A 47,513-nucleotide genomic window follows, 5' to 3' on the forward strand; every position below is an offset into this window, starting at 1 on the left:
CAAATTCTATTAATTTCGATGACCGCGCCTTTAAATACTGATAAGAATCTCGGGTTACCGCAACAATATCATGTTGGTCTAAATTAGGAATTGAGCCAATTTTACTAAATCGTTCGGTGATCGTTTGAAGTCTGTTGATGTCCTTTTCAATTTCTAACAGATATTCTTCGTTAACATTTTCGGATTTTAAAATTTCGTTCCATCCAACCAAGGAAGATAAAGGTGTACCAATTTGATGTGCTGTTTCCTTGGCCATGCCCGTCCAAAGTTTGTTTTGGTCGGCAATTTTGGTGCTTCGATAGAAAAAATAAGCAACTGCCGCAAACAGTACAATAATTAAAACTAAAGCCATTGGGTAGTACTTCAATTTATTCAGCAATGGCGAATTGCCGTAATATAAAGTAGACAAAACTTCATTGTCGTACTTAATTTCTATGGGTGTGTTTTCCTTTTTAAATTGTTGAATTAGATTAGAAATATAAATACTGTCTTGAGCTTTTTCTTCGTCTATATTGTTGAAATTAATCTCGCCTTTTTTACTCACGGTAATCATGGGCGTGGTTTTATTACTGGATAAAATTTTTATAGGAAGTTCACCAATATCGGTATCGGCATCTAAGTTTTTAGTGATGTCAATCTGCGCAAAAGACCAGTTTTCCATTTTAACGCGTTCTTCTGCCTTAAATTTTTGAAAAAACGAGTAGGTATTCCAAGAAATTAACGAAACTATTATTAGTGAAATTAAAACAAACGCGCTCCGGATAAAATTGCGGTTAATGCCTACAGCCATTATTGATGATTGGTTTTTGGTTTAAATATAACAGAATTATGTTAATATTATTATTTGTTTCTGTTGCTAAATTATTTTTAAGGCTATACTATATTAATTACATTTGTTGAAAATCGAAAATCTAATGATTTCTTTAGAACCTAAAGACCTTTCTACCGGAAGACTTCACGGCTATTTGCTGAGCGCTGTAGGACCAAGACCCATTGCTTTTGCAAGTACTGTCGATGCTAACGGCGTGCCTAATTTGTCACCCTTTAGTTACTTTAATGTATTTAGTTCCAATCCACCTATTTTAGTCTTTTCACCGGCACGTCGGGTTCGTGATAATACTACCAAACATACACTTGAAAATATTTTACAGCATAAAGAAGTGGTAATTAATAGTGTTAATTTCGATTTGGTGCAACAAATGTCATTAAGTAGCACCGAATACGATAAAGGCGTCAATGAGTTTGAAAAAGCTGGTTTAACCATGCTAAAATCGGATATGGTAAAACCATTTCGGGTGGCTGAAGCTCCAGTGCAATTTGAATGTAAGGTAAACGATGTAATTTCGCTGGGAACTGAAGGTGGCGCAGGGAATTTGATTATTTGCGAAGTGGTGAAATTTCACATTTCAGATGAAGTGCTTAACGAAGATCTAACCATTAATCAAGAGGCTTTAGATTTAGTTGCTCGCGCCGGTGGCAGTTATTACAGTAGAGCCAAAGCAGGTTTTTTTGAAATTCCTAAGCCTATAAAAAACATAGGAATTGGTGTAGATAGTATGCCTGAGCATATTAAAAACAGCATGATTTTAACAGGAAACGATTTAGGAATGCTTGGCAATGTAAGTGCGCTGCCAACCTTAGAAGAGATAAGCGCATTTGTTAAAGATGTGAGTACGCGCTATCCAAATATTTCAACCATGTCTCATAGAGAACGTCAAACCATTGCGCGCAACCACTTGAGTTTTGGTGATGTAGAAAGCGCATGGAAATTATTGTTGTCCGATAATGTAAAAGAATAAATAATAAATTTAAGTAAAGTAAACTAGTATGGAAGTTCAAGGAAAAGTAAAAATGATAGGAGAGACCCAAACTTTTGGAAGCAATGGGTTCAGAAAAAGAGAAATTGTAGTCACTACCGAGGAGCAATATCCACAAGATATCATGGTAGAATTTGTACAAGATAAAACCGACTTGCTCAATAATTATCAAGTTGGTCAAAGTGTAAAGGTTAGCATTAATTTACGTGGAAGAGAATGGACCAATCCGCAAGGCGAAGTCAAGTATTTCAACTCAATTCAAGGTTGGAGAATTGAAGCGCTGCAATCAGAAGGCTCAAGTCCTGAGATGCCACCAATGCCACCGGCCGATGCTTTTGAACCAGTGAGTAATATCAACGAGGACGAGCACGACGACCTGCCGTTTTAGTTAAAATAGAAAAGTCCCGTTTTTTAAACGGGACTTAATCTTGTGGTTTTAGGTTTGACCTTCATAAACAAACTCAAAAAGCAATGATGAACAAATTTTATCAACAAAGGTCATATCAAATATCTTTAAAAACTTTGTATTATCAAAGTAATGTTTAAACTTTAACGTCATAGAACCCACTATACCCCTATAGTCAGTTTAAATTATGAAGTTTTTAAGTGATGTCATACAATTTCCAAATCATAATGAGGCATCCGAGGATGGACTTTTAGCTGTTGGTGCTGATTTGTCACTAAAGCGACTGATATATGCCTATAGTATCGGTGTGTTTCCGTGGTTTGAAAATGAAGAACCCATTCTGTGGTGGTCTCCAGATCCGAGATTTGTACTGTTCCCAAATGAACTTAAGGTTAGTAAAAGTATGAAACAGTTTATGCGCATTTCTACATTTCAAATCACACAAAATAAAGCTTTTAGTGAGGTTGTTGATAACTGTTCGAAAGTTATGCGACCTGGACAAAGAGGTACGTGGATTACCCAAAACATGAAGTTAGCTTATAATGAACTTTATGAAGCAGGATTTGCAAAATCTGTCGAGGTTTGGGATCAAGAGCAATTAGTAGGCGGTATCTATGGGGTAGATTTAAATAATGGCGTTTTCTGCGGTGAAAGCATGTTTAGTTTAAAAAGCAATGCTAGTAAATTTGCTTTTACATCGCTGATCGAAAACGGTAGTTATAACTTAATCGATTGTCAAGTACACACCAATCATTTGGAGAGCTTGGGCGCAAGATTTATTTCCAGGCGTGATTATTTAAGGTATTTATTGCCTTAAACTTCGTGGTATCTAAAACAGTCTATTTCATGATCGTTAACCATGCCAGTGGCTTGCATGTGCGCATATACAATGGTTGAACCCACAAATTTAAATCCACGTTTTTTAAGATCTTTACTAAGAGCATCACTTATCTCCGTGGTAGGTGGTGCCGTTTTGTAATTGATAACTTTATTTTGAATAGGTTTACCATCAACGAATGCCCAAATGTACTTGCTAAAACTTCCAAACTCTTTTTGAATTTTTATAAAAGCTTGCGCGTTGGTTACTGCCGACTGTATTTTAAGCTTGTTCCTAATAATACCTGCATCTAACATTAGGCTATCCAATTTATGTTGATTATAATTCGCAATTTTTTGATGGTCAAAATCATCAAAAGCCAATCGAAAATTCTCTCGTTTTCTTAAAATGGTAATCCAACTCAATCCCGCTTGAAAGGTTTCGAGTAATAGAAACTCAAACAAAGTAGCATCGTCATAAACAGGCACACCCCATTCGTTGTCATGATAGGTTTCATATAGTTGGTCTCCTTCGCACCAGCCGCAGCGTTTTTTGGTCATGTTGCTTAAAGCGTTTTTTAATTTTATTGAGTTCCTATATTACCTAGTTTAATTCGGCTAAATAAATTATAAAAAATAAAATTCAGACGAGATTTTTTTATTATACAAGTAATTTATAGTTTTTTATATTCAGATGGTAGGTCAATTCCATATACCTTTTCCATGTACCAAAGTGGTGCTAATCCTTTTTCAGTACGTCTTTTATCAACATTTTCAATGTCCTTTATAGGAAATTGGTCAAATTGGCCCCAATAAAGACCATAGATCTGCTCTTTAGTATTAATTATTGATTTCTCTTCTTCAAACATGGTCCAAAAACTTTTTTTCATAGTGCCCTCGGCTATTTGTTCATCGATTTATGGTTTAAAAAAATTCCAAACATAATTACTTTTACCATAAGTTCCGCGTTGATGCCATAATATAATCCAGCCTTTGTTTTGCCAGCCGTAATCTTTAGTAATTTCAATTAACCTTTTTATGTTTAACGAATCAATTCTCGCAATTTCCACGCATTCACTGCCATTGGTGCGATATTCTTGATTTACTGCATATAAACTATCTATTTCTTTATAAATTTCGGGATGTTTCAAATTATTAAAAAACTCTGATATATGGTCTTCGTACTCACTTTCAATGTCGGCAAACATTTTCTCATGTCTAAAATTGTCAAACTCTTTAAAATTAAAAAATTAATCTTTTAACGCATTTCTGTGTTGTATCGATGCAATGAACAATTGTTTTGCTTTATCTAATTTGCCCAAGTTTAAGGCAGCCGCAGTTGGATAAAAATAAATTGAAACATCTTCCTTAGGTCTTAAATTTATTGCTTTTTCAAAATTCATGAGCGCTTTTTCAAATTCCTTATCTTTAAATTGGAGCATCGCTGTTCTATCTAATTCATCGTATTTTTCAAAACTATTTTGGCTACTGGAACAGGCTAGAGTTTAGAACAGAAATAATGTTAATATTATTTTCATAGTTTATAATCAAATTGAATGAAACAAGTATTGAAATACAGAGTATTTAGTTTTGGATTTCGAACAAATATAAATATATTTAAATCTGAACTATTCAATAACTTATGATAAAATTAAATTTAAAAATTGTATATTTACAATATAGATAGCGTAATTATACAATTATGAGTGTTGAAAAAAAATCCAAAGATTCCAACAGAGAAAAAATAGGTATTAAATCTAGAGTTGCCAGAAAATCTAGAAATCTAAGTATTCCTGCAAAATTTACTCCATATTGGGTGGTTTTGAATGCGAAAGACGCACAGGGAAACAAGATAGAATTAATAAGTCGCATTCGTGCAGGTGTTAAAAAGGCAGACTGGAAGCAATTTATCACTTACATTGGTTCTACGGAGAAGGAGTTTGAAAATATTCTGCCATCGTCCATAAGTAGTATGCAAAAAAAGACCGTTTACGGAAAAGAAACCTCAGAGCGAATCTACGAATTGGCGAGGTTATTTGGATTAGGTTACGAGGTTTTTGATACGAAAGAAGATTTTAAGAATTGGTTAATGACACCATTAAAAACCTTAGGAAACAGAATTCCTTTCGAATTGCTTGACAATAGTTTTGGATTTGAAATGGTAGAAAATGAAATTGTTAGAATACAATATAATGTTTACAGCTGATGATTGTTTACAGAGTTGCCAATGTTAAATATAAAGAAGCAACACTTTCAGGAATAGGAGCTGAAAAAGTTGGAGGAAGATGGAACAAAGTTGGAACGCGTGCAGTGTATTGTTCAGAAAATATATCGTTGGCTTTACTAAAATACTATATTCATTCTGAAAACATAGCATATTTACCTAAACATATACTGATTGCTGAAATTCAATTTCCGGACACCTTTATTATATCAGAATTGAACGAGCTTCCCGAAAAATGGTATCAATATCCATATCTTACAGAAACAACAAAAGTTTTTACGGAACTGTCAAAAGACCGCAATTTTTTTGCGCTTCGGGTGCCTTCAAGTATTGTTGGTCTGGAATCTAATATCATTTTAAATCCGCTTTATAAGGAGTTCGGAAAAGTTGAAGTAACTAGACTTATTGAATTACCAATTGATGATAGACTTAAGATAGGAATTCGTAAATAAGTTGTTTTCGAATAAAACTTTTTTCTATCATCTGAGATTTTTAACCATCGTTTTGTAAGAATTCAAAAAAAATCATACTAATGTGACTAAAGTCACTAATTGTTTAAAAAGAAGCAAATAACTTTGTATTCAAAATTTTATACTATGGAATTGGTAAAAACGTATAGTTCAAAAAACATCATATCAGAAAGCTTAAAAACAGCCTTAACTTATAAAGAATACACCCAACTCATCAACGATTTAGTAGCCATCGAAGCTAGCAGTGGCATAAATGCTACACCCGATTTGGTAGCATATACCAAACTCAACCAAAAACGTATGGCGCGTTGGGATAAAACAGTGAAAATTTCCGAGGATATACAGCAAAGAATAAACGCCTTTAATGGTAAAGTAACATGGTTGGTGCTTACCGAGTCTTGGTGTGGCGACGCCGCGCATGTACTGCCATTTATGAATAAAATTGCGGAATTAAACCCAAATATAAACTTGCAACTCGTTTTTAGAGATGAGCATCCAGAATTAATGGATCAATTTCTAACCAATGGTGCTAAATCAATTCCAAAACTTATTATGATAGATAATCTAAAGAATGAAGTTGTAAATACCTTCGGTCCAAGGCCAACAATAGCTACTGAAATGGTTGAAAATTTTAAAGCCACCCATGGTAAACTAACCGACGAATTTAAAGCAGAACTTCAAGCTTGGTATAATAGAGACAAGGGAGAAAACACAATTGCGGATTTGATAGACTTATTGGGAGTTTAATTTTTCCCTTTAAAATAAAAGGTAATAGTTCCTAATTGAGAACCTAAGTTCGCCTTATTAAATAATACGGCATTTGCATACTCTAATGCATGATCGGTTAAACATTGATTTTTTGTGGATGAGCTTTTGTTAATATAAGTATCAGTTACTTTGCCTTGGGAGTTTACGGTTATATTTACAACAATTTTTCCGCTTTCTTCGCATAAATAGCGCGGCGTATTATAGCTTAAAATGTTTCGGTCTTTTAATGAGAAGGTTAAGGTGCTATTTGCATTAACGTTTTTGGTAGATTTCGCGTTGCTTTTTAAATTTTTCAATAGGTCACTTACCGCATTAAAATCGCCTTGTTCCTCACTGGTAATGGCGTCTACACTTTTACTTCCGCCAGTTTCTGAATCGGTGAAATCGTTCGTTTCTAAATCGGTTTCTTCTGAATCGGTTTCGGCGTCAGTTTCTGTTTCAAAATCGCTGCGGTTGACGGTTTTGAAATTACGCATCATTTCTTTAAACGCGTCGTCTTCATCAAATGCCGAATTTGTTGTGGGTAGGGTTTGGTCTAGCTTTGGAAGATTTTTTTCATCTTCAATGGGTTGTGGCGTTATGTCGAAATAACTTTCTGCTATTTGCTCGTCTTTCAGCTTAATTTCAACTAAATACATAGACATCACTACCATTGCAGAAAGCAACAATGTAATAAGCATTGCTATGTGTTTATTGGAAAGGGTCACAATACTATATACGTGTATTTTTGAAATTTAGACTAAAATAGCATAAATTCTAAAAATAGCGACACGCTACTGAGTTTTTCGGTTTGCCTAAATCCAAATCTTTTCCTGGTGAAATCTAAACCTAAATGCCATGAATTCTTGTAGTTGGCATCAAAAAGTTGTACGCCAGTGCCAACGCGGTAAAAAGTGCCTTCCTCAAAATGACGATTTACTGGAAGGAATCTTCCGTAACTTCCTCTCAAAAACACATTGTCGTCGTTGGCAATAATATTGTATTGAAAGCTAAGGTGAAGAGGTAAAAATTGTAGATTATTGGATGCGTGCCAATTGTATTCAACGTTAAAACCTAAAAGCGATCGTCTATCAAATTGATAGCCTAAAGTATTATTGACAAAAACCGAATTGGGAACAAATAATGTACCTGTACTTTCGTCAAAAACTTCGTAATCTTCGTTCACACCAATGGTGGTTGCTAATGATGGCTTGTAGAAAAATCCGCTGGTTTTTTCAATTTCTTGACTATTTAAAACATTGAAAAACATAAAACAAACTAAAGGGAATGGAATGTATTTCATGTATAACTCTTAGAGAAAATACAATATCAAAAACTATTCCAAGCTATCGATAAACCCATCAATGGTTTGTGCATTTTCAACCTTAAAATTGCCAATGCGGGTGCGTCTCAGTGAGGTTAAATGCGCGCCGGAATTTAGTGCAATACCAAAATCGTTCGCCAACGACCGGATATAGGTTCCTTTGCTGCAGGCAACTTTAAAATGAATGGTTGTAGCTTCAATTTTGCTGATTTCAAAAGATGAAATTGAAACGGTTCTTGATGCTATTTCAACTGCCTCACCCGCGCGGGCAAATTCATACAGTCGTTTGCCTTCTTTTTTAATTGCTGAAAAAACAGGTGGAAATTGCGCAATTTCACCAGTAAATTGCGCGGTGGTTTTATAAATTAATTCTTCAGTAATATGTTGGGTAGGATAAGTATTGTCAATCGCTGATTCTAAATCGTAGGATGGCGTTGTGCTTCCTAATTCAAAAGTGCCGGTATATTCTTTTTCCTGACCTTGATAGGTATCGATGTCCTTGGTTTTTTTCCCAGTACAAATCACCAATAAACCTGTTGCCAATGGATCCAAAGTACCAGCATGACCTACTTTTATTTTTTTAAGTTTGAAGGCACGTCTAATTTCCCATCTCATTTTATTTACTACTTGAAAGGAAGTCCAGTTTAAAGGTTTGTCAATAAGTAAAACTTGACCATTCTGATAGTCTTCAGCGTTTAACATAATCAGTTGAATAATGCATAAATAACGGCAATAATACCAACAATGGTGCAATAAAGGGCAAAATAACTCAATTTACTCTGTTTAACTAATCTGATCATCCAAGTACAGGCGAATAGTCCTGAAACAAAGGCGGCCGCAAATCCGAGGCATAACGGTATAAAGGTGGTGCTGTTGTAGCTTAAATCACCACTAAATATATCTTTTACAATTTTCCCGAAAATAAGTGGTACTACCATTAAAAATGAAAATCGCGCGGCTTTGGTTTTATCATTTCCTAATAATACTGATGTAGAGATGGTAGCGCCAGATCGAGAGATTCCCGGCAACATCGCGATGGCCTGAGAAATTCCAATGATAAAAGCATTCGAAAAACTCACCTCTTTACTAGTGTTTTTTGCTTTGTCTGCCAGTAATAACAATATAGCTGTTACAATGAGCATATAGCCAACTAGTAAAATATTATTTCCAAAAAGTTGTTCTAACTGTTTTTCAAATAACAAGCCAATAATAACAGCAGGCGTCATTGAGAGTGCAATTTTTGACAAAAATTTTAGGTCATCGTTCCATTCAAATTTCAAAATACCTTTTAAAATTTCAAAAATATCCTTTCTGAAAACTACAATGGTGCTAAGTGCGGTTGCAAAATGCAAAACGACTGTAAAAAGTAAGCTTTCCTCTGGCACAGCCTGATTGCCTAAAATAGCCTTGCCCAGTTCTAAATGTCCGCTAGAAGATACTGGTAAAAATTCGGTCAAACCTTGAACAACACCTAAAATTACGGCATCTATTATTTCCATAAATTATTCAGGATTGAAGCCAAAAACTTAGAGTTTGATTTAATTGTTGGCATTGTCTTCTTTGTTCGGATTTAGCAGAATAGCATATACCTGAATACCCAAGCCAATTAATACTAAAGTTGGTGCCAATCGAATACGTCTCCAGCTAAAAATAGCATCGTTAAAAACGTTAGGGTCATTACTGCCGCCGCCAGTCATTAAAATGAAGCCTAGTGCTATAAAACCTATCCCTATGAACATCCATTTATAATTTTTTTTACCGAAAACTACATTGGTTTTTGAAACTTCTTTTCGTTTTTTTTCTCCCATAACAAGTTGAAATATAAAAGAATTATAATATTATAAATTGCTTACCTTAATGCTTGCAAAGTAATGGTTTTATTTAAAACAGACGATATTAGTCCTTATAATTAATAATATAATTGATCGGTTTTTAAGTTTAAAAATCGTTGTGTTGCAATAAATGTACTCATCCATGTAATGATGATTCCTAACAAAAATATCCCAACAAACAATGCTACTAATAATAAAGGTTCGTTGAGTAATTGTAATTCCGGAAAACTTTGATTCAAATAATATAGTACAACTGCCATTGCTGCCAAGGCTAATAAGGCGCCAATTATTCCAAGCTGTACACTTTTATAAACAAAAGGTCTTCTAATAAAAGTTTTTGTGGCGCCTACCATTTGCATGGTTTTGATTATAAACCGCTTGGAGTACACCGCGAGTCTTATAGAGCTATTGATAAGTAACACCGCTATCAAAGTAAATAAAGCGCTGATAATGAGTACCCAAAAAGTGATTTTTTTAACGTTGTTATTCATGATGAATACCAAATCGTTATCGTATCGAATGTCCTCTACAAAGCTTTTAGTGGAAAGTTCTTCGGTTATTTCGTTTATAACATCATTGGTGACGAAATCGGCTTTTAAATAAACATCGATAGAATTTTGTAAGGGATTAAAACCTAAGTAATCCATAAAATCTTCCCCGTTTTCAGCCTTCATGATTTCGGCAGCTTCTTCTTTAGAAACATAGGTGGTTGATTTGGTGTAATCGGCCATGGCCAATCGCTTTTTAAGTTGGTCAACTTCTACCTCTTTTGCTGATTCATTCAAGTATATGGTCATTACCACCTGTTCCTTAAAATGGTCAGCAACTTTTTTCGCATTAAAAATAAACAAGCCTAGGCAACCTAATAAAAATAGCACTAAGGCAATGCTTACTACTACAGAAATATACGAGGAAACTAATTTTCGCTTTTGGTATTTGTCAAAAGAAGATGCCATAGAAATTGATTAACGGTGTAAAAATATAAAACAAATTGATTAAGCTATCTATAACGAGGTTTAAACTTTTAATAGTGTTATATTAAACTTAAATTTGCGCATTAAATTGTAAGTAGTGATGAAATACGATTTCAATAGAATTGAAAGAGACTGGCAGAAATACTGGGCAGATAACCAAACTTTTAAAGCCGAAAACAATTCGGATAAGCCCAAATATTATGTACTCGATATGTTTCCGTATCCCTCAGGTGCTGGTTTGCACGTCGGGCATCCGCTTGGCTATATAGCATCGGATATTTATGCGCGGTACAAACGCCACAAAGGCTTTAATGTGTTGCATCCGCAAGGTTATGATAGCTTTGGTTTACCTGCGGAGCAATATGCCATTCAAACCGGTCAGCACCCTGCTTTAACCACTGAAGAGAATATTCAAACCTATCGCCGTCAACTAGATCAAATTGGTTTTTCGTTTGATTGGAGTAGAGAGGTGCGCACCAGCGACCCAAATTATTACAAATGGACGCAGTGGATATTTATTCAATTGTTTGAATCGTGGTATAACAATAACAGCAATAAAGCCGAATCTATCGATACGCTCATTATAAAATTTGCTTCTGAAGGTAACGTCAATGTAAATGCTGTTTGCGACGATGATGTAGAATTATTTTCTGCAGAAGCATGGAACAGTTTTTCATCAGTTCAACAACAAGAAATTCTTTTAAAATATAGGTTGACATATTTAGCCGAAACTGAAGTGAACTGGTGCCCAGCATTAGGAACCGTTTTAGCCAACGATGAAATCATAAACGGCGTTTCTGAACGCGGTGGCCATCCAGTGATTCGAAAAAAAATGACCCAATGGAGTATGCGAATTTCCGCTTACGCCGAACGATTACTGCAAGGTTTAAATGACATCGACTGGACGGATGCTTTAAAAGAAAGCCAACGCTATTGGATTGGGAAATCGGTAGGAGCTTCCGTTTCATTCAACGTCATTGCGAGCAACGCGAAGCAATCTCCTATTTCAGAAAGACATGTTATCGATGTTTTCACCACCAGACCCGACACCATTTTCGGCGTGTCCTTTATGACCCTCGCTCCAGAACACGAGCTAGTTGCACAAATCACAACCGATGCCCAAAAAGCAGAAGTTGAAGCCTACATCGAAAAAACAGCAATGCGCAGTGAACGTGACCGTATGGCCGATGTGAAAACAATTTCTGGAGTCTTTACAGGAGCGTTTGCGGAGCACCCATTTACCAAAGAACCAATCCCCATTTGGATTGGCGATTATGTTTTGGCAGGTTATGGCACTGGCGCGGTAATGTCCGTGCCCTGCGGCGATGAACGTGATTATGCCTTTGCTAAGCATTTTAATATCCCGATTCCTAATATATTTGAAGGTGTTGATATTAGCGAAGCAGCCTTTTCGGATAAAGAAAAAACGGTGATAACCAACAGCGATTTTCTAAATGGTCTGGGTTATAAGGAAGCCACTAAAAAAGCCATTGAAGCTTTGGAATCTTTAGGACAAGGTAAAGGAAAAACCAATTACCGTTTGCGCGATGCTGTATTTTCACGTCAGCGATATTGGGGCGAACCATTCCCTGTGTATTATGTGAATGGGATGCCGCAAATGATTGAGGCGAAGCACTTACCCATAAAATTACCAGAAGTTGAAAAATACCTACCCACCGAAACCGGCGAACCACCATTTGGAAACGCAACCATTTGGGCTTGGGATACGGAACGCAATGAGGTTGTAGCAAATACAAACATTAATCACACAACAGTGTTTCCATTGGAATTGAACACCATGCCAGGTTGGGCAGGATCTTCTTGGTATTGGATGCGTTATATGGATGCGGACAACACCGATGAGTTTGCAGGAAAAGAGGCCTTAAATTATTGGGAGAACGTCGATTTATATATTGGCGGTAGCGAACATGCCACTGGACATTTACTGTATTCACGCTTTTGGAACAAGTTTTTAAAAGACCGCGGCTATGCACCTACGGAGGAACCCTTTAAAAAATTGATTAACCAAGGGATGATTTTGGGGACGAGTGCGTTTGTACTTGTTTTACTCTTGCAGGCAAAAACTGCTGTAAGCTTTGATAATAAGGAAGAAGACAAAGAAAGATTAAGGAAAGTAAGTAGTGCACCGAAAGTTCTAATAATAAAGAAGGAAGTATTCGACGAAATTAATTCATTTGGACATTCAAACACAGTTGATAATTGGATAAAAATAAATAATATAAGCCGAGATATTGTTGAGCTTTACTATTCCAAAGAAAATCTAATAAAATCTCACATCGATATTTCCTTGCTTGAGGGTACATCCGATGAAGTTAACAAGGAAAAATTAAGACTTTGGCAACCTCAGTTTTTAGGTGCACAATATTTGTCTCAAGAACCATATTTTGCGATTAGAGAAGCGGAAAAAATGTCCAAATCCAAATACAACGTTGTCAATCCCGACCAAATCTGTATCGATTACGGCGCGGATAGTTTGCGTCTCTACGAAATGTTTCTTGGACCTTTAGAGCAATACAAACCATGGAATACTGCTGGTATTACAGGTGTGCACGGCTTCCTAAAAAAATTATGGAAGTTGTATGTAGGTGAACACGGTGTTAATGTGAAGGAGGCAGCACCTTCAAAAGAGAGTTTGAAAACATTGCACAAAACCATTAAAAAAGTCACAGAGGATATTGAGAATTTTTCATTTAATACCACCGTGTCCACTTTTATGATTGCCGTAAACGAACTCACTGCTCAAAAATGCACCAGTAAAGAAATTTTAGAACCTTTGCTAATCCTCATTTCGCCTTATGCGCCGCATATTGCCGAGGAATTGTGGGCGCAGTTGGGCAATAGCACATCTATTTCAACAGCGCCTTTTCCCGAGTTTGATGCCCAGTTTTTGGTGGAAAGTACTAAAGAATATCCCATTTCCTTTAACGGAAAAATGCGATTTACGATGGAGTTACCCTTAGATTTAAGCAAAGAAGCCATTGAAGCAACCGTATTGGCGCACGAAAAAACACAAGAACAACTCCAAGGTCGCACGCCTAAAAAGGTAATTGTGGTACCAGGAAAAATAGTAAATATCGTTGGATAAGAATATTTTAGGAGCCAAGAATTGATAAAAAAATTAAACGCAAAATTTCATCATCTGACAAAATTTCTGAATGTAAATTTGGCTCATTTTTTGATAAGTTAGTATAATTTTAAACTGAATTAAATTTTAGATAAACATGTTTGGATATTATATTTTAATTGGAGCTATTGCTCTTGTTAGTTGGTTAGTAAGTAGTCAGTTAAAACGCAAATTTGCGCATTACTCAAAGGTGCAACTGCGCAACGGGATGAGCGGTCGTGAAATCGCTGAAAAAATGTTGTCTGATAACGGTATTTATGATGTTGAGGTAATTTCGACACCAGGTAAACTTACCGATCATTACAACCCAAAAAACAAAACCGTTAATTTAAGCGAGTCTGTGTATCACGAACGCAATGCGGCTGCGGCTGCTGTGGCGGCACACGAATGTGGTCATGCCGTGCAGCATGCACAAGCGTACAGTTGGTTACAGATGCGTTCTACCTTGGTGCCAATGGTTAGCGTGACTTCTGGTATGTCGCAGTGGTTGGTATTTGGTGGTTTAATTCTTGGTGCTGCTGCTGGTTTAGGTTTTGGATTTTGGATTGCAGTAGTTGGTTTGGTCTTTATGGCTTTTGCAACGATTTTCAGTTTGGTGACCTTACCAGTAGAATACGATGCCAGTAACCGTGCTCTGGCTTGGTTAAAAGCAAAAAATGTGGTGACGCCAGAAGAATATAAAGGATCGGCAGATGCTTTAAAATGGGCAGCCAGAACCTATTTAGTGGCTGCTATCGGCGCCTTAGCATCCTTGTTATACTGGGCCTTGCAAGTATTCGGCGGCAGAGATTAACACATTAAAAGTTTTTAAAATATTAAGATCTTTCATTATGAAAGGTCTTTTTTTTTGACCCTACTTTTATGGTTAATCTGTAGTGTTTGCTCAGAATATGAGTCTGTTAGAATTAGATTTACATCTGGTTAGCCGAAATGGTTGATAATCTATATACTAATTTGCCTATCTATCTGTTGGTCGAGCGAAATGAAAGTTTCGGTACGCGACACGCCAGAAATGGATTGAATATTTTTATTAAGCACTTCCATTAAATGGGCATTGTCACGGCAAAGTAGTTTTAAAAATATACTCCAATGTCCGGTGGTATAATGACATTCAAGTACTTCGGGTATTTTTTGAAGTTGTTTTACGGCTTCGGGATTGTTCATGGCTTTATCTAAATACACGCCAACATAAGCCATGGTGGTGTATCCTAAAATCGCTGGATTTATAATAAATTTCGAACCTGCGATAAGTCCTGATTTTTCTAACTTTCGTAAACGTTGGTGTATGGCAGCCCCAGAAATCCCCACTGAACGCGCGATCTCTAAAACTGGGGTACGCGCATCTTCCATCAAGGCACGGAGAATTTTTTTATCGATGCCGTCTATGATGATATGTTCGTTTTTAATTTTCATTTTGAAGTTGGTATTAAGAGTTTCGGTTTGCGTTAGGGATTGGAGCATTTGTTTGAGCTCTCTACCCAACCAAAGTTGGGTAGAAGCGAGTGCGAAAAGCCCGACCTCCAACTTTTTTGGAAGTTGGAGGTAACGCCCAAAAAATTTATTCGTTTATTTATTAATTAAAGTTTTAATTTGAAATTGAAAACTCTAATATAGTTAATATTTTAAACAGAAACACGTTTTTTAGTTATTTAGTGGATTGTAACCAAGGTAAGGAACTTCTTTTTCGTTGAATTCTATATCAAAGGTTTTCAGCTCATCTAAAATCGGAGTGTAAACTTCTTTGGTAATCGGAATTTGTACACCTGGTGTGTTAATAGTGCCATTCAGAATAGCCAAAGTGGCAATGGCAACAGGTAAGCCGACGGTTTTGGACATGGCAGTGTAAGTTTGATCTTCGCCAATTACCACAAGACTAGAATCTATTTGGTGTTTTTTACCGTTAAGTTCGTAACCAAATTTGTGATACATGACAATCATATCCTTGTCGGTTGGGTCTAAGGTCCAACTATCCATCAGTATTTTTTGAAGGATTTGTGCTGGTGTGGCTTGTTTTAATTCAACTTTTTTATCGGCACTAAAAATATTGAGCTCTTCTAGCTTGTCCCAAATAATATCATCCTGGTCTATTTTTAAACTGTGTCGAAATTTTAATTCAACAGAATCGTTGGGGCTGTAAGGAAGAAACGCATTTACGAAATCGCGGTAGCTCATGTTTTCGCTGTCTTCAATTACATAGCTATCGTCAGTCATACCCAGCATGACGAACATGTTCCATGCCTTACTGAAACCTACACGGCGCATGGTGCCACGATATAAGGTTTTGATATTATCTAACCCGTAAACGCTTTGGTATTTTAATGAATCGCGGTTGGCATAGACTTCAAACTTACCGTAGTTTTCTATTTCTAAAAATTCGGTTCGCCTAAACAATCTGTGATAGGGAATGTATTTAAACTTGCCTTCTTGTAAAAATTTTGCGGCACCACCTTGACCGGCCAAAACTACATTGCGCGGGTTCCAGGTGAATTTGTAATGCCATAAATTATCGTCACTTTCGGGTGCGACTAAACCGCCAGTAAACGACTCAAACAAAATCATTTTTCCACCTTTGTCTCTAATGCTATCGATAACCTTCATGGCACTCATGTGGTCAATTCCAGGGTCTACGCCAATTTCGTTCATAAAAATCAAACCATTGTCGATGGCCTCTTGATTGAGCGCTTGCATGTCATCGCTTACATACGATGCGGTAACCATATTTTTTTTGAAAGTGATGCAGTCTTTGGCCACTTCAATATGTAAATGCGCAGGCAACATCGAAATGACAATGTCGGCATTTTGGATGGCTTCGGTACGTTGTGTTTTATTAAAAACATCTAAAGCGATAACCGAGGCATTTTGGTGATTTCCTATGAGTTTTTGAGCCTGATCATTATTGATATCTCCAATGATTATTTGAAGTTGTTCGGCAGTAGATTTATTCAATAAATACTGAATTAAATATGATGATGATTTGCCGGCTCCTATAATTAAAATGTTTCGCATACTAAGTTAGGTTGTGTATCTTTGTTAGACGAAAGTATTAAATTAAGCCTGAACAGCCGACTGAAATTCCAGATTTATTATGAACAAATCAATTTTAATTACCGCGACTATTTTAGGTGTTTTAAGTGTAGTTTTAGGAGCATTTGCAGCACATGGTTTAAAAAAGCTGATAAGTCCAGATGCCTTGGCAAGTTTTGAAACCGGTGTTAAATATCAAATGTATCACGCACTGTTTTTGTTATTTGTAGGGTCATCAACCTACGTAAGTAATGGTTTTAAAAGTGCTATTTTCTATTTAGTTTTAATAGGTATTGTATTTTTTTCTGGCTCAATTTATGGGCTTGCCACTAATAGTTTAAGTGCTTTCGATTTTAAAAAGATTGCATTTATTACCCCAATTGGCGGACTTTTACTTATAATTGCATGGGTAACTTTATTGGTTAATTTCATAAAATTGAAATTAGAATAGTTGTTAATTTTTGTTTGAAGGCTAATATTTATTCTTAATTTTGTGCTCTAAACAACGCAAAATTATGGTAGAATACACGCCAGCTACGAAATCGATTTCGTTAAAATCATTAGGCATCAACAATGCCAAGGTTAGATACCAATTATCACCTGACGAGCTTCACGATATAACTGTTGAAAAAGGGCAAGGCGTTACGGCTTCATCCGGCGCATTAGCGGTAAACACTGGAGAATTTACTGGTAGATCACCAAAGGACAGATTTATTGTTAAAGATGCAATCACTCAAGACCGTGTTTGGTGGGGCAACATCAATATTCCATATGAATCGGATGCTTTTGACGCATTGTATAATAAAGTAGTTGATTATTTATCTGAAAAGGAACTTTTTGTTAGAGATTGTTACGCTTGTGCTGATCATAACTACAATCTTAATATTAGAGTTGTGAACGAATATCCATGGAGTAATCTGTTTGTTTACAACATGTTTTTAAGACCCAACGAGGAAGAACTTGAAAATTTCAAACCAGAATGGACTGTTATAAATGCACCTGGATTTCATGCCAATCCGGAAGTTGACGGAACCCGACAACACAATTTTGCGATTTTGAATTTTTCCAGAAAAATTGCCTTGATTGGTGGTACGGGTTATACAGGCGAAATAAAAAAAGGAATTTTTTCTGCCCTAAATTTTATCTTACCTGTATTTAAAAACACCTTGCCCATGCATTGTAGTGCAAATGTTGGAAAAGATGGTGATACAGCGATATTTTTCGGTCTCTCTGGAACTGGAAAAACCACACTATCGGCAGATCCCAATCGCAAATTAATTGGCGATGATGAGCATGGATGGACCAATGAAAATACAGTTTTTAATTTTGAAGGCGGCTGTTATGCCAAAGCCATTAACCTAAGTAGAGAAAGTGAGCCCGAAATATTCGATGCAATAAAACGCGGTGCTATTTTGGAGAATGTGGTTATGGACAATGATGGCGAAGTGGATTTTAGCAATACAAGTATTACCCAAAACACTAGAGTTAGTTACCCAATTTATCATATAGACAATATTCAAACACCTTCAATTGGTTTTAATCCTAAGAATATTTTCTTTTTAACGGCTGATGCTTTTGGAGTTTTACCTCCAATTTCTAAGCTCACACCTGGTCAAGCGGCTTATCATTTTATTTCTGGTTACACGGCTAAAGTTGCAGGAACAGAAGAAGGTGTAAATGAACCGCAGCCGAGTTTTTCGGCTTGTTTTGGAGCGCCATTTATGCCATTACATCCCACGAAATATGCCGAAATGCTCAGCAAAAAAATGCAAGAAGCAGGTGTTAATGTTTGGCTAGTAAATACGGGATGGACTGGCGGACCTTACGGCGTGGGAACACGTATGAAATTAAAATACACACGTGCCATGATCACTGCAGCAATGGATGGCAGTTTGGAAGCGGCCAATAAAGATAATTATCATGTTCATTCTGTTTTTGGAGTACAACAACCTCGTACTTGTCCCAATGTACCAACAGAGGTCTTGAGTCCAAGAAAAACATGGAATAATGATGAAGCTTACTATAAAACGGCTTATAAATTGGCACAATCTTTTGCTAATAATTTTGAAAAATTTAAGGCCAACGCAAGTGATTCTATTTTAAAAGGGGCACCAAATACTGAAAAATAAATACGAGCTTACAACAAATAAAAAATGCGATTCCTAAAAGAATCGCATTTTTTTATGTGTTATTGTTATTTATTTACTTCTATTAGCTTTTTCAATATATTTTTCTAAAGCCATGGTCATTGAAGGTGTTTCGGGAGTTGGTGCAGCTATATCTACGCGCAATCCTTTTTCTTCCACTGCTTTTAAGGTTGTATTTCCGAAAACTGCTAAACGGGTTTCTTTTTGTTCGAAGTTAGGAAAGTTATGAAATAAAGATTCAATTCCCGACGGACTAAAAAAGACTAAAATGTCGTAGTAAACGTCTGCTAAATCAGATAAATCACTTATAACCGTTTTATAAAAAGTGGCTTGTTTGTAATTAACACCTAATTTGTCTAAAAACTCTGGAACCTCTGGTTTAACTTTATCGGTTGTTGGAAGTAAGAATTTTTCGTCCTTATATTTCTTTATCATCGGTGACAAATCTTCAAAATTACGCTTTCCAACATAAATTTTCCGTTTTCTGTAGACTACGTATTTCTGGAGGTAGAAAGCTACAGCTTCCGATTGACAAAAATATTTCAACGTATCTGGCACTTTATAACGCATTTCTTCAGCCACTCTAAAAAAATGGTCAACAGAATTTCTACTAGTAAGAATAATAGCGGTATATTTTGTTAAATCAACTTTTTGTTGGCGAATATCTTTAGAAGGGACACCTTCTACGTGTATAAAAGGCCTAAAGTCAATTTTAACTTTTTGTTTCTCTATTAAATCAAAATACGGTGAGTTTTCTATTTTAGGCTCTGGTTGCGACACTAAAATTGTTTTTACCTTCATGTAATTCGGGTCAATTTAAATGTTATAATTTTTTATCAGATAGTATAAAATGATATACGGTCCGATTTCAAGTGCGCAAAGATACAAAATAAAATAGAAAAAATTAGAAATCAGCAACTTTTGAAAGTTTTGAAATGATGAAATAAAACCAATAAAATTTATGAGAAGAATTATCCCAAACACTACATATATAGAAAGCTTTGTAGGTTCTAGACTGTAGATAAATATTATATTAATGGGAATTAGGATGATGCCGATAAAGTTTTTGTAGGTAGTTTTTTGAAATAAATAAGTATCTATTAATTTATCAATCTCAAAAAGACTTCCGATAAGACGCTCTACGAGTACTTTAATAAGTATAAACGTGGCGATGGCAAATAATAATTTTAAGAAAAACACAAGTTCAAATATTGAATTTCCAACAAAGGTATTGAAAGTCAAATAACCAAAAATAGTTATTGAAATAACGGAAGCGGCAAATAAAAATGCATCAAAGCCATCAATGAATTTTTGATCTCTTGCGTAAATTTTTAGGTAATTTGAATTGGCTACGATGTATAAAAAATCCTCAAAACGTTTTGCAAACAAGAGCTTAGAAGCAGTTATACACAAAAATGCTAACATCAAAAAGACGGTATACCAATCGTTTAAAATTACTTCCCTTAACATTTAGCGAAGTTAAAAAAATAGTGACAACATTTTAGATAGACGATTATTTTTCAATGCATACATTTCATCGATTATTTTACAAATAGTTTACTTTTGCTAAAAATTTAGAGACCTTGTCAAAAAGTATAGTCATTATACCAACCTTTAATGAAATTGAAAATATAGAATCAATTATCAGGTCTGTATTTTCTCAGCCTGTAGATTTTCATATTTTGGTTGTAGATGACAATTCACCCGATTTAACTGGTGATAAGGTTGTAGAGCTTTCAAAAGAGTTTGAAAACCGACTATATTTACTTGAACGCAGCACGAAACAAGGACTTGGGACCGCTTATATTGATGGTTTTAAATGGTGTCTGGCAAAAAATTTCGATTTTATTTTTGAAATGGATGCTGATTTTTCACATAATCCAAATGATCTAGTACTACTTTACAACGCTTGTGCAACTGATGGTTTTGATGTAGCCATTGGTTCAAGGTATATCAAAGGTGTAAACGTTGTAAACTGGCCGATGAGTAGAATATTACTATCTTATGGAGCATCATTATATGTAAGGTTCGTCACCAGAATGCCTATTAGAGACACCACTGCCGGGTTTGTTTGTTACAAAAGAAAAGTTTTGGAAAGCCTCGATTTAGATGGCATAAAATTTGTCGGCTATGCTTTTCAAATTGAAATGAAATTTAAAGCCTACCTTAAACGTTTTAAAATTGTTGAAATTCCGGTGATTTTTACCGACAGAACCAAAGGAAAGTCTAAAATGAGTGGATCCATTATTTCAGAAGCTATTTTTGGTGTGATCAAAATGAAGTTAAATAGTTTGTTTAAAAACGTATAATCATGGCCGATAAATTAACACTTATTAAGCACGTAAAAATTGTAAATGAAGGCAAAATATTTGAAGGTGATATCCTAATAAAAGGTCAGTTTATTTATGAAATTGCGAGTTCTATCAGCGCCAAAACTGCCAATGTAAATGTTATTGATGCAGAGGGCAACTTTGTTATTCCTGGGGCTATTGACGATCAGGTTCATTTTAGAGAGCCAGGTTTAACGCACAAAGCGACCATCGAAACTGAATCGAAAGCCGCCGTTGCTGGCGGAATTACCTCGTTTATTGAAATGCCTAATACCAATCCACAAACAACCACAATCGATAAGCTTGACGAGAAGTTTGAAATAGCAAGAACCACTTCTTATGCAAATTATTCTTTTATGTTTGGTGGCACCAACGATAATTTAGAAGAAATTTTAAAAGTGAATCCGAAGGAAGTCGCTGGTTTAAAATTATTTCTGGGTTCTTCAACGGGTAATATGCTCGTTGATGACCCTCAAATCCTTGAAAAAATATTCGCGTCAACAAACCTACTCATTTCGGTGCATTGTGAAGATGAAGCCACTATCCGGAAGAATACACAAAAATATATTGATAAATATGGTGATGACATTCCTATGCATTGCCATCCGCTTATTAGAAACGCAGAGACCTGTTATTTAAGTTCATCTAAAGCGATTGAACTTGCCAAAAAAACTGGTGCGCGATTACATGTATTTCATCTGTCTACAGCTAAAGAGATGGATTTATTTACCAATAAAATTCCATTAAAAGATAAAAAGATTACGGCCGAAGTTTGTATTCATCATTTGTGGTTTAGTGCTGAAGATTACGAGAAAAAGGGCTCTTTAATAAAATGGAATCCTGCTGTAAAAACTAGTAAAGATCGCGACGCATTATGGAAGGCTTTATTGGACGATAGAATAGATGTCATTGCAACCGACCACGCACCGCATACCTTTGAAGAAAAGCAACAAGTTTATACCAAAGCGCCTTCGGGTGGACCTCTAGTACAACATGCTGTTGTCGCAATGTTTGAAGCTTATCACAAACAAAAAATTTCAGTAGAAACTATTGTTCAAAAAATGTGTCACAATCCTGCCATTCTATTTCAAATTGAAAAGCGTGGCTTTATTAAAGAAGGTTATTATGCCGATTTGGTAATTGTAGACGCTAACCATCCGTGGACCGTAAATAAACAAAACATTTTATATAAATGCGGTTGGTCGCCATTTGAAGGAACAACTTTTAAATCTAGAATTTCTCACACTTTTGTAAATGGTAATTTGGTGTATAATAATTTCAAACTTACTAAAGAACGCGCTGCCATGCGATTAACTTTTAATCGATAGTTCATGATAAGAATTTTAATATTGGCATTAATCGGTATTATCTTGTTTTCTTGTAATAAAGAAAGACGCCCAGACAAGCCTAAAAATCTTATTTCTGAAGCCCAATTTTCAGATATTTTATTTGATATGTTTGTTATTAATTCGGCAAAAGGGGTTAACAAAAAGGCCTTAGAAGACAACGGTGTTTTTCCACAAGATTACGTTTTTAAGAAATATGATATTGATAGTCTTCAATTTGTAAACTCCAACACGTATTACGCTTTCGATCAAGAAAAATATCAAAAAATATTAGACAGAGTGCAAAACAAAGTTCAGAGTGAAAAGAAAATTTTTGAGGCCGCTCTTGAAAAAGAAGAAGAAGAACAGAAAAGAAAGCAAGATTCTATAAAAGCACTAAATATAAAAATACGCGATTCTCTTCAAGATCAAAAAAAGATGATTAAAAGAGAGTTTTCTGAGATTAGACTCGATAGTTTGCCGTCTTAATTTTCATCAAAATCTTGTCTGAATAATTTTGCGGTCTCAGCGATGGAAACTTCCATAGGCTTAAATTCAAACTCCAACTGCGTTTTAATTTTATCGCTACTAAATCTGGTCTTGCTAACTGCCGATTTGGCCATTTGTTTTGATAATTTTCGTCGTTTTCCAAGTAATTTAGAACGAAGCCAATCCAAACGCCAAGCAAGAGATAATAACCATTGTTTCGCTTCTTTTTTTGGGGATGCTACATTTATTTGATTTGCCACATCAGTAAAAAATTTCTTAAAAGTCAGATTTTCCGAAACTAGTACAAATTTTTCGTTCGTTATATCGCTCTTCATTAAAAGTGTCATCGCATTTATCACATCCCAAATATCAACAAAACCTGTTGTGCCAGTGGTATAATGGCTCATACCTTTACAAACTTGTTTAAACAAACTTCCGCTTCCACCAGCATTCCAAAAACCAGCACCAATAATAATTCCGGGATTAACAATTACTGCATTTAAACCTTCTTGTACCCCGCGCCATACCTCAATTTCAGCACCATATTTGGTGATAGCATACACACTGTTGTCAAGTTCTTTATTCCATTGTGTAGACTCATCAATAAATAGTTCCGAAGGTTTTGGTGCGCCTAAGGCGGCTATGGAACTTACGTAACACAATTTCTTCACATGGTATGTGAGACACAAATTAACAACATTGGCAGTCCCTTCAATGTTTATTTTTTTTAAGATATTGTATTTATCGGGTTCAAAAGAGACCAAAGCTGCGCAATGATATACTAGGTTTATGCTAACAAAAGCACTTTCCATTGCTGGAATATCTGTAATATCGGCTTCAACCCAGTCAATTGCATTGTAAATAGCATTGGGATTATCGCTGAAATATGCAAACACCTTTTTTACCTCTTCTAATTTGTGTTTGCGTCTGTAAATCGCTCTTACGTTTTCACCTTCTGAAATTAATTTAAAAAGTAAATGTGAGCCAACCAATCCTGTGCCGCCAGTAACTAAAATCATGTTCTAAAAGTAAAGAAATAATCGATATTCCCAGTTATTTATGCTTGTATTTTTATATTTGCGCCATAGTTATAATTCACTCAAAATATGTTAAAGAATTTAGTAGAAGAATTACGCTGGCGCGGAATGGTGCACGACATCATGCCAGGTACAGAGGAACAACTTTTAAGTGAAATGACAACAGCTTATGTTGGCTTCGATCCAACATCCGATTCTCTTCATATTGGAAGTTTAGTGCCAATTATATTACTAGTACATTTGGAAAAGGCAGGTCATAAACCCATTGCATTGGTTGGTGGTGCTACAGGTATGATTGGTGATCCTTCGGGGAAAAGTAACGAGCGTAATTTATTAGACGAAAAAACTTTAAACCACAACGTTGAAGGTATAAAAAATGTGCTTTCTCGCTTTTTAGATTTCAACTCTAAAGCGGAAAATGCACCTATTTTGGTGAATAATTACGACTGGATGAAACAATTTAGCTTTATAGATTTTGCACGTGACGTTGGTAAACGCATCACAGTAAATTATATGATGTCTAAAGATTCGGTTAAAAAACGCTTGCAAGGCGAAGGTACGGTTGGGATGTCTTTTACCGAATTCACCTATCAACTTATTCAAGGTTATGATTTTTATCATTTGTACAAACACCACAATTGTGTTTTACAAATGGGCGGCAGCGACCAATGGGGAAATATCACCACTGGAACCGAGTTGGTGCGACGCATGAATGTTGGTGAAGAGGCCAAAGCTTTCGCCATGACTTGTCCGTTAATCACAAAAGCCGATGGCTCTAAATTTGGAAAAAGTGAAGGTGGCAATATTTGGTTAGATGCCGATAAGACATCCGTTTATAAATTTTATCAGTTTTGGATGAATACTTCCGATGAAGATGCTGAAAAATATATCAAAATTTTCACCTTTTTAGATCAACTAACTATCGACAACCTAATAAATGCTCATAAAATAGCACCACACCAGCGCCTACTTCAAAAAACCTTAGCTGAAGAAGTGACGACCTTTGTTCATTCTAAATCCGATTTTGAAAATGCAGAAAGAGCTTCTTCTATTTTATTTAGTAAAAATTTTAAAGCAGATATTGCCACTTTAAATGAGGCTACGTTTCTTGAAGTTTTTGAGGGTGTACCACTTTTTGAAATTTCAGGTGCTGAGTTTTCAGAAGGTTTAGATATGATAGCAGCGCTTTCAGCCAAAACAAATTTTTTGAGTTCCAACGGCGAAGCGAGACGCGCGCTCAAAGAAAATGCCATTATGGTAAACAAAGAAAAAGTTGCAGAAGATTACATTTTAACCAATGCAGATTTAATCAACCAAAAGTATATTATCCTGAATAAAGGTAAAAAGCATACCTATATTATAAAGGTTCAATAAAAAAAACGGCTGCCTTTAAAAGCATCCGTTTTCAATTAACCAACCAATTTATAAAAACTTAATCTTAAAAGTTTGCTTGGTCGCAAACTAATTCAATACCTTACAAAACCATTAAATTACAACCTCTAATATCGGAGTTGTCAAAACGTCCAATAACTTCAAAAGTTTCTTCAGAATGCACAACACCAAGATCTTGTGTTGCTATAAACGAACAAGAATTAATATTAGCTAAATCGATAATATTAATACCGCCATTTTTATATTCTGGTAAAATTTGAAAAGCGTCTTCTGTATCGCGAATTAAAATTTTCATCCATGGTGGACATTCAAACAAACCGTTTCCTTTAGAGTATGCTTGGCTTAGTAGCTCTGTCATACCATATTCACTATGAATGGTTTCAACCCCAAAACCATTAGAAAGTTGTTGGTGAAGTTGACTGCGAATCAATTCTTTTCTTCGGCCTTTCATGCCACCAGTTTCCATAACGATAGTGTGTTTTAATTCCATTTGGTATTGTTCTACAAAATCTAAAAGCGCAAAAGAAACACCGATCAATAAAGTTTTTTTGTTTTGAGATTCTAATGTTTCCAGTGTTCTATGCAGTTCATCAAGGTTGTGGAGGTAGAAGTTGCTTTCACTATGCGGCGAGTTTTTAATAAAATAGTCCACCATAAAAATTAGCGATGAACCTTCGCGCTCTAAATAGGAAGGAAGCAATGCCAAAACCACATAATCCGAAATATTGCCATACTGAATTTCAAATCCTTTTACAAAACTTTGATTATAGAGATTGATATCAGTTACAAAATGTTTGCTTGTTAGGCTTCCTGTAGTTCCGGAACTTGTAAAAACAACTTCTGGTTTTTGAGTATTTGAAACAACTTGGTGGCTCTTAAAAAATTGAATGGGTAAAAAAGGAATATCACTTACATGATGAATATCGCTGGGATGTTTAAATAATAAATCGCAAAATGAGCGATATACAGGATTATTTTCAAATTGAAATTTAAACACCTTTAAGGCAACCGAATTAAATGCTTCGCGTGAATTTATATTGAAAATATCCTTGGCTAATTGCATGTAGCAAAGTTATTGAAAATAAAAAAGCGCTGCCTAGGCAACGCTTTTTAAATATTATATTAAAATCAAATTTATTTGATAATTAATTTTTTTGTAACGGTAGCTTGATTTTGTGTCATTTTCAAAATGTAGATACCAGTATTTAAATCACCAACATTAAGTGTATTGTTGATAATAGTTTCATTCTTCACTTGTTTCCCTAACACGTCATAAACAAATACGTTTATTGCATCTGAATTTGTGGTATTTATTGTCACCAAGCCGTTAGATACTGGGTTTGGGTAAAGTGAAAAGTTATTTGAATTAAATTCCGCAGTAGAAAGTGTTCCTAATGGGAACGGAAGCGTGGTAGCATCGTTGGTAGTACCGCCTTCAAGCTGGTCAACTCCACTAAAAGTCCAATTAGCTAGTACAAAAGTTGCGCCGTCAGGACCTGTACCACTATTTCGTTTAGCCCAACCATCTCGATAGTCCCATGCTAGTGTCGCTCCAGATTCATAAGTGATTTCACCAAATGTATCTATGACTATACCATTTTCAAAAAGCTCTATAGCATCATCTCCATTTATGCCCATTGCGCCTGTAGTGAAATCAGGAGAGAAACCAAAAAAAGCTTCAAAATTAGGAGCTTCTGATGAAACGTAAATAGATTGTTGCGCACTTGCACTAATTGCTGGGAATGTAAATTCTACGCCGTCAGTTCCGCCACCGTTATTGGCGCTTCCTAAACCGTAAATACTTAAATCTGCAATATCTTCTAAAACTAATATTTCAATACCTTTAGGTGTTCCGCCTGCCAATGGACCATCATAAACCCCTGATAAAACGAGTGCGTTGGTGGATGCAGGTACTACATTTCCAGTAACTGCAATGATTTGAGGTGTTGCTCCTGACGAGGCTATAGTTACATCTCCTGAGTAGGCTCCTATAGCCAAACCTGATACCAATCTAACGTAAACTTCAGTTGAACTTACGGTGCCGCTTGTTTGTGGTACAGAAACTGAGTTACCAAATCCAGATTCGGCAGAAAGAGAGACCTGGAAACTAGCCGGTGCCGTGACGGTAATGTTTTCTGTTAAAAATATAGCTTCAACAGAAAATGAATCCGATGTTGATGGACCATTTCCCACAGAGTAGGTTAATGAGTTCACACTTCCTGAAACCGTGATTTGAGGATCGGCAGGTGCAACAGTTCCATTAACCGGTGCTGTTGAACTGGTTGCTCCAGAAGAAGATGCAGTTACATCCCCCGAATAGGTGTTAGATGGCAGACCTTCTTGAAGTCGCACGTAAATTGTTGTTGAAGGAGCTGTACCGTCTGTTTGAGCAACACTTACAGAGGAACCAAAACCAGTACCTGAACTAAGCGATACTTCAAAATTTGTCGGTGCTGTTACTGTAATATTTTCATTTAAATTAAGGCCAGAAACGTCTAGTGTACCTTCTTCTGACGGACCGTTGCCTTCAAAATAATCTAAACTTGGAATAGAACCAGAAATATTTATAGAGGGCGTTGCAGCGCCTTCAAATCCAGTCCAAACTAAATCGTCTATTACAAGCTGTTGATTGCCTGTCGCACCATATAATCTCAATGCCAGTGTAAAATCGCCAGGGATATTTATATTTTCAACAACAAAAGGTACAACAGTGTCATCTGCACCAGCACCAAATGTTGGTTCAAATTGAGCGACAACCGAACCATTTATAACAAGTTCTATTCTTCTTTGGGCATTTCCTGTAAAAGCTTTTCTTGTATTAACAGAAAAATTTTCAATTCCCCCAGACAAGGTGGCTGAAATGCTACTTGGTTCATTCGATCTTCTTAATAAAATTCCTTTTCCATTAATAGGAAAAGTTTGCTCTCCTGTTACGTGAATGTAATCCCATATAACTCCGTTATTTCCTGTAAACGAACCGTCTACATAGCTACTACCAGATAATTCATGGTTTTCAAAATCTTCACTTCCTTGACTAAAACCAATCAAAGACGCAAAAATAAAAGTAAATAAAAAGTAAAGTTTTTTCATAATTTATATTTCTTAGTTAGACTTCAAAATTAAGGATTATTTGCCAACCGTAAAAATCAATAGTGTGATAATAAAGCTATTTACAATTAAATAACATTGCTTTTGAAATTCCATCCTAACTGTGCCAAAAACAAAATTTTATGTTACATTTATGTTACCTTAAAGTTATTTATTAGTAACAATAGGCAAATTGATAGCTTTAGTTTTATCTTTATACCAATTATTGCTGTTTAATAATTCACAATGAAAAAAAAGGATATAAAAATTTTGTTGGTAGATGATGAGCCAGACATTTTAGAAATTGTTGGCTATAATCTTACTGCCGAGGGTTACGAAGTAATAACTGCCGAAAACGGCGCAGAAGCGGTCAAGAAAGCCAAAAAATACAAACCGCAACTTATTATTCTTGATGTGATGATGCCCGAAATGGACGGAATTGAAGCTTGCGAGATCATTCGAGCGAATCCAGATTTAAATAATACACTTATTACTTTTCTAACTGCTCGAGGCGAAGACTATTCTCAAGTAGCGGGCTTTGACGCTGGTGCGGATGATTACATTACTAAGCCCATAAAACCAAAGGTTTTGGTAAGTAAAGTTAAAGGCTTATTACGACGACTTAAAGAAGAAGACCAAACGGAAAGCATTGTTAAAATTGGAAATATTACCATCAATAGAGAGGAATACAAAATAATTAGCAAAGGCAAAGAAATTGTGTTACCGCGCAAAGAGTTTGAATTGCTATCTTTGTTAGCAACAAAACCTGGCAAAGTTTTTAAACGCGAAGAAATTTTAGATAAAGTTTGGGGTAATGAAGTTGTGGTTGGTGGCAGAACAATTGATGTCCATATTAGAAAACTTCGAGAAAAAATTGGCGATAAATCTTTTAAAACCGTTAAAGGCGTTGGGTATAAGTTTGTCGATTAATGCAAAAAAAACTCAAAAAGACATACAAGTTTGCGTTTAAAACGTCGCTTTATATCACCTTATTTTTAACGCTTGCTGTTAGTATATTTTTATATTTCAATAATATACTTGATTGGTTTGTGATTCTTTTTGCTCTTATTACTTATACCGTTTGTTTTTTAATTACCCAATACCGCGTAGAGCGTTTTATTTACAGACGCGTAAAACGTATTTACGACGATTTAACCCTATTAGAATCTACTTCACTTCGAAATCAGCCCATTACTACCGACATGGGCACGCTTACCAAAGAAATTGACAAATACGCTAGAGACAAAAAACTTGAAATAGAAACTCTGAAAATTCGGGAGGAATACCGAAAAGAATACATGGGTAATGTGTCGCACGAATTAAAAACACCGCTTTTCACAGTTCAAGGTTATATTCTTACTCTTTTGGATGGCGCAATGGACGATGAAAAAATCAGAAAGAAATATTTAAATCGCGCCAGTAAAGGCGTTGAGAGGCTTATCTATATTGTGAAAGATTTAGATATGATTACCAAATTAGAAACGGGTGATTTAAGTTTAAATATTGAAGAATTTGACATTGTCGAGTTGGTACAAAGCGTATTTGATTTGTTTGAAATGAAAGCTGCAAAGAAGAAAATAACCTTGGCTTTTGATATGGAATATAAAGTTCCAATTATGGTGACAGCAGATCGTGAGCGCATTCAGCAAGTATTGACTAATTTAATAGTGAATTCAATAAAATACGGACGTGAAAAAGGAACTACCGAAGTAAGCATAGAAAACCTGATAAAAAATAAAGTCATAGTAAGAGTCACTGATAATGGCGAAGGTATTGACAAAGAACACCTGCCAAGACTCTTTGAGCGGTTCTACCGTGTTGACAAAAGTGGTTCTAGAAAGGAAGGTGGTTCTGGACTTGGATTATCTATTGTAAAACACATTATAGAGGCGCATAATGAAAAAATCTATGTGGAAAGTGAGGTTGAAGTTGGAAGTGAGTTTTCATTCACTTTGGAAAAGATTAAATAGCTTTTTATAATTCAACTCAAAGTTGTAGTTGCACAAACCTTTATAATTCGAAACCGAATTTAATTTTTCCTGATTAAACTCATCTTGATTACAATACGGCACCATTCCATCGGATTCAAGTTTTTTAGCTAGGTATTCTTGTTCAAATTGTCCTGGAGTTGGAATAAAAAAAGCCTTTTTATTTAATTTAGCCAAGTCCATTATGGTGGTGTAACCAGAGCGCGATAGAATTAATTTACTCTGGTTAATTGTTTTTTCAAGTTCCTTGGAAGCCATAAAATTATAAACGGTAATATTGCCATCTTTAGATACATTTTGTTGTTCTTCAACTATACCTCTAACTAAAATTACCTCGCCATTATAATTTTGAAGTTCTCTCAGAAGTTTTACTTCAAGCAAAGTTCTTTGTGGTTCAGGACCAGATAATAAAGCCAATAAATCGATGGTTAAATCAAGATCATGTGGTTCAAATCTGCTCAGTGGACCAAGGTATTTTATGTTTGGATTAAAATAATCGAGATGCCCCAAAACGCCGCTCAAGCTTGGTTCGTTTCTTTGGTCTGGCACCCAACATTCATTAAATTTCTTGATAATGTGTTGGTGTAGTTTACTGCTTATTTTGGTTGTATTTCCGCTTAAAACATTTAATTGATGCGTTATAAAAACCGATGAAATATGTTTGTCGTAAACTCCTAGTCTATTGTCCGAAATAATGCCACAAAGTTCAAAATCCTTAACGAGTTGTTTGGTAAATTGTTTTTCAGTTTTTATCGCTTTCAGCATTTTTGGCGTACCCTTTATCAGTGACCATTTAAAATTTTTGGCCTTTTTGGCATAGCTAATATGGTAGGATGGCATTTCAACAAAATCGAGTTTTGGAAACTCTTGTTTCAATAAGTTAAATGCATTACCGTCGCTGCCAATTATCGGTGTAAAACCATGTTCAATTAAAGCATTGATAATCGGAATACATCGCGTGGCATGTCCCAAACCCCAGTTTAAAGGTGCAACTAATATTGGTTTTTTCATTTTCGTTAAAAAGGCAAAGGTAAACCTAAAATGTTTCCTTAAATTTATCGCCATATTAAGAAATCAGTGGGAAGTAAAAATAAATTAAAACGGTTTAAGGAAAACGAATCTTTCAGCAATGTTGTTCAGCCCAATAGAGATGAGCTGGTTACAGAGAAATTTCCGCTTAAAGGTGCTTGGAATAAGTCATTTTTCAAAAATAATAATCCTTTAGTATTGGAACTCGGTTGTGGCAAAGGAGAATATAGCGTGTCATTAGCACAACAATTTCCAAACAAAAACTTTGTTGGAATTGATATTAAAGGAGCGCGTTTTTGGCGGGGTGCAAAAACAGCGGTTGAAACTCATCTTAACAATGTCGCTTTTTTAAGAACGCAGATAGAACTCACCGAATTCGCTTTTGGCAATAATGAAGTTGATGAAATGTGGATCACATTTCCAGATCCGCAAATTAAATATAAGCGTACCAAACATCGGATGACAAATATGGAATTTTTGGAGCGGTATAAAAAGATTTTAAAACCTGGCGGCATCGTGAATTTAAAAACAGACAGCGAATTTATGCACGGATATACTTTGGGATTATTGCATGGTTTGGGTTATGAAATTTTATATGCCAATCACGATGTTTACAACAATCATGGTAGCCCGGAAGAGGTTACATCAATCCAAACTTTTTACGAAAGTCAATATTTAAAACACAACAAACCAATCACCTATATCAAATTTAAACTGAAGTAGTATTGAACATTTCAACTGTTTTTATTTTAGGATTTGTAATTGCATTAATTGGGGTAGTGCCACCGGGATTATTGAACATGTCGGCTGCCAAAATAAGCCTCAAAGAGGGTCATGTACGTGGAGTTGTATTTTCAATCGGGGTTTGTTTTGTGGTTGTGTTGCAGACTTATGTGGCAGCCATTTTTGCAAGGTATTTAAATAACCATCCCGAAGTTGTTAAAATTCTACAGCGCGTGGCGTTTATCATTTTTGTGCTGATATCAGTCTATTTTTTATTAATTGCCAAAAAACCACCAAAACCAGATATAGAAACATCGATAAGAAGTAAACAAAGCCGCTTTTTCCACGGTATCTTTTTATCAAGTTTAAATGTTTTTCCTATCCCATATCAGGCATATATGACCTTAACTATGGCGTCGTTTGGTTGGATGACTTTTGAAACGATTAATATAATGTCCTATGTTTCTGGAGCGGCAATGGGTACTTTTGTGATGCTTTATATCTATATTTTCTTTTTTGATAAAATTAAATCGAAGCATTTCACCTCTCAAAAAAGTATGAATTACCTTATAGGTGGTGTCACTGGCTTAGTAGCGTTAATAACCTTGATAAATATTATTAAGGAATGGTAGCGCCATCCGAAGAACCAAGTTTTTTTAATCGAGTTTACCAGGTAGTAAAGCAAATTCCTTATGGTCGGGTTACCAGCTATGGTGCCGTTGCAAAGTTTTTAGGAGCTGCCAAAAGTGCCCGAATGGTTGGATATGCTATGAACGCTTCTCACAACATTCCAGAAGTTCCAGCACACAGAGTTGTAAACAGAAAGGGATTACTTACTGGGAAGCATCACTTTGAAGGCAGCAACCTTATGCAACAACTTTTGGAAAGTGAAGGAATTTCAGTCTTAAATAATCAAATTCAGAATTTTGATGTACTGTTTTGGGATCCGACGAAGGAACTTTGACCTCGGATAATCTTAATTTTTTATTTGTTCTATTATTTCCTAATTTTTCAAAAATTTACAAATAATTAGAATTTTAAAGCGTCATAAGAATTCCACATCAACGCATAATTCAATTCAATTAAACTACTTCAAATTCTGAACATTTCGCAGTATATTTGCACTTTAGAATAAGTCTAAATTATTTAAGGTGAAAATTAATAAACAAGATATATTAAAAGCACTCGAAACCATTTCTGCTCCCGGTGAAGGTCAGAATATGGTGGAAAGTGGTGCCGTAACCAATGTGGTTGTTTTTGGAGATGAAGTTGTGGTCGATATCACGATTAAAAATCCAAGTCTGCAGGCGAGAAAAAAAACAGAAGTGGAAATTTTAAAGACCATCCACGATAAAGTTTACGAAAAAGCAAAAATCACGATTAACCTAAAGGTTGAAGCTGCTGCGGTTACCCCAAAGAATGAGATTAAAGGCAAACCAGTTCCAGGAATCACCAATATTATCGCGGTTGCTTCAGGAAAAGGTGGCGTTGGCAAATCAACTGTAACTGCAAATATAGCAGTGACTCTTGCAAAAATGGGTTTTAAAGTGGGAATTTTAGATGCCGATATTTACGGACCGTCTATTCCTATTATGTTTGACGTAGTAAATGAAAAACCGCTTGCGGTTAACGTTGACGGAAAGTCTAAAATGAAACCTGTTGAAAGTTACGGCATTAAAATTCTTTCTATCGGATTTTTTACCAGACCAGACCAAGCGGTTGTGTGGCGTGGACCCATGGCCTCAAAGGCATTAAACCAAATGATTTTTGATGCAGCATGGGGCGAATTAGATATGTTGTTAATTGATTTGCCACCAGGAACAGGCGATATTCATTTGAGTATCATGCAAGCCTTGCCAATCACTGGTGCCGTCGTGGTAAGTACGCCTCAAATCGTAGCTCTGGCTGATGCAAAAAAAGGTGTAGCAATGTTTCAGCAAGACAGTATCAACGTGCCGGTTTTAGGAATTATTGAGAATATGGCGTATTTTACACCAGCGGAATTACCCCAAAATAAATACTACATCTTTGGAAAATCAGGAGCTAAACATTTAGCCGAAGATTTAAACGTGCCATTTTTAGCTGAAATTCCATTGGTACAAAGCATAAGAGAAGCTGGCGATATTGGCCGACCTGCAGCCATGCAAACAGGCTCTTTAATTGAAACAGCTTTTGAAGATTTAACCAAAAATATGGTAACAGAGTTGGTAAAAAGAAATGATAAATTACCGGCTACCGAAGCGATAAAAATCACAACTATGGCAGGTTGCGCCGCAATTAAGAAAAAATGATGACAACTGAAGAATTAAAATTAAACATAGAAAAGGCCCTGGACGAAATCAGACCTTTTTTGCAAAGTGATGGTGGTGATATTTCACTAATTAGTATAGAAGACGATTCTATAGTGAAAGTTCAATTGGAAGGCGCGTGTAATTCTTGCAGCGTGAATCAAATGACCTTAAAAAGTGGTGTAGAAATGACCATTAAAAAATACGCACCCCAAATTGTGCAGGTTATTAATGTGAAATAATGCCTGATTGATGTCATTCTTTATAGCTTATTTCCCATCTATTTTTGAACTTAAAATTCCTAACTTTTAATGATTAAAACAGATATACTTATTATTGGTGCCGGACCAACGGGATTGTTTGCTGTGTTTGAAGCAGGATTGCTAAAACTGAAATGTCATCTTATCGATGCCTTGCCACAGCCTGGCGGTCAATGTTCTGAAATTTATCCCAAAAAACCCATTTACGATATTCCAGCCTATCCTGAAATATTAGCGGGCGACCTAACCGATAAATTGTTAGAACAATGTAAGCAATTTCAACCTGGATTTACCTTAGGCGAACGCGCAGAAACTATTGAAAAACAAGACGACGGAACCTTTATTGTTACCACAAATAAAGGCACACTACACCAAGCGCCTGTGGTGGCGATTGCCGGCGGATTGGGCAGTTTTGAGCCTAGAAAACCACTCATTAATAACATTGCTTATTACGAAGATAAAGGTGTTGAGTACTTTATTAAAGATCCAGAAGTTTACAGAAATAAACGTGTGGTTATTGCTGGTGGTGGTGATTCGGCTCTCGACTGGAGTATTTTTTTAGCCAATATTGCATCGGAAATAACCTTAATTCACCGAAGAAATGAATTTAGAGGTGCTTTAGATTCTGTTGAAAAGGTACAAGATTTAAAAAATCGCGGTAAAATTAATTTAATCACACCAGCTGAGGTAATCAACGTTATTGGTCATACCAAATTAGACGCCGTTGTTGTGTCGCAAGCGCAGCATATTGAAAAAGAATTTGAAATAGAGTGCGATCATTTTATACCACTTTTTGGCTTGTCTCCAAAGTTAGGTCCTATCGCCAATTGGGGATTAGAAATTGAAAAAAATGCGATAAAAGTTAATAACGCACTAGATTATCAAACCAATATACCTGGAATTTTTGCCATTGGCGACGTCAATACGTATCCCGGAAAATTAAAATTGATACTGTGTGGTTTTCACGAAGCGACTTTAATGTGTCAAGCGGCCTATCAAATTATCAATCCTGGTAAAAAATATGTATTAAAATATACTACAGTAAGCGGTGTTGATGGTTTCGATGGCACCCGAAAGGAAGCGCCAAAAGCCGTTGTAAAATCGATTGACTAGTGGTGAAGTCTACTATGTAATAACTAAATATATTAAAGAATAACGCGATTGGAAAACGATATCACAGTTAAAATTACCGATAGAGAAGGCATTGTTCATGAAGTTACAGCGCCAACCGATATGGCCATGAACTTAATGGAAGTCATTAAAATGTACGAGCTCGCTCCAGAAGGTACCATTGGTATTTGTGGTGGAATGGCTATGTGCGCCAGTTGCCAATGCTATGTAGATAGCGCTATTGTACTACCTGAAATGCAAGACGAAGAGGAAGCTATGCTTTCTGAAGCTTTTTACGTGAAAGAAAACAGTCGATTGAGTTGTCAAATTCCAATAACCGCGGATTTAGATGGTCTAGAAGTGGAATTAGCACCTGAAAGCTAATCTAAAATTTCAATCGCAAACGGTAAAATTCGCTCCACAAACTTACTGTAAGCCAATTCTGAAGGATGTAAATTATCCGAAGCCACTAGTGCGGGATTTTCCAAACCTTGTTGGGTAATATCTGTAATATACACATAAGTAATATCGTTGGCTTCACAGAAATTTTGCGCATATTGGTTGTATTGGTTTAATTGGGCAGTAATAGTTGGCTGATTATTCTGTCCGAAAGGAGTAAAACCATAATCGGGAATTGAAATTACAATCACTCTCGATTTTTCATATTGAGCATAACTAATAGCCTTATTGACCAAGGTAATGAATTCGGTTTCGTAAAGTTCAAAAGGCTTGCCTTGGAATTGATTGTTAACACCAATAAGTAAGGTCACCAAACTGTAATCGTTTGAAGGTGGTTGTGCTGCTAAAGCACTCAATAAATTAGTGGTTGTCCATCCAGTAGTTGCAATGACTTGCACCTCAAACCTATCCTCCGAATTGAATTTTGGTATTAAACTATCTTTTAACTGCTCTGGAAAACGACAAGTTTCGCAAACGCTTTGTCCGATAGTGTAGCTATCGCCTAATGATAAAATTTTAAAATCCTTTGGTTGGATGTCATCATCAATTTCATCTTCGATACCATTTTGAACTTGATCCGCAAACGTTTCACTGTTTTTCGTACAGTTAACTAATAAAAAAAGTAAAAGTGAAAATCCAAACAGTTGTTTTAAATACCTCAAAATTTAATCGGGTTTTTCATGAAAAAAGTGATTTATTTAAACGCGTTTAATCCAGTTATATCCAATCCAGTAATAAGTAAATGGATGTCGTGTGTGCCCTCGTAGGTAATCACGCTTTCAAGGTTCATAGAATGACGCATAATACTATATTCACCAGTAATACCCATACCACCTAAAATTTGCCTGGCCTCACGGGCTATGTTAATGGCCATATCCACATTGTTGCGTTTGGCCATTGAAATTTGTGCCGTAGTAGCGCGATCGTCATTTTTGAGTTGACCCAATCGCAAAGCCAATAACTGCGCCTTGGTGATTTCGGTAATCATTTCAGCTAATTTTTTTTGTTGTAACTGAAATTGCCCAATAGGTTTACCAAATTGAATTCTTTCTTTACTGTATCGCAACGCTGTGTCGTAGCAGTCCATGGCAGCACCAATAGCGCCCCAAGCAATGCCATATCGCGCAGAATCTAAACAACCGAGCGGCGCACCTAAACCAGATTTGTTGGGTAATAAGTTTTCTTTTGGAACTTTTACATTATCAAAAATTAATTCGCCAGTAGCAGAAGCTCTTAAGGACCATTTGTTATGAGTTTCAGGTGTTGAAAAACCTTCCATACCGCGTTCTACAATAAGTCCGTGAATTCGGCCACTTTCATCTTTTGCCCATACCACCGCTACATTGCAAAACGGCGCATTAGAAATCCACATTTTGGCGCCGTTTAAAAGGTAATAGTCGCCCATATCTTTAAAGTTGGTCGCCATGCCACCGGGATTACTACCATGGTCAGGTTCAGTTAAACCAAAAGAGCCCATCCATTCGCCACTCGCTAGTTTTGGAAGGAATTTTTGTCGCTGTGCCTCGTTGCCATATTTCCAGATAGGATACATCACTAACGACGATTGCACCGAAGCTGTACTGCGGACACCCGAGTCGCCACGCTCGATTTCCTGCATAATTAAACCATAAGAAATCTGGTCTAAGCCTGCACCGCCATATTCTACTGGAATGTAAGGACCAAAGGCGCCGATTTCGGCCAAGCCGTTAATGATTTGCTTCGGGAATTCTGCTTTTTGAGCATATTCCTCTATAATAGGTGACACATCGCGTTTTACCCAATCGCGGGCTGCTTCGCGCACCAATTTGTGCTCTTCAGAAAGTAAATCGTCTATATTGTAATAATCTGGTGCTTCGAATAAATCTGGTTTCATTTTTAATTGCTAAAAAATTATAATGCAAAATTAACGAAAACGTTTGCAAGGGACAATGATATCTTTTAATTTAAATAGCGATATTTATTTCGAAGGGTTCAAACTTCAAACTACATCTTCAAATAAAAATCTTTTGTAAGATTCATATACGCATCGGTGTACTGATGTCTGCCAGTCTCAATAATCAATTCCTCAAAATTTGATGGGATATTTTCAAAACCAAATGAAATTAGGCTTCTGACAATTTTCGAAGTTGTGTTGCCTTTAACTCTTAAAATTTCATGGGCAAATAAACCAAAGGATTTAGCTAAGTCACTAAAATGTATTTCTTCTTGATAAGGAATCACCACAGCAAATCGCCCATTATTCGACAATAATTTGGAAACGCTTTCTAACAAATGTTTAAAAGGCATGGCGTCTTGAAAACGCGCAAGGTCTCTCCGCTTGTCATCAGTTTTGTATTGATCTAAGTAAAAAGGAGGATTACAAACAATTAAATCATATGTCTCTTCTATTTCTTCAGTAAACTCCTCAAGCGAGGCGTGATAACAGAACAAACGTTCGCTCCACGTAGAATTTTCAAAATTTTCAACACATTGTTCGTGGGCATCTTCATCAATTTCAATTGCATCAAAGGTCACGGCGTTGCAGCGTTGGGCCAACATTAAACTCAACACACCAGTGCCAGCACCTATATCTAAAAAAGAAAGTGGTTGGTGCTCAATTGGTGCCCAAGCACCTAACAAAAGAGCGTCGGTGCCAATTTTCATGGCGCAACGGTCTTGGTTAATTGTGAATTGTTTAAATTGAAAGAGCTTTTGCATCTGAATAAGGGCCCTTCCCTTCGGGAAGGATTTAGGATGGGATTTTAGTCTAAGTAAAGGTCAATCAACCCATCAGGCGTATCCACTGTGATAATTTGTTTCTTTTTATCTACTTTTTTAATAAAAGCATCATTCATAGGAATTAAAATTTCAACCCCATTTCTGTCGATTTCAAAAAGTGCTTGCGCAGTGGTGTCATTGATAGATTTTACAATTCCAACGGTTCCAAATTTTACATCTGCCACCGTAAATCCAATAATTTCATGAAAGTAAAATTTGTCGTCCGCTAACTTAGGCAAAAAGCTAAGCGGTAAATAGATATCGGATTTAATAAGTGAATCCGCATCGGCTTCTGAATTGACATCTTCAAATTTAACACGTAATAATTCCGATTTGTGCAATTGTGAACTTTCAACAAAAAAGGGTACCAACGAACCGCGTAAATCAATAAGCATAGAATCTAAAGATTCGTATAATTCGGGTTGGTCTGTATCTAATTTAATGAGCAATTCGCCTTTAAAACTGTATTTTTTTACAATTTTACCGAGGTAAAAACAATCTTCTTTTTTCATGAAAATTAAAGGTTATGATTTCCGTTTTCAAGTAATTAAGTTTAAGCGTGACTACAAATTTGTTAAATTTTAAATCTAAATAATTTCCTAGAGTTTTGCATCATCAATTTGTTTTGCTCGTGCCCCAATTTATCTCTCCTTCGGAGAGGTCAGAACTGCCTTTTTTGGCAGTTCTGGGCGAGGTGTAATAAAAAACCCAGACACACAGGTCTGGGTTCAAAAGTATAAAAACTAATTTTTATTCTTCGGTTTTAGGAGCTTCAGTTTCTTCGGCTTCTGGGCTAGCTTCAGCAACTACTTCTTCAGCGGCTGTTTCATCAGCAACGGATTCTAAAGTGACCTCAGGTGAAGCTTCTGCAACTTCTTCAACAGCTTCTTCAACTACAGGTGCAGCGGCAGCAATTCTTGCTTTGTTAACTGCTTTTTCAGCTTCTAGAGCTTTGGCTCTTGCTTCAGAATCAGCTTTAGAAAGACCTTCAGTTTTTGATTGAATTTTGGCAGTTTTTTCTTCTAACCAAGCGTTGAATTTTGCTTCAGCTTGTGCTTCTGTTAAAGCACCTTTTTTAATACCGCCATCAAGGTGGTGTTTTAATAAAGCTCCTTTGTAAGATAAAATAGCCCTTGCAGTATCGGTTGGTTGTGCACCATTGTGCAACCATTTTACAGCACCATCAACATCTAATTCAACTGTTGCAGGATTTGTGTTTGGATTGTAAACTCCTAATTTTTCTAGGTATTTACCATCTCTTTTTGATCTTGCATCGGCTGCAACAATCCAGTAAAAAGGTTTCCCTTTTTTACCATGTCTTTGTAATCTAATTTTTACAGGCATAATGATTAATTAAATGAGGTACTCGACCTCTGTTATTAATAAGGCCGCAAAGGTACTAATTTTTTTATTATCAACATTTAAACTCATAAAATTATTTTGAGGTGCTGAAACATAAGATTTGCTATAAATAATAACGTTTTATCGTAAATTGGCATCTTTTTTCTTGTTGCTATTTTTGGAATATTTATATTTGAACTCATTTTACTCAATTGGAATCATGAAAAATCTATTTAGTTTTACGTTTATTGCACTGTTATTGTTTAGTTGTAACGACCAAATTGAATTTAATTCACCAGCGGTACAAGGCAACAAAGATGGGAGTTTGTGGCGCGCAGAGTTTTATGCTGCTGATATTGATTTTGGTGGTTTTTTAGTAGAAGGTGGCATTAACTTAGAGCGTGTTCAATTAGTCACAGTAACCGATACTCGTGGGACCTTTCCGCTAGGAGGCGATGCGCCAAATCGAGCCTTATTTAAAAATTCTCAGGGAGTAGTGTATTCTACAGCAAATAATCCAGATGAAAGCTTATCGCTGTATCCAGCAATTGGTGAAATTATTGTTGAAGATATTTCTAACACTACGCCTAAAACCATGTCAGGTACATTTTGGTTTTATGCCTACACTTCCGACGGATTAAATACGGTTAATTTTAGTCAGGGTGTCTTTCATGAAATACCATTAATTGGTGGGTTGGAAGAGTTTCCGAATGATTAGAAGTTCTAACGATATTTTTTATTCTCCAAAATATTTTTCACAACTTCGCTGTACTTGTAAGAGTGCGTCTTTATCTAGTTTATAGATCCTAATTGTTTATAACTATTGTGAAATTTTATCTTAATTCTATGTAATTTTATGAACTTACATAGATACAAACACAATCTATTTCCACTTAAGTTATGTACTTAATTTTTGATACCGAAACTACTGGATTACCAAAACGTTGGGATGCACCAATAAGCGACACCGACAATTGGCCTAGATGCATTCAAATTGCTTGGCAATTACACGATGCTATGGGGAATTGCCTCGAGCATCAAGACTTTTTAATTAAGCCCGATGGTTTTAATATTCCTTATGACGCGGAGAAGATCCATGGGATTTCTACCGAATTAGCTCAGCGTAAAGGGATTGACTTAACTAAAGCCTTAGAGAAGTTTAAGGAGGTACTTAATAAAACCAAATTTATAGTTGGTCAAAATGTTGGCTTCGATGTGAATATTATGGGTGCTGAATTTCACCGATTATCCATTCAAAATAAACTTCAAGATTTACCTGTTTTAGATACTTGTACAGAAAATACTGCAAGTTTGTGTGAAATCCCCGGCGGTCGTTATGGTAAATTTAAACTGCCAACACTAACCGAATTACACGAGTTTCTTTTCAACAAACCTTTTTCTGAGGCTCATAATGCCACGGCTGATGTTGAGGCTACAACACGTTGCTTTTTTGAACTGATTCGTCGTGAGGAATTTACTGCGGAACAACTAGATGTGCCAAGAGATTATTTTCAGAATTTTCAAAACCACAATCCTCAGGAAATACAATTAATTGGCTTAAAGCATATCAATCTTAAAAAGGAAAGTGAAAAGCTAAAAAAGCAATTAAAATCACTTGAAGATGCACCTGAAATTTCTAAGCAAGACTTAGCACAAAACATAAAAAATCTCGAGGAAGTGCCTTTTGCACATCTTCACAACCATTCTCAGTTTTCTATATTACAATCTACGATTGCCATTAAGGATTTAGTGGCTGCCACGGCTAAACATAATATGCCAGCGGTTGCGCTCACAGATCACGGCAATATGATGGGTGCGTTTCATTTTATGCGCGAAGTTGGTAATTATAATCGGTCGGCTAAAGCTAAAATGGAGGTAGCCCAAGAAAAAAGAGAACCTTTAGAAATTAAAGAAATTAAACCAATTTTAGGATGTGAGTTTTTTGTGTGTGAAAACATGCACGATAAAAACCGAAAAGATAATGGTTACCAAATTGTGTTACTCGCAAAAAATAAAAACGGTTACCATAATCTGGCAAAACTTTCATCTTTAGCTTATACTGAAGGCTTTTATTACGTACCAAGAATTGATAAAAAGCTGATTGAAAAATACAAAACAGACTTAATAGTTTTAACAGGAAATCTCTATGGAGAAGTGCCTGGGAAAATTTTAAACCTTGGCGAAAATCAAGCGGAAGAAGCTTTACTTTGGTGGAAAGAAACTTTTGGCGACGATTTATATGTAGAAATCATGCGTCACAATCAGGAAGATGAAAATCGCGTCAATCCTGTTTTAATTAGTCTTGCACAAAAGCATCAAATAAAATTAATCGCCACCAATAACACCTATTATATAGACCAAGAAAACGCAAATGCGCACGATATTTTACTATGTGTTAAAGATGCTGAAAAGCAATCTACACCTATTGGTCGCGGACGTGGTTATCGCTATGGTTTGCCAAATCAGGAGTATTATTTTAAGTCGGCAGACGAAATGAAGGCGCTTTTTAAGGATATACCTGAGGCAATTTTTAACATTCAAGAAGTCATAGATAAGGTTGAAGCTTTTGAACTAGCGCGCGAAGTCTTACTTCCAAAATTTGATATTCCTGAAGAATTTAAGTCGGATGAAGACCTAGTGGATAGTGGTAAAAGAGGTGAAAATGCTTATTTGCGTCACCTAACTTATCAGGGTGCTGGAAAACGTTATGGCGACTTAACAGATGAATTAAAAGAGCGTATCGATTTTGAGTTAACGGTAATTGAGAATACTGGTTATCCAGGTTATTTTTTAATTGTTGAAGATTTTATCAGAGAAGCTAGAAAAATGGATGTTTCGGTTGGTCCAGGTCGTGGCTCTGCCGCTGGATCAGTGGTAGCGTATTGTTTGTGGATTACCAATATAGATCCTATAAAATACGATTTACTATTTGAGCGGTTTTTAAATCCAGACCGCGTGAGCATGCCCGACATCGATATTGATTTTGATGATGAAGGCCGCGGCCGTGTGATGGATTATGTAATAAAAAAATATGGCGCCAGCCAAGTAGCGCAAATAATTACTTATGGCACTATGGCTGCCAAATCTTCTATTAGAGATACCGCCCGTGTTTTAGATTTACCGTTAAATGATGCTGACAGAATTGCCAAGTTAATACCAACCATGTCTAAACTGGCTAAAATATTCCAATTAGACGAAAAGCAACTCAATAAATCTTTCAAAGGCGAAGATTTAGAAAATGTCAACCAATTATTAAACATTTCAGAAGGTGAAGATTTAGAAGCTGAAACCATAAATCAAGCGCGCGTACTTGAAGGGTCAGTAAGAAATACAGGTATTCATGCATGTGGCGTGATTATAACTCCTAGCGACATTACCAATTATGTGCCGGTTGCCACCGCCAAAGATTCAGATTTATACGTTACGCAGTTTGACAACTCAGTAGTTGAAAGTGCGGGGTTGTTAAAAATGGATTTTTTAGGATTAAAAACCTTGACGCTCATTAAGGATACAGTCAAAATCGTAAAGGCAAGACATAATATTTCTTTAGATCCGGATGCCTTTCCACTTGACGACGAAAAGACTTATCAATTATTCCAAAAAGGCGAAACAGTTGGTGTTTTTCAGTATGAATCTGCAGGTATGCAAAAACATATGAAGGATTTAAAACCAACCGTATTTGATGATCTAATCGCTATGAATGCGCTGTATAGACCAGGTCCTATGGATTACATTCCGAGTTTTATTGCTCGAAAGCACGGCCGTGAAGAAATCGTTTACGATTTGCCTGATATGGAAGAATACCTTAAGGAAACTTATGGCATTACCGTCTATCAAGAGCAAGTGATGCTTCTATCGCAAAAGCTTGCCAGTTTCACCAAAGGTGAAGCCGATGTATTGCGTAAAGCCATGGGCAAGAAAATATTTGCCTTACTTCAAAAATTAAAACCTCAGTTTTTGGATGGCGGCGAACGCAATGGGCATCCAAGAGAAGTTTTAGAAAAAATATGGAAAGATTGGGAAGCCTTTGCAAGTTATGCTTTTAATAAATCGCATTCAACTTGTTATGCCTACATCGCTTATCAAACAGCATATTTAAAAGCGCATTATCCTGCCGAGTATATGGCAGCTGTATTGTCAAATAATATGAGCGATATTAAGTCGGTTACTTTCTTTATGGAAGAATGTAAACGCATGAAATTAAATGTACTTGGACCTGATGTAAATGAGAGTTATTATAAATTTTCTGTAAATAAGGACAATGCTGTTCGTTTTGGAATGGGGGCTATTAAAGGCGTTGGTTATGGAGCCGTTCAAACCATTGTTGAAAACCGAAAAAATGACGGACCTTATAAGTCTATTTTCGACCTCGCTAAACGTATCGACTTACGTGCAGCCAATAAAAAAGCTTTTGAAGGCTTGGCCAATGCGGGCGGCTTTGACTGTTTTACCAATACCCATCGGGCACAATATTTTGACCATGATGGTGACGGTATTACCTTTCTTGAAAAAGCAGTTAAGTACGGTAGTAAACACCAAGAAAATGAAAATTCGGCTCAAGTAAGTTTGTTTGGCGATGCCAGCGATGTTCAAATTCCCGAACCTCAAGTGCCTCCTTGCGACGAATGGGGAACTATGGAAAAATTAAAGCGCGAAAGAGAAGTAGTAGGTATTTATATTTCTGGTCATCCTTTAGATGATTTCAGAATAGAAATGGAAACCTTTTGCAATGCTAAGTTGTATATGCTTGGTAAGCTAGAGTTTTTTATAAATAAAGAATTAACTTTTGGAGGTGTGGTGAGCTCTGTTCAACATAGGGTTTCCAAACAAGGTAAAGGTTGGGCTTCTTTCACTATTGAAGATTATACCAATAATTTTGAATTTAGAATTTTCGGGGAAGAATATTTAAAGTTTCGTCATTTTCTAGTGCCAAATTCTTTTGTATATGTGCGTGCTTTTGTAAAGGAAGGTTGGGAGAATAAAGATACGGGCGGTAAGGGAGAACCGAGAATTCAGTTTAATAATTTTCAGTTATTACATGACGTGATGGATAACTATGCCAAAAAATTATCGGTTCACTTTCATATAGATGAAGTGTCTGCGCAGCGAATTCACGCGCTAGAATCCTTATTTAAATTGCATAATGGTAATCAAGCGTTAAACTTTGTAGTTACCGATGAATCTGAAAAAATAAGAATGAATTTACCAAGCAGAAAATTAAAAGTAAAAATTTCTCAAGAGTTGCTTTATGAACTAGATAGTGAATCAGTATCGTATAAATTAAATTGAAAAACCAGAAATTTCACAATTTCAGATTCATTATAAACCCAATATTTAAAGGGTTCATTAAACTATAATCTATCATTAAATTTAACAAAGGAGTTTCTATAAATAAGATGCAACAATATGATCATAAACAAAACTAATGCCTACTGTGTAAGGTTTGGAATTTTTTTTGACTAAATTTGTATTACTGAATTATAAATTATATAAAGCGAAATAATATGGCATTAGAAATAACAGATGCAACTTTTGAAGAAACCGTTCTTAAAAGTAATAAACCTGTGATGGTTGACTTTTGGGCTGCTTGGTGCGGACCATGTAGAATGGTTGGTCCAATCATAGATGAAATAAGCAAAGAATTTGACGGGAAAGCTATTGTAGGAAAAGTAGACGTAGATGCGAATCAAGAATTTGCTGCCAAATACGGGGTACGAAATATTCCAACAGTATTGGTTTTTCAAAATGGTGAAGTTGTAGGTCGTCAAGTGGGTGTATCACCAAAAGAAGCTTATGCAAATGCATTAAATGAACTTTTGTAGTTACAAACTTCAAAAGAAATGATAAAAGGTTTGCTGAAATAGCAAACCTTTTTTAGTTTAGAGCAAATTATATTGAATCATGAATCTTCAACAAGAGCTTAATACGATTGGCGGCTTTAAAAACTTAGAACTTTTGGCCAAACAAGTTGTTGAAGGTTTTATCGCTGGTATGCATAAAAGTCCGTTTCATGGATTTTCTGCTGAATTCGCTGAGCATAAAATATACAATCAAGGAGAAAGTACGCGCCATATAGATTGGAAACTTTACGCCAAAACCGACAAGCTTTTTACCAAACGGTACGATGATGAAACCAATCTGCGTTGCCATATAATTATGGATAATAGCAGCTCGATGCACTATCCTGAAATAAAATCATTTTCAATTGAAAAGCTTAATAAAATTGGATTTTCAGCATTAGCTTCCGCAGCTTTAATGAATTTGTTGAAAAAACAACGCGATGCTGTGGGATTGAGTGTTTATAGTGACAGATACGAATACTATGCGCCAGAAAAAGGAAGTGAACGGCACCATCAAATGCTGTTAAAAACCTTGGAAGATGTGGTTAAAAACAAGCCAAAAACCACAACGACGGACACCTATACATTTCTGCATCAGATAGCCGAAAAAATGCATCGTCGCTCTTTAGTGTTTTTGTTTACCGATATGTTACAAACCCTGAATGATGATGATAAACTATTTGAAGCATTGCGTCATTTAAAACATAACAAGCATGAAGTTGTTTTGTTTCATGTGATGGATAAGCAAAAAGAGTTCGATTTTGATTTCAGCAACAGTCCGAAGCGATTCATAGATGTAGAAACAGGCGACTTTATAAATTTATATGCAGATAATGTTAAGGAAATTTATACAAAAGCCATTTCAGGTTATTTCAAAACCATCCAAATGAAATGTTTACAATACCGAATAAAATATGTTGAAGCCGACATTAATAAAGGGTTCAACGATTTGCTCACAACCTATTTAATAGAACGTCATAGGTTTGTTTAATACCACGGAGAATTTTATAAAAAAATGTTTGTGTTATCAAAAAAGGCATGTATATTTGCATCCGCATTGCCAAGCAGGTCTTGGTAGCAACGGTCTGGTAGTTCAGTTGGTTAGAATGTCGCCCTGTCACGGCGAAGGTCG

The 47,513-nt window shown here is 35.9% G+C and carries 51 protein-coding genes; 27 read left to right on the forward strand and 24 right to left on the reverse strand.

Going from position 1 to position 47,513, the window contains the following annotated elements; translation table 11 throughout:
- Positions 1–790, reverse strand: a 790-nt coding sequence (locus V7Z48_RS07420) for a histidine kinase dimerization/phospho-acceptor domain-containing protein (RefSeq protein WP_334112771.1), incomplete at its 3' end; no start/stop codon positions are given.
- Positions 791–914: 124 nt separating this feature from the next.
- Between V7Z48_RS07420 and V7Z48_RS07425 the strand changes: the two genes are divergently transcribed.
- The 3 genes from V7Z48_RS07425 to aat all read left to right on the forward strand — a co-directional run bounded on the left by V7Z48_RS07425 (position 915) and on the right by aat (position 3,040).
- Positions 915–1,799, forward strand: coding sequence for a flavin reductase family protein (locus tag V7Z48_RS07425; protein WP_334112772.1), 885 nt, complete (start codon positions 915–917; stop codon positions 1,797–1,799).
- A 28-nt stretch (positions 1,800–1,827) separates the two neighbouring features.
- On the forward strand, positions 1,828–2,205 hold the full coding sequence (locus tag V7Z48_RS07430) for a DUF3127 domain-containing protein (RefSeq protein WP_334112773.1): 378 nt from the start codon (positions 1,828–1,830) through the stop codon (positions 2,203–2,205).
- 205 nt (positions 2,206–2,410) lie between these two features.
- Positions 2,411–3,040 carry a leucyl/phenylalanyl-tRNA--protein transferase gene (aat, locus tag V7Z48_RS07435; RefSeq protein WP_334112774.1) on the forward strand — a complete coding sequence of 210 codons (630 nt, stop codon included), beginning with the start codon at positions 2,411–2,413 and terminating at the stop codon, positions 3,038–3,040.
- On the opposite strand, the gene V7Z48_RS07440 is transcribed toward aat, so the two are convergent.
- From V7Z48_RS07440 to V7Z48_RS07455, 4 genes are all read right to left on the reverse strand, one after another.
- A complete protein-coding gene (locus tag V7Z48_RS07440; protein ID WP_334112775.1) occupies positions 3,037–3,600 on the reverse strand; it encodes a DNA-3-methyladenine glycosylase I in 564 nt (187 codons plus the stop codon). The genes aat and V7Z48_RS07440 overlap by 4 nt on opposite strands.
- 113 nt (positions 3,601–3,713) lie before the next feature.
- Positions 3,714–3,908 carry a hypothetical protein gene (locus V7Z48_RS07445; RefSeq protein ID WP_334112776.1) on the reverse strand — a complete coding sequence of 65 codons (195 nt, stop codon included), beginning with the start codon at positions 3,906–3,908 and terminating at the stop codon, positions 3,714–3,716.
- A gap of 48 nt (positions 3,909–3,956) precedes the next feature.
- Complete coding sequence (locus V7Z48_RS07450; protein WP_334112777.1) at positions 3,957–4,247, reverse strand: hypothetical protein; 291 nt, start codon at positions 4,245–4,247, stop codon at positions 3,957–3,959.
- A 42-nt stretch (positions 4,248–4,289) separates the two neighbouring features.
- Positions 4,290–4,481, reverse strand: coding sequence for a hypothetical protein (locus V7Z48_RS07455; protein WP_334112778.1), 192 nt, complete (start codon positions 4,479–4,481; stop codon positions 4,290–4,292).
- Between the two features lie 260 nt (positions 4,482–4,741).
- Here V7Z48_RS07455 and V7Z48_RS07460 point away from each other — a divergent pair, with 260 nt between their 5' ends.
- The 3 genes from V7Z48_RS07460 to V7Z48_RS07470 all read left to right on the forward strand — a co-directional run bounded on the left by V7Z48_RS07460 (position 4,742) and on the right by V7Z48_RS07470 (position 6,480).
- A complete protein-coding gene (locus V7Z48_RS07460; protein ID WP_334112779.1) occupies positions 4,742–5,245 on the forward strand; it encodes an MbcA/ParS/Xre antitoxin family protein in 504 nt (167 codons plus the stop codon).
- Complete coding sequence (locus V7Z48_RS07465) at positions 5,245–5,715, forward strand: RES family NAD+ phosphorylase (protein ID WP_334112780.1); 471 nt, start codon at positions 5,245–5,247, stop codon at positions 5,713–5,715. Before V7Z48_RS07460 ends, V7Z48_RS07465 begins: the two co-directional genes overlap by 1 nt.
- Positions 5,716–5,859: 144 nt before the next feature.
- Entirely contained in the window at positions 5,860–6,480 is a 621-nt protein-coding gene (locus tag V7Z48_RS07470) for a thioredoxin family protein (protein WP_334112781.1), read from the forward strand.
- Here V7Z48_RS07470 and V7Z48_RS07475 read toward each other — a convergent pair.
- The 6 genes from V7Z48_RS07475 to V7Z48_RS07500 form a co-directional block, all read right to left on the reverse strand.
- Complete coding sequence (locus V7Z48_RS07475) at positions 6,477–7,181, reverse strand: hypothetical protein (protein WP_334112782.1); 705 nt, start codon at positions 7,179–7,181, stop codon at positions 6,477–6,479. The genes V7Z48_RS07470 and V7Z48_RS07475 overlap by 4 nt on opposite strands.
- A 59-nt stretch (positions 7,182–7,240) precedes the next feature.
- On the reverse strand, positions 7,241–7,783 hold the full coding sequence (locus V7Z48_RS07480; RefSeq protein WP_334112783.1) for a hypothetical protein: 543 nt from the start codon (positions 7,781–7,783) through the stop codon (positions 7,241–7,243).
- 33 nt (positions 7,784–7,816) lie between these two features.
- The gene (truB, locus tag V7Z48_RS07485) at positions 7,817–8,506 is read right to left on the reverse strand and encodes a tRNA pseudouridine(55) synthase TruB (RefSeq protein ID WP_334112784.1); all 690 of its coding nucleotides are present in this window, start codon (positions 8,504–8,506) and stop codon (positions 7,817–7,819) included.
- Between the two features lie 2 nt (positions 8,507–8,508).
- Positions 8,509–9,303, reverse strand: coding sequence for an undecaprenyl-diphosphate phosphatase (locus V7Z48_RS07490; protein WP_334112785.1), 795 nt, complete (start codon positions 9,301–9,303; stop codon positions 8,509–8,511).
- Positions 9,304–9,342: 39 nt separating this feature from the next.
- Entirely contained in the window at positions 9,343–9,612 is a 270-nt protein-coding gene (locus V7Z48_RS07495) for a DUF3098 domain-containing protein (protein WP_334112786.1), read from the reverse strand.
- A 101-nt stretch (positions 9,613–9,713) separates the two neighbouring features.
- Positions 9,714–10,592 (reverse strand): cell division protein FtsX, encoded by an 879-nt coding sequence (locus tag V7Z48_RS07500; protein ID WP_334112787.1) that lies wholly within the window; start codon positions 10,590–10,592, stop codon positions 9,714–9,716.
- Positions 10,593–10,710: 118 nt separating this feature from the next.
- Here V7Z48_RS07500 and V7Z48_RS07505 point away from each other — a divergent pair, with 118 nt between their 5' ends.
- Together V7Z48_RS07505 and V7Z48_RS07510 are read left to right on the forward strand one after the other, a co-directional pair.
- Positions 10,711–13,716, forward strand: coding sequence for a leucine--tRNA ligase (locus V7Z48_RS07505; protein WP_334112788.1), 3,006 nt, complete (start codon positions 10,711–10,713; stop codon positions 13,714–13,716).
- Between the two features lie 136 nt (positions 13,717–13,852).
- Positions 13,853–14,548: a zinc metallopeptidase gene (locus V7Z48_RS07510; RefSeq protein ID WP_334112789.1), complete on the forward strand. Its 696-nt coding sequence runs from the start codon at positions 13,853–13,855 to the stop codon at positions 14,546–14,548.
- Positions 14,549–14,697: 149 nt separating this feature from the next.
- Here V7Z48_RS07510 and V7Z48_RS07515 read toward each other — a convergent pair whose 3' ends face one another.
- Together V7Z48_RS07515 and V7Z48_RS07520 are read right to left on the reverse strand one after the other, a co-directional pair.
- Positions 14,698–15,168: an Lrp/AsnC ligand binding domain-containing protein gene (locus V7Z48_RS07515; protein ID WP_334112820.1), complete on the reverse strand. Its 471-nt coding sequence runs from the start codon at positions 15,166–15,168 to the stop codon at positions 14,698–14,700.
- Between the two features lie 228 nt (positions 15,169–15,396).
- Entirely contained in the window at positions 15,397–16,761 is a 1,365-nt protein-coding gene (locus V7Z48_RS07520; protein ID WP_334112790.1) for a saccharopine dehydrogenase family protein, read from the reverse strand.
- Between the two features lie 79 nt (positions 16,762–16,840).
- Here V7Z48_RS07520 and V7Z48_RS07525 point away from each other — a divergent pair, with 79 nt between their 5' ends.
- Together V7Z48_RS07525 and pckA are read left to right on the forward strand one after the other, a co-directional pair.
- Positions 16,841–17,230: a DUF423 domain-containing protein gene (locus V7Z48_RS07525; RefSeq protein WP_334112791.1), complete on the forward strand. Its 390-nt coding sequence runs from the start codon at positions 16,841–16,843 to the stop codon at positions 17,228–17,230.
- A 64-nt stretch (positions 17,231–17,294) separates the two neighbouring features.
- Positions 17,295–18,908, forward strand: a complete 1,614-nt coding sequence (gene pckA, locus V7Z48_RS07530; protein WP_334112792.1) for a phosphoenolpyruvate carboxykinase (ATP) — start codon at positions 17,295–17,297, stop codon at positions 18,906–18,908.
- A gap of 69 nt (positions 18,909–18,977) precedes the next feature.
- On the opposite strand, the gene V7Z48_RS07535 is transcribed toward pckA, so the two are convergent.
- Positions 18,978–19,727 (reverse strand): uroporphyrinogen-III synthase, encoded by a 750-nt coding sequence (locus tag V7Z48_RS07535; RefSeq protein ID WP_334112793.1) that lies wholly within the window; start codon positions 19,725–19,727, stop codon positions 18,978–18,980.
- Positions 19,728–19,742: 15 nt separating this feature from the next.
- On the reverse strand, positions 19,743–20,396 hold the full coding sequence (locus V7Z48_RS07540) for a DUF4271 domain-containing protein (RefSeq protein WP_334112794.1): 654 nt from the start codon (positions 20,394–20,396) through the stop codon (positions 19,743–19,745).
- Positions 20,397–20,509: 113 nt separating this feature from the next.
- On the opposite strand from V7Z48_RS07540, the gene V7Z48_RS07545 reads away from it, so the two are divergent.
- Genes V7Z48_RS07545 through V7Z48_RS07555 form a run of 3 tightly spaced genes read left to right on the forward strand, consistent with a single transcriptional unit; the run spans position 20,510 to position 23,070 of the window.
- Positions 20,510–21,235: a polyprenol monophosphomannose synthase gene (locus V7Z48_RS07545; protein ID WP_334112795.1), complete on the forward strand. Its 726-nt coding sequence runs from the start codon at positions 20,510–20,512 to the stop codon at positions 21,233–21,235.
- 2 nt (positions 21,236–21,237) lie between these two features.
- Positions 21,238–22,584: a dihydroorotase gene (locus tag V7Z48_RS07550; protein ID WP_334112796.1), complete on the forward strand. Its 1,347-nt coding sequence runs from the start codon at positions 21,238–21,240 to the stop codon at positions 22,582–22,584.
- Positions 22,585–22,587: 3 nt separating this feature from the next.
- Positions 22,588–23,070: a DUF4296 domain-containing protein gene (locus tag V7Z48_RS07555; RefSeq protein ID WP_334112797.1), complete on the forward strand. Its 483-nt coding sequence runs from the start codon at positions 22,588–22,590 to the stop codon at positions 23,068–23,070.
- On the opposite strand, the gene V7Z48_RS07560 is transcribed toward V7Z48_RS07555, so the two are convergent.
- Complete coding sequence (locus V7Z48_RS07560) at positions 23,067–24,089, reverse strand: NAD-dependent epimerase/dehydratase family protein (RefSeq protein ID WP_334112798.1); 1,023 nt, start codon at positions 24,087–24,089, stop codon at positions 23,067–23,069. The two genes, V7Z48_RS07555 and V7Z48_RS07560, sit on opposite strands and share 4 nt — an antisense overlap.
- A gap of 87 nt (positions 24,090–24,176) precedes the next feature.
- Between V7Z48_RS07560 and tyrS the strand changes: the two genes are divergently transcribed.
- The gene (tyrS, locus tag V7Z48_RS07565; RefSeq protein ID WP_334112799.1) at positions 24,177–25,481 is read left to right on the forward strand and encodes a tyrosine--tRNA ligase; all 1,305 of its coding nucleotides are present in this window, start codon (positions 24,177–24,179) and stop codon (positions 25,479–25,481) included.
- A gap of 100 nt (positions 25,482–25,581) precedes the next feature.
- Here tyrS and V7Z48_RS07570 read toward each other — a convergent pair whose 3' ends face one another.
- Together V7Z48_RS07570 and V7Z48_RS07575 are read right to left on the reverse strand one after the other, a co-directional pair.
- Positions 25,582–26,562 (reverse strand): LuxE/PaaK family acyltransferase, encoded by a 981-nt coding sequence (locus V7Z48_RS07570; protein WP_334112800.1) that lies wholly within the window; start codon positions 26,560–26,562, stop codon positions 25,582–25,584.
- Between the two features lie 71 nt (positions 26,563–26,633).
- Positions 26,634–28,589, reverse strand: coding sequence for a T9SS type A sorting domain-containing protein (locus tag V7Z48_RS07575; RefSeq protein WP_334112801.1), 1,956 nt, complete (start codon positions 28,587–28,589; stop codon positions 26,634–26,636).
- A gap of 243 nt (positions 28,590–28,832) precedes the next feature.
- On the opposite strand from V7Z48_RS07575, the gene V7Z48_RS07580 reads away from it, so the two are divergent.
- Both V7Z48_RS07580 and V7Z48_RS07585 read left to right on the forward strand, forming a co-directional pair.
- Entirely contained in the window at positions 28,833–29,516 is a 684-nt protein-coding gene (locus V7Z48_RS07580; protein WP_334112802.1) for a response regulator transcription factor, read from the forward strand.
- The gene (locus tag V7Z48_RS07585) at positions 29,516–30,556 is read left to right on the forward strand and encodes a sensor histidine kinase (protein WP_334112803.1); all 1,041 of its coding nucleotides are present in this window, start codon (positions 29,516–29,518) and stop codon (positions 30,554–30,556) included. The genes V7Z48_RS07580 and V7Z48_RS07585 overlap by 1 nt, the downstream gene beginning before the upstream one ends.
- Here the strand turns inward: V7Z48_RS07585 and V7Z48_RS07590 are convergent.
- Entirely contained in the window at positions 30,530–31,585 is a 1,056-nt protein-coding gene (locus tag V7Z48_RS07590; protein WP_334112804.1) for a glycosyltransferase, read from the reverse strand. The genes V7Z48_RS07585 and V7Z48_RS07590 overlap by 27 nt on opposite strands.
- A 66-nt stretch (positions 31,586–31,651) precedes the next feature.
- Between V7Z48_RS07590 and trmB the strand changes: the two genes are divergently transcribed.
- From trmB to V7Z48_RS07625, 7 genes are all read left to right on the forward strand, one after another.
- Complete coding sequence (gene trmB / locus V7Z48_RS07595) at positions 31,652–32,326, forward strand: tRNA (guanosine(46)-N7)-methyltransferase TrmB (RefSeq protein WP_334112805.1); 675 nt, start codon at positions 31,652–31,654, stop codon at positions 32,324–32,326.
- Positions 32,327–32,328: 2 nt separating this feature from the next.
- Positions 32,329–32,958 carry a lysine transporter LysE gene (locus V7Z48_RS07600; protein WP_334112806.1) on the forward strand — a complete coding sequence of 210 codons (630 nt, stop codon included), beginning with the start codon at positions 32,329–32,331 and terminating at the stop codon, positions 32,956–32,958.
- Positions 32,952–33,290, forward strand: a complete 339-nt coding sequence (locus V7Z48_RS07605) for an MGMT family protein (RefSeq protein WP_334112807.1) — start codon at positions 32,952–32,954, stop codon at positions 33,288–33,290. The genes V7Z48_RS07600 and V7Z48_RS07605 overlap by 7 nt, the downstream gene beginning before the upstream one ends.
- 187 nt (positions 33,291–33,477) lie before the next feature.
- A complete protein-coding gene (locus tag V7Z48_RS07610; RefSeq protein ID WP_334112808.1) occupies positions 33,478–34,617 on the forward strand; it encodes an Mrp/NBP35 family ATP-binding protein in 1,140 nt (379 codons plus the stop codon).
- The gene (locus V7Z48_RS07615; RefSeq protein WP_334112821.1) at positions 34,617–34,856 is read left to right on the forward strand and encodes a NifU family protein; all 240 of its coding nucleotides are present in this window, start codon (positions 34,617–34,619) and stop codon (positions 34,854–34,856) included. The genes V7Z48_RS07610 and V7Z48_RS07615 overlap by 1 nt, the downstream gene beginning before the upstream one ends.
- Before the next feature lie 69 nt (positions 34,857–34,925).
- A complete protein-coding gene (locus V7Z48_RS07620) occupies positions 34,926–35,987 on the forward strand; it encodes an NAD(P)/FAD-dependent oxidoreductase (protein ID WP_334112809.1) in 1,062 nt (353 codons plus the stop codon).
- 48 nt (positions 35,988–36,035) lie between these two features.
- A complete protein-coding gene (locus tag V7Z48_RS07625; protein ID WP_334112810.1) occupies positions 36,036–36,368 on the forward strand; it encodes a 2Fe-2S iron-sulfur cluster-binding protein in 333 nt (110 codons plus the stop codon).
- Here V7Z48_RS07625 and V7Z48_RS07630 read toward each other — a convergent pair.
- The 5 genes from V7Z48_RS07630 to V7Z48_RS07650 form a co-directional block, all read right to left on the reverse strand.
- Positions 36,365–37,105 carry an SGNH/GDSL hydrolase family protein gene (locus tag V7Z48_RS07630; RefSeq protein WP_334112811.1) on the reverse strand — a complete coding sequence of 247 codons (741 nt, stop codon included), beginning with the start codon at positions 37,103–37,105 and terminating at the stop codon, positions 36,365–36,367. The two genes, V7Z48_RS07625 and V7Z48_RS07630, sit on opposite strands and share 4 nt — an antisense overlap.
- 32 nt (positions 37,106–37,137) lie before the next feature.
- Positions 37,138–38,316, reverse strand: a complete 1,179-nt coding sequence (locus V7Z48_RS07635; RefSeq protein WP_334112812.1) for an acyl-CoA dehydrogenase family protein — start codon at positions 38,314–38,316, stop codon at positions 37,138–37,140.
- 110 nt (positions 38,317–38,426) lie between these two features.
- On the reverse strand, positions 38,427–39,140 hold the full coding sequence (locus V7Z48_RS07640) for a tRNA1(Val) (adenine(37)-N6)-methyltransferase (RefSeq protein ID WP_334112813.1): 714 nt from the start codon (positions 39,138–39,140) through the stop codon (positions 38,427–38,429).
- A gap of 44 nt (positions 39,141–39,184) precedes the next feature.
- Positions 39,185–39,712: a ribosome maturation factor RimM gene (gene rimM / locus V7Z48_RS07645; RefSeq protein ID WP_334112814.1), complete on the reverse strand. Its 528-nt coding sequence runs from the start codon at positions 39,710–39,712 to the stop codon at positions 39,185–39,187.
- 238 nt (positions 39,713–39,950) lie between these two features.
- Entirely contained in the window at positions 39,951–40,544 is a 594-nt protein-coding gene (locus V7Z48_RS07650; protein WP_334112815.1) for a 30S ribosomal protein S16, read from the reverse strand.
- 217 nt (positions 40,545–40,761) lie between these two features.
- Between V7Z48_RS07650 and V7Z48_RS07655 the strand changes: the two genes are divergently transcribed.
- The 4 genes from V7Z48_RS07655 (at position 40,762) to V7Z48_RS07670 (ending at position 47,372) form a co-directional block, all read left to right on the forward strand.
- A complete protein-coding gene (locus V7Z48_RS07655) occupies positions 40,762–41,259 on the forward strand; it encodes a DUF6252 family protein (RefSeq protein ID WP_334112816.1) in 498 nt (165 codons plus the stop codon).
- Between the two features lie 182 nt (positions 41,260–41,441).
- On the forward strand, positions 41,442–45,830 hold the full coding sequence (gene dnaE / locus V7Z48_RS07660) for a DNA polymerase III subunit alpha (RefSeq protein WP_334112817.1): 4,389 nt from the start codon (positions 41,442–41,444) through the stop codon (positions 45,828–45,830).
- 215 nt (positions 45,831–46,045) lie between these two features.
- Positions 46,046–46,363, forward strand: coding sequence for a thioredoxin (gene trxA, locus V7Z48_RS07665; RefSeq protein WP_334112818.1), 318 nt, complete (start codon positions 46,046–46,048; stop codon positions 46,361–46,363).
- Positions 46,364–46,442: 79 nt separating this feature from the next.
- Positions 46,443–47,372: a DUF58 domain-containing protein gene (locus V7Z48_RS07670; RefSeq protein WP_334112819.1), complete on the forward strand. Its 930-nt coding sequence runs from the start codon at positions 46,443–46,445 to the stop codon at positions 47,370–47,372.
- Positions 47,373–47,513: the final 141 nt, after the last annotated feature.

The organism is Paucihalobacter sp. (assembly GCF_036825875.1).
GTDB lineage: Bacteria > Bacteroidota > Bacteroidia > Flavobacteriales > Flavobacteriaceae > Paucihalobacter.

Coding starts and splice junctions, on each gene's coding strand:
- V7Z48_RS07425 (WP_334112772.1), top strand. CDS start 915: ATGATTTCTTTAGAACCTAAAGACCTTTCTACCGGAAGACTTCACGGC.
- V7Z48_RS07430 (WP_334112773.1), top strand. CDS start 1,828: ATGGAAGTTCAAGGAAAAGTAAAAATGATAGGAGAGACCCAAACTTTT.
- aat (WP_334112774.1), top strand. CDS start 2,411: ATGAAGTTTTTAAGTGATGTCATACAATTTCCAAATCATAATGAGGCA.
- V7Z48_RS07440 (WP_334112775.1), bottom strand. CDS start 3,600: ATGACCAAAAAACGCTGCGGCTGGTGCGAAGGAGACCAACTATATGAA.
- V7Z48_RS07445 (WP_334112776.1), bottom strand. CDS start 3,908: ATGTTTGAAGAAGAGAAATCAATAATTAATACTAAAGAGCAGATCTAT.
- V7Z48_RS07450 (WP_334112777.1), bottom strand. CDS start 4,247: ATGTTTGCCGACATTGAAAGTGAGTACGAAGACCATATATCAGAGTTT.
- V7Z48_RS07455 (WP_334112778.1), bottom strand. CDS start 4,481: ATGCTCCAATTTAAAGATAAGGAATTTGAAAAAGCGCTCATGAATTTT.
- V7Z48_RS07460 (WP_334112779.1), top strand. CDS start 4,742: ATGAGTGTTGAAAAAAAATCCAAAGATTCCAACAGAGAAAAAATAGGT.
- V7Z48_RS07465 (WP_334112780.1), top strand. CDS start 5,245: ATGATTGTTTACAGAGTTGCCAATGTTAAATATAAAGAAGCAACACTT.
- V7Z48_RS07470 (WP_334112781.1), top strand. CDS start 5,860: ATGGAATTGGTAAAAACGTATAGTTCAAAAAACATCATATCAGAAAGC.
- V7Z48_RS07475 (WP_334112782.1), bottom strand. CDS start 7,181: ATGCTTATTACATTGTTGCTTTCTGCAATGGTAGTGATGTCTATGTAT.
- V7Z48_RS07480 (WP_334112783.1), bottom strand. CDS start 7,783: ATGAAATACATTCCATTCCCTTTAGTTTGTTTTATGTTTTTCAATGTT.
- truB (WP_334112784.1), bottom strand. CDS start 8,506: ATGTTAAACGCTGAAGACTATCAGAATGGTCAAGTTTTACTTATTGAC.
- V7Z48_RS07490 (WP_334112785.1), bottom strand. CDS start 9,303: ATGGAAATAATAGATGCCGTAATTTTAGGTGTTGTTCAAGGTTTGACC.
- V7Z48_RS07495 (WP_334112786.1), bottom strand. CDS start 9,612: ATGGGAGAAAAAAAACGAAAAGAAGTTTCAAAAACCAATGTAGTTTTC.
- V7Z48_RS07500 (WP_334112787.1), bottom strand. CDS start 10,592: ATGGCATCTTCTTTTGACAAATACCAAAAGCGAAAATTAGTTTCCTCG.
- V7Z48_RS07505 (WP_334112788.1), top strand. CDS start 10,711: ATGAAATACGATTTCAATAGAATTGAAAGAGACTGGCAGAAATACTGG.
- V7Z48_RS07510 (WP_334112789.1), top strand. CDS start 13,853: ATGTTTGGATATTATATTTTAATTGGAGCTATTGCTCTTGTTAGTTGG.
- V7Z48_RS07515 (WP_334112820.1), bottom strand. CDS start 15,168: ATGAAAATTAAAAACGAACATATCATCATAGACGGCATCGATAAAAAA.
- V7Z48_RS07520 (WP_334112790.1), bottom strand. CDS start 16,761: ATGCGAAACATTTTAATTATAGGAGCCGGCAAATCATCATCATATTTA.
- V7Z48_RS07525 (WP_334112791.1), top strand. CDS start 16,841: ATGAACAAATCAATTTTAATTACCGCGACTATTTTAGGTGTTTTAAGT.
- pckA (WP_334112792.1), top strand. CDS start 17,295: ATGGTAGAATACACGCCAGCTACGAAATCGATTTCGTTAAAATCATTA.
- V7Z48_RS07535 (WP_334112793.1), bottom strand. CDS start 19,727: ATGAAGGTAAAAACAATTTTAGTGTCGCAACCAGAGCCTAAAATAGAA.
- V7Z48_RS07540 (WP_334112794.1), bottom strand. CDS start 20,396: ATGTTAAGGGAAGTAATTTTAAACGATTGGTATACCGTCTTTTTGATG.
- V7Z48_RS07550 (WP_334112796.1), top strand. CDS start 21,238: ATGGCCGATAAATTAACACTTATTAAGCACGTAAAAATTGTAAATGAA.
- V7Z48_RS07555 (WP_334112797.1), top strand. CDS start 22,588: ATGATAAGAATTTTAATATTGGCATTAATCGGTATTATCTTGTTTTCT.
- V7Z48_RS07560 (WP_334112798.1), bottom strand. CDS start 24,089: ATGATTTTAGTTACTGGCGGCACAGGATTGGTTGGCTCACATTTACTT.
- tyrS (WP_334112799.1), top strand. CDS start 24,177: ATGTTAAAGAATTTAGTAGAAGAATTACGCTGGCGCGGAATGGTGCAC.
- V7Z48_RS07570 (WP_334112800.1), bottom strand. CDS start 26,562: ATGCAATTAGCCAAGGATATTTTCAATATAAATTCACGCGAAGCATTT.
- V7Z48_RS07575 (WP_334112801.1), bottom strand. CDS start 28,589: ATGAAAAAACTTTACTTTTTATTTACTTTTATTTTTGCGTCTTTGATT.
- V7Z48_RS07580 (WP_334112802.1), top strand. CDS start 28,833: ATGAAAAAAAAGGATATAAAAATTTTGTTGGTAGATGATGAGCCAGAC.
- V7Z48_RS07585 (WP_334112803.1), top strand. CDS start 29,516: ATGCAAAAAAAACTCAAAAAGACATACAAGTTTGCGTTTAAAACGTCG.
- V7Z48_RS07590 (WP_334112804.1), bottom strand. CDS start 31,585: ATGAAAAAACCAATATTAGTTGCACCTTTAAACTGGGGTTTGGGACAT.
- V7Z48_RS07605 (WP_334112807.1), top strand. CDS start 32,952: ATGGTAGCGCCATCCGAAGAACCAAGTTTTTTTAATCGAGTTTACCAG.
- V7Z48_RS07615 (WP_334112821.1), top strand. CDS start 34,617: ATGACAACTGAAGAATTAAAATTAAACATAGAAAAGGCCCTGGACGAA.
- V7Z48_RS07620 (WP_334112809.1), top strand. CDS start 34,926: ATGATTAAAACAGATATACTTATTATTGGTGCCGGACCAACGGGATTG.
- V7Z48_RS07635 (WP_334112812.1), bottom strand. CDS start 38,316: ATGAAACCAGATTTATTCGAAGCACCAGATTATTACAATATAGACGAT.
- V7Z48_RS07640 (WP_334112813.1), bottom strand. CDS start 39,140: ATGCAAAAGCTCTTTCAATTTAAACAATTCACAATTAACCAAGACCGT.
- rimM (WP_334112814.1), bottom strand. CDS start 39,712: ATGAAAAAAGAAGATTGTTTTTACCTCGGTAAAATTGTAAAAAAATAC.
- V7Z48_RS07650 (WP_334112815.1), bottom strand. CDS start 40,544: ATGCCTGTAAAAATTAGATTACAAAGACATGGTAAAAAAGGGAAACCT.
- V7Z48_RS07655 (WP_334112816.1), top strand. CDS start 40,762: ATGAAAAATCTATTTAGTTTTACGTTTATTGCACTGTTATTGTTTAGT.
- dnaE (WP_334112817.1), top strand. CDS start 41,442: ATGTACTTAATTTTTGATACCGAAACTACTGGATTACCAAAACGTTGG.
- trxA (WP_334112818.1), top strand. CDS start 46,046: ATGGCATTAGAAATAACAGATGCAACTTTTGAAGAAACCGTTCTTAAA.
- V7Z48_RS07670 (WP_334112819.1), top strand. CDS start 46,443: ATGAATCTTCAACAAGAGCTTAATACGATTGGCGGCTTTAAAAACTTA.